At 72.6% G+C, this 56,484-nt stretch carries 49 protein-coding genes, 1 tRNA gene and 6 pseudogenes (1 of these 56 only partly in view); 25 read left to right on the top strand and 31 right to left on the bottom strand.

All coding sequences use genetic code 11. From position 1 onward, the window contains the following. Positions 1-623: pseudogene (locus P3H78_RS20160) on the top strand (globin domain-containing protein); it begins 716 nt to the left of the window's first position. A 36-nt stretch (positions 624-659) separates the two neighbouring features. Here the strand turns inward: P3H78_RS20160 and P3H78_RS20155 are convergent. The 5 genes from P3H78_RS20155 to P3H78_RS20135 all read right to left on the bottom strand — a co-directional run bounded on the left by P3H78_RS20155 (position 660) and on the right by P3H78_RS20135 (position 4,468). Beyond that, positions 660-1,142, bottom strand: a complete 483-nt coding sequence (locus tag P3H78_RS20155) for an NUDIX hydrolase (protein WP_276110459.1) — start codon at positions 1,140-1,142, stop codon at positions 660-662. A 145-nt stretch (positions 1,143-1,287) separates the two neighbouring features. Further along, a complete protein-coding gene (locus P3H78_RS20150) occupies positions 1,288-2,193 on the bottom strand; it encodes a LysR family transcriptional regulator (protein WP_276110458.1) in 906 nt (301 codons plus the stop codon). A 223-nt stretch (positions 2,194-2,416) separates the two neighbouring features. Next, a complete protein-coding gene (locus P3H78_RS20145; protein WP_276110457.1) occupies positions 2,417-3,595 on the bottom strand; it encodes a cystathionine gamma-lyase in 1,179 nt (392 codons plus the stop codon). Further along, the gene (locus tag P3H78_RS20140; RefSeq protein ID WP_276110456.1) at positions 3,592-4,083 is read right to left on the bottom strand and encodes a low molecular weight protein-tyrosine-phosphatase; all 492 of its coding nucleotides are present in this window, start codon (positions 4,081-4,083) and stop codon (positions 3,592-3,594) included. Before P3H78_RS20140 ends, P3H78_RS20145 begins: the two co-directional genes overlap by 4 nt. 7 nt (positions 4,084-4,090) lie before the next feature. Continuing rightward, a complete protein-coding gene (locus P3H78_RS20135) occupies positions 4,091-4,468 on the bottom strand; it encodes a phage holin family protein (RefSeq protein ID WP_276110455.1) in 378 nt (125 codons plus the stop codon). Positions 4,469-4,514: 46 nt separating this feature from the next. Here P3H78_RS20135 and P3H78_RS20130 point away from each other — a divergent pair, with 46 nt between their 5' ends. The 4 genes from P3H78_RS20130 (at position 4,515) to P3H78_RS20115 (ending at position 6,976) form a co-directional block, all read left to right on the top strand. Then, positions 4,515-4,832, top strand: coding sequence for a cupin domain-containing protein (locus P3H78_RS20130; RefSeq protein ID WP_276110454.1), 318 nt, complete (start codon positions 4,515-4,517; stop codon positions 4,830-4,832). A gap of 179 nt (positions 4,833-5,011) precedes the next feature. Further along, entirely contained in the window at positions 5,012-5,224 is a 213-nt protein-coding gene (locus P3H78_RS20125; protein ID WP_276110453.1) for a DUF5326 family protein, read from the top strand. 452 nt (positions 5,225-5,676) lie between these two features. After that, entirely contained in the window at positions 5,677-6,441 is a 765-nt protein-coding gene (locus P3H78_RS20120; protein WP_276110612.1) for an IclR family transcriptional regulator, read from the top strand. Positions 6,442-6,538: 97 nt separating this feature from the next. Further along, positions 6,539-6,976: an SsgA family sporulation/cell division regulator gene (locus P3H78_RS20115; protein ID WP_276110452.1), complete on the top strand. Its 438-nt coding sequence runs from the start codon at positions 6,539-6,541 to the stop codon at positions 6,974-6,976. Positions 6,977-7,101: 125 nt separating this feature from the next. On the opposite strand, the gene P3H78_RS20110 is transcribed toward P3H78_RS20115, so the two are convergent. After that, the gene (locus tag P3H78_RS20110) at positions 7,102-8,571 is read right to left on the bottom strand and encodes a YibE/F family protein (protein WP_276110451.1); all 1,470 of its coding nucleotides are present in this window, start codon (positions 8,569-8,571) and stop codon (positions 7,102-7,104) included. Between the two features lie 238 nt (positions 8,572-8,809). On the opposite strand from P3H78_RS20110, the gene thiC reads away from it, so the two are divergent. Continuing rightward, a complete protein-coding gene (thiC, locus tag P3H78_RS20105; protein WP_276110450.1) occupies positions 8,810-10,612 on the top strand; it encodes a phosphomethylpyrimidine synthase ThiC in 1,803 nt (600 codons plus the stop codon). Positions 10,613-10,794: 182 nt separating this feature from the next. Here thiC and P3H78_RS20100 read toward each other — a convergent pair whose 3' ends face one another. From P3H78_RS20100 to P3H78_RS20055, 10 genes are all read right to left on the bottom strand, one after another. Further along, on the bottom strand, positions 10,795-11,214 hold the full coding sequence (locus P3H78_RS20100) for a DUF4396 domain-containing protein (RefSeq protein WP_276110449.1): 420 nt from the start codon (positions 11,212-11,214) through the stop codon (positions 10,795-10,797). 247 nt (positions 11,215-11,461) lie between these two features. Next, complete coding sequence (locus tag P3H78_RS20095) at positions 11,462-12,133, bottom strand: DUF305 domain-containing protein (RefSeq protein ID WP_276110448.1); 672 nt, start codon at positions 12,131-12,133, stop codon at positions 11,462-11,464. A gap of 102 nt (positions 12,134-12,235) precedes the next feature. Further along, positions 12,236-12,661, bottom strand: a complete 426-nt coding sequence (locus P3H78_RS20090) for a DUF6153 family protein (RefSeq protein ID WP_276110447.1) — start codon at positions 12,659-12,661, stop codon at positions 12,236-12,238. A gap of 85 nt (positions 12,662-12,746) precedes the next feature. Beyond that, complete coding sequence (locus tag P3H78_RS20085) at positions 12,747-13,082, bottom strand: sulfocyanin-like copper-binding protein (RefSeq protein WP_276110611.1); 336 nt, start codon at positions 13,080-13,082, stop codon at positions 12,747-12,749. A gap of 269 nt (positions 13,083-13,351) precedes the next feature. Further along, positions 13,352-13,624, bottom strand: coding sequence for an SHOCT domain-containing protein (locus P3H78_RS20080; RefSeq protein ID WP_276110446.1), 273 nt, complete (start codon positions 13,622-13,624; stop codon positions 13,352-13,354). Positions 13,625-13,670: 46 nt separating this feature from the next. Then, positions 13,671-14,183 carry a hypothetical protein gene (locus P3H78_RS20075; protein ID WP_276110610.1) on the bottom strand — a complete coding sequence of 171 codons (513 nt, stop codon included), beginning with the start codon at positions 14,181-14,183 and terminating at the stop codon, positions 13,671-13,673. Positions 14,184-14,682: 499 nt separating this feature from the next. Beyond that, a complete protein-coding gene (locus tag P3H78_RS20070) occupies positions 14,683-15,252 on the bottom strand; it encodes a hypothetical protein (protein ID WP_276110445.1) in 570 nt (189 codons plus the stop codon). A 533-nt stretch (positions 15,253-15,785) separates the two neighbouring features. Continuing rightward, on the bottom strand, positions 15,786-16,661 hold the full coding sequence (locus P3H78_RS20065) for a hypothetical protein (RefSeq protein WP_276110444.1): 876 nt from the start codon (positions 16,659-16,661) through the stop codon (positions 15,786-15,788). Positions 16,662-16,842: 181 nt separating this feature from the next. After that, the gene (locus P3H78_RS20060; RefSeq protein WP_276110443.1) at positions 16,843-17,937 is read right to left on the bottom strand and encodes a metallophosphoesterase; all 1,095 of its coding nucleotides are present in this window, start codon (positions 17,935-17,937) and stop codon (positions 16,843-16,845) included. Positions 17,938-18,254: 317 nt separating this feature from the next. Next, positions 18,255-19,367 (bottom strand): LacI family DNA-binding transcriptional regulator, encoded by a 1,113-nt coding sequence (locus P3H78_RS20055; RefSeq protein ID WP_276110442.1) that lies wholly within the window; start codon positions 19,365-19,367, stop codon positions 18,255-18,257. Positions 19,368-19,789: 422 nt separating this feature from the next. Here P3H78_RS20055 and hisC point away from each other — a divergent pair, with 422 nt between their 5' ends. The 4 genes from hisC to cydD all read left to right on the top strand — a co-directional run bounded on the left by hisC (position 19,790) and on the right by cydD (position 27,736). Further along, positions 19,790-20,869: a histidinol-phosphate transaminase gene (gene hisC, locus P3H78_RS20050; RefSeq protein WP_276110441.1), complete on the top strand. Its 1,080-nt coding sequence runs from the start codon at positions 19,790-19,792 to the stop codon at positions 20,867-20,869. Between the two features lie 374 nt (positions 20,870-21,243). Further along, positions 21,244-22,752 (top strand): cytochrome ubiquinol oxidase subunit I, encoded by a 1,509-nt coding sequence (locus P3H78_RS20045; protein WP_276110440.1) that lies wholly within the window; start codon positions 21,244-21,246, stop codon positions 22,750-22,752. Positions 22,753-22,772: 20 nt separating this feature from the next. Beyond that, the gene (cydB, locus tag P3H78_RS20040; RefSeq protein WP_276110439.1) at positions 22,773-23,780 is read left to right on the top strand and encodes a cytochrome d ubiquinol oxidase subunit II; all 1,008 of its coding nucleotides are present in this window, start codon (positions 22,773-22,775) and stop codon (positions 23,778-23,780) included. Between the two features lie 74 nt (positions 23,781-23,854). Next, complete coding sequence (gene cydD / locus P3H78_RS20035; protein ID WP_276110438.1) at positions 23,855-27,736, top strand: thiol reductant ABC exporter subunit CydD; 3,882 nt, start codon at positions 23,855-23,857, stop codon at positions 27,734-27,736. A 184-nt stretch (positions 27,737-27,920) separates the two neighbouring features. Here cydD and P3H78_RS20030 read toward each other — a convergent pair whose 3' ends face one another. After that, positions 27,921-28,847, bottom strand: coding sequence for a Cof-type HAD-IIB family hydrolase (locus P3H78_RS20030; protein WP_276110437.1), 927 nt, complete (start codon positions 28,845-28,847; stop codon positions 27,921-27,923). A 539-nt stretch (positions 28,848-29,386) separates the two neighbouring features. Between P3H78_RS20030 and P3H78_RS20025 the strand changes: the two genes are divergently transcribed. Together P3H78_RS20025 and P3H78_RS20020 are read left to right on the top strand one after the other, a co-directional pair. Continuing rightward, entirely contained in the window at positions 29,387-30,841 is a 1,455-nt protein-coding gene (locus tag P3H78_RS20025; RefSeq protein ID WP_276110436.1) for an arylsulfotransferase family protein, read from the top strand. Between the two features lie 113 nt (positions 30,842-30,954). Next, positions 30,955-31,089 (top strand): annotated as a pseudogene (locus tag P3H78_RS20020) (LLM class flavin-dependent oxidoreductase); the annotation flags it as partial. 202 nt (positions 31,090-31,291) lie between these two features. Here the strand turns inward: P3H78_RS20020 and P3H78_RS20015 are convergent. Continuing rightward, positions 31,292-32,197 (bottom strand): LLM class flavin-dependent oxidoreductase, encoded by a 906-nt coding sequence (locus tag P3H78_RS20015; RefSeq protein WP_276110435.1) that lies wholly within the window; start codon positions 32,195-32,197, stop codon positions 31,292-31,294. A gap of 370 nt (positions 32,198-32,567) precedes the next feature. On the opposite strand from P3H78_RS20015, the gene P3H78_RS20010 reads away from it, so the two are divergent. Further along, positions 32,568-33,146, top strand: a complete 579-nt coding sequence (locus P3H78_RS20010; RefSeq protein ID WP_276110434.1) for a TetR/AcrR family transcriptional regulator — start codon at positions 32,568-32,570, stop codon at positions 33,144-33,146. On the opposite strand, the gene P3H78_RS20005 is transcribed toward P3H78_RS20010, so the two are convergent. Beyond that, positions 33,137-34,258: an MFS transporter gene (locus tag P3H78_RS20005; protein WP_276110433.1), complete on the bottom strand. Its 1,122-nt coding sequence runs from the start codon at positions 34,256-34,258 to the stop codon at positions 33,137-33,139. The genes P3H78_RS20010 and P3H78_RS20005 overlap by 10 nt on opposite strands. 133 nt (positions 34,259-34,391) lie before the next feature. On the opposite strand from P3H78_RS20005, the gene P3H78_RS20000 reads away from it, so the two are divergent. From P3H78_RS20000 to P3H78_RS19985, 4 genes are all read left to right on the top strand, one after another. Then, on the top strand, positions 34,392-35,852 hold the full coding sequence (locus P3H78_RS20000) for an MFS transporter (RefSeq protein WP_276110432.1): 1,461 nt from the start codon (positions 34,392-34,394) through the stop codon (positions 35,850-35,852). 93 nt (positions 35,853-35,945) lie between these two features. Then, a complete protein-coding gene (locus tag P3H78_RS19995) occupies positions 35,946-36,320 on the top strand; it encodes a cupin domain-containing protein (protein WP_276110431.1) in 375 nt (124 codons plus the stop codon). Positions 36,321-36,614: 294 nt separating this feature from the next. Beyond that, positions 36,615-36,998: a LysR family transcriptional regulator gene (locus P3H78_RS19990; RefSeq protein WP_276110430.1), complete on the top strand. Its 384-nt coding sequence runs from the start codon at positions 36,615-36,617 to the stop codon at positions 36,996-36,998. A 238-nt stretch (positions 36,999-37,236) separates the two neighbouring features. Then, positions 37,237-37,989 carry an LLM class flavin-dependent oxidoreductase gene (locus tag P3H78_RS19985; protein ID WP_276110429.1) on the top strand — a complete coding sequence of 251 codons (753 nt, stop codon included), beginning with the start codon at positions 37,237-37,239 and terminating at the stop codon, positions 37,987-37,989. A gap of 17 nt (positions 37,990-38,006) precedes the next feature. Here the strand turns inward: P3H78_RS19985 and P3H78_RS19980 are convergent. From P3H78_RS19980 to P3H78_RS19970, 3 genes and pseudogenes are all read right to left on the bottom strand, one after another. Beyond that, positions 38,007-38,554, bottom strand: a pseudogene (locus P3H78_RS19980) (RNA 2'-phosphotransferase). A 182-nt stretch (positions 38,555-38,736) separates the two neighbouring features. Further along, entirely contained in the window at positions 38,737-40,494 is a 1,758-nt protein-coding gene (locus tag P3H78_RS19975; protein WP_276110428.1) for an SDR family oxidoreductase, read from the bottom strand. After that, positions 40,491-40,732: pseudogene (locus P3H78_RS19970) on the bottom strand (M24 family metallopeptidase); the annotation flags it as partial. The pseudogene P3H78_RS19970 and the gene P3H78_RS19975, both read right to left, overlap by 4 nt. 351 nt (positions 40,733-41,083) lie before the next feature. Here P3H78_RS19970 and P3H78_RS19965 point away from each other — a divergent pair. The 6 genes and pseudogenes from P3H78_RS19965 (at position 41,084) to P3H78_RS19940 (ending at position 45,482) form a co-directional block, all read left to right on the top strand. Beyond that, positions 41,084-42,103, top strand: coding sequence for an ABC transporter ATP-binding protein (locus P3H78_RS19965; RefSeq protein WP_438828002.1), 1,020 nt, complete (start codon positions 41,084-41,086; stop codon positions 42,101-42,103). Next, positions 42,093-43,016 carry an ABC transporter permease gene (locus P3H78_RS19960; RefSeq protein ID WP_276110427.1) on the top strand — a complete coding sequence of 308 codons (924 nt, stop codon included), beginning with the start codon at positions 42,093-42,095 and terminating at the stop codon, positions 43,014-43,016. The genes P3H78_RS19965 and P3H78_RS19960 overlap by 11 nt, the downstream gene beginning before the upstream one ends. Beyond that, positions 43,013-43,924, top strand: a complete 912-nt coding sequence (locus tag P3H78_RS19955; protein WP_276110426.1) for an ABC transporter ATP-binding protein — start codon at positions 43,013-43,015, stop codon at positions 43,922-43,924. Before P3H78_RS19960 ends, P3H78_RS19955 begins: the two co-directional genes overlap by 4 nt. A 10-nt stretch (positions 43,925-43,934) precedes the next feature. Continuing rightward, positions 43,935-44,654, top strand: coding sequence for an ABC transporter permease subunit (locus tag P3H78_RS19950; RefSeq protein ID WP_276110425.1), 720 nt, complete (start codon positions 43,935-43,937; stop codon positions 44,652-44,654). Positions 44,655-44,862: 208 nt separating this feature from the next. Next, positions 44,863-45,069, top strand: a pseudogene (locus tag P3H78_RS19945) (SGM_3592 family protein); the annotation flags it as partial. Between the two features lie 326 nt (positions 45,070-45,395). Beyond that, positions 45,396-45,482: transfer RNA gene (locus P3H78_RS19940), tRNA-Ser, on the top strand. 35 nt (positions 45,483-45,517) lie between these two features. Here the strand turns inward: P3H78_RS19940 and P3H78_RS19935 are convergent. The 9 genes from P3H78_RS19935 to P3H78_RS19895 all read right to left on the bottom strand — a co-directional run bounded on the left by P3H78_RS19935 (position 45,518) and on the right by P3H78_RS19895 (position 55,608). Beyond that, positions 45,518-46,327: an HAD family hydrolase gene (locus P3H78_RS19935; RefSeq protein ID WP_276110424.1), complete on the bottom strand. Its 810-nt coding sequence runs from the start codon at positions 46,325-46,327 to the stop codon at positions 45,518-45,520. Beyond that, positions 46,324-47,601, bottom strand: coding sequence for a serine--tRNA ligase (gene serS, locus P3H78_RS19930; RefSeq protein ID WP_276110423.1), 1,278 nt, complete (start codon positions 47,599-47,601; stop codon positions 46,324-46,326). The genes P3H78_RS19935 and serS overlap by 4 nt, the downstream gene beginning before the upstream one ends. Positions 47,602-48,151: 550 nt before the next feature. Then, positions 48,152-49,084 (bottom strand): prephenate dehydratase, encoded by a 933-nt coding sequence (gene pheA, locus P3H78_RS19925; protein WP_276110422.1) that lies wholly within the window; start codon positions 49,082-49,084, stop codon positions 48,152-48,154. A gap of 81 nt (positions 49,085-49,165) precedes the next feature. Next, positions 49,166-50,467, bottom strand: coding sequence for an iron uptake transporter deferrochelatase/peroxidase subunit (efeB, locus tag P3H78_RS19920; protein ID WP_276110420.1), 1,302 nt, complete (start codon positions 50,465-50,467; stop codon positions 49,166-49,168). Positions 50,468-50,475: 8 nt separating this feature from the next. Next, complete coding sequence (locus P3H78_RS19915; protein ID WP_276110419.1) at positions 50,476-52,596, bottom strand: copper resistance CopC/CopD family protein; 2,121 nt, start codon at positions 52,594-52,596, stop codon at positions 50,476-50,478. A 13-nt stretch (positions 52,597-52,609) separates the two neighbouring features. Beyond that, positions 52,610-53,077, bottom strand: a complete 468-nt coding sequence (locus tag P3H78_RS19910; protein WP_276110418.1) for a copper chaperone PCu(A)C — start codon at positions 53,075-53,077, stop codon at positions 52,610-52,612. Continuing rightward, positions 53,074-53,724, bottom strand: coding sequence for an SCO family protein (locus P3H78_RS19905; RefSeq protein ID WP_276110417.1), 651 nt, complete (start codon positions 53,722-53,724; stop codon positions 53,074-53,076). The genes P3H78_RS19910 and P3H78_RS19905 overlap by 4 nt, the downstream gene beginning before the upstream one ends. Positions 53,725-53,813: 89 nt before the next feature. Then, positions 53,814-54,548 (bottom strand): YcnI family copper-binding membrane protein, encoded by a 735-nt coding sequence (locus tag P3H78_RS19900; protein ID WP_276110416.1) that lies wholly within the window; start codon positions 54,546-54,548, stop codon positions 53,814-53,816. 199 nt (positions 54,549-54,747) lie between these two features. Further along, entirely contained in the window at positions 54,748-55,608 is an 861-nt protein-coding gene (locus P3H78_RS19895) for a hypothetical protein (protein ID WP_276110415.1), read from the bottom strand. A gap of 222 nt (positions 55,609-55,830) precedes the next feature. Between P3H78_RS19895 and P3H78_RS19890 the strand changes: the two genes are divergently transcribed. Beyond that, a complete protein-coding gene (locus P3H78_RS19890) occupies positions 55,831-56,277 on the top strand; it encodes an ATP-binding protein (RefSeq protein ID WP_276110414.1) in 447 nt (148 codons plus the stop codon). 80 nt (positions 56,278-56,357) lie between these two features. Then, positions 56,358-56,484, top strand: a pseudogene (locus P3H78_RS19885) (imidazolonepropionase); the annotation flags it as partial.

The raw sequence follows: 56,484 nt of genomic DNA, 5'->3' as shown, positions 1-56,484 counted from the left end.
ACCGGCCCTATCCCTTTCTCGCCGGGCAGTACGCCGCCGTGGAGACGCCCTGGTGGCCGAGGATCTGGCGGCACTACTCCTTCGCCTCGGCGCCCCGCCCCGACGGGCTGCTGACGTTCCACGTGAAGGCGGTCCCGGCCGGCTGGGTCTCGAACGCCCTGGTGCACCGCGCCCGGCCAGGTGACGTCGTCCGGCTCGGCGGGCCGGACGGGTCGATGACGGTGGACCACTCCACCGACAGCGGCCTGCTGTGCCTGGGCGGCGGCACCGGCATCGCCCCCATCAAGGCGCTGGTCGAGGACGTCGCCGAGCACGGTGAACGCCGGCCGATGGAGGTGTTCTACGGCGCCCGCACCGACCACGACCTGTACGACATCGACACCATGCTCCGGCTCCAGCACGCGCACCCCTGGCTCTCGGTGCGCCCGGTCGTCGGCGGACCGGCGCACTCCGGGCTCCGCGACGCTGTCCGGGGCGGGGGCCCGTGGACCGAGTACGACGCCTATCTCTCCGGCCCGCCCGGCATGATCCGCAGCGGTGTGGACGCCCTGCGGGGCATCGGCGTCCCACCCGCCCGGATCCGCCACGACTCCGTCGAGGAACTCGCCACCGCCGGCTTCTGAACGGGCCCGGCCGCCGTCCGTCCGGCCTCCGGGGTGTCAGCCCAGGTCCGGGGCGTGCATGGCCCGGACGCCCTCGATGTTGCCGTCCAGGTAGTGCCGGAGCGACAGCGGGACGAGATGGACCGAGGCGATGCCGACCCGGGTGAAGGGCACCCGCACGATCTCGTACTCGCCGATGGGCTTGTCCACCTCCGGGCCGTGCCGCAGGGCGGGGTCCATGGACTCCAGACGGCAGACGAAGAAGTGCTGCACCTTCACACCGGTCGCGCCGCCGTCGTCGCCGATGTGCTCGACGGTGTCCACGAAGCACGGCACGACGTCGGTGATCTTGGCGCCGAGTTCCTCGTACACCTCGCGGTGCAGGGCGTCGACGACGGTGGTGTCCCCCGGCTCGACCCCGCCCCCGGGCGTGACCCAGTAGGGATCGACACCGGGCTTGGTGCGTTTGATCAGGATCAGGTCGTCGCCGTCGAGGAGGACGGCGCGAGCGGTGCGCTTGACCACGGGTCGGACGGTCATGGGAGAAATGTGGCCCGGCTGGTTCCACGTGAAACATCGCGGGACGTCACCGCCCGGACCTTCCCGGTGACGGCCCGCCGAAGGCCGTGCGGGACGCCCGGGGAAGCCCTTCCGGCGGCCCGTACGGGGGCCGCCCGGAGCCGGGTCAGCACCAGTCGGCCGCCGCCTGCACCAGCCACTCGTGGGCCCGCGCGATGTGCGGCATCGCCAGGGTCCCGGTGCGGGCCACCAGGAAGTACGTCCGCAGCGGCGGCACCGCCGGTTCGTGCAGGGCCACGACCTCCCCGCGCTCCAGTGCCGACGCGCACAGGTAGCGCGGCAGCACCGCCAGGCCGGCGCCCGCGACGACGCAGGCGAGGACCGCCCGCAGATCGGGGACGATCACGGTGCCGGAGGCAGTGGGACGGGAGTCGAAGACCGAGGCCCAGTAGCGGGAGACGAGCGGCAGGGACTCGTGCACCTCCACCACGGGCAGGGCGTCCAGCGCGGCGACGCCCCGGCGGCGGGGCCCGCCGCGGCCGAGCCGCTCGGCCGGTCGCCGGGCGGCGACCAGAACGTGCTCCTCGTCGCACAGCGCGGTCGCCGTGAAGAGGGCGCCGCGCGGGCGGGCGGTCCCGATGGCCAGATCGTGGTGACCGGCCGCCAGCCCCTCCAGCGTCTCCTCGGCGTTCCCGAAGGAGGCCCGCAGGGCGAAGCCGCGTCCGTCGTCGCCGGTCAACCGGGTCAGTGCGGGCAGGGCCCGCTCGGCCGTGAACTCGGGCGGCCCGGCCAGGTGGAGCGTCCGTAACGCGGACTCCTCGTCGACGCCCGACTCGGCTATCTCCATCAGGGCGTCCAGATGCGGGGCCGCCTTGTGGGCGAGTTCGTCGCCGATGGAGGTCGGCGTGACACCGCGGGCCTGCCGCAGGAACAGCGGGCGCCCCAACTGCCGCTCCAGCGTGCGGATCTGGGAGGTCACGGCCGGCTGCGACAGGCCGAGCAGGGCGGCGGCCCGAGTGAAGGACCCCGCCCGGTGCACGGTGACGAACGTCCGCAGCAACGCCAGATCCATCCCGCCCCTCTCTCGCCGCCCGTGCCACTGCCCCCGATCGCGCTCAACTATAAATATGTCGATAGGTCTCTGTCGCTCCCGTGATTGGACTCTGACGGAGAGTCAACTAGCCTTGGTCGCGCGGTTCTTCGCGCGCGGAACCGAGGACGGTCCGAGCCACGAGGGGGGAGGCTCGGACCGTCCGCCGCGCACATCCGGACACCGGCCGGCGCCCGGGACGCCGTCAGCCGGCCGACTCGTCCAGCGCCCGCAGCACGTCGGCCACGAGGTCCACCGGGTCCTCGGCGCCGACCGACAGCCGCACGAAGCCCTCCGGCACCGCGTCGCCGCCCCAGCGCCCGCGCCGCTCGGCCGTCGACCGCACGCCGCCGAAACTCGTGGCGTCGTCCACCAGCCGCAGGGCGTCCAAGAAGCGGTCGGCCCGCTCCCGCGAGGGCAGCGTGAAGGACACCACGCAGCCGAAGCGCCGCATCTGCCGGGCGGCGACCGCGTGCGAGGGGTCGTCCGGCAGACCCGGGTACCGCAGCCCCGTCACCTCGGACCGGCCGCGCAGCGCCTCGGCCACCGCCAGGGCGGTCGCGCTCTGCCGCTCCACCCGCAGCTGGAGCGTGGCGATCGAGCGGTGCGCCAGCCACGCCTCCATCGGCCCCGGGATCGCACCGACGATCTTGCGCCAGCGCCGTACGGCGCCCATGGCCCCCGCGTCCGTCCCGGCCACGTAGCCCAGGAGCACGTCCCCGTGGCCCGTCAGCTGCTTGGTGCCGCTGGCCACCGCGAAGTCCGCGCCGAGTTCCAGCGGCCGCTGGCCCAGCGGCGTGGCGAGGGTGTTGTCCACGGCGACCAGGGCACCGCGCGCGTGCGCCGCATCGGCCAGCCGCCGGATGTCGCACACGTCGAGGCCCGGGTTCGACGGGGACTCGATCCACAGCAGCCGCGCGCCGTCCAGGACGTCGAGCTGGGCGTCGCCGGCGGTCGGGGCGGTGCGCACCTCGATCCCGTACGCCTCCAGCTGGGCGCGGACCAGCGGCAGCACCTGGTAGCCGTCGCCGGGCAGGACCACGGCGTCCCCGGCCCGCAACTGGGAGAAGAGCACGGCGGAGATGGCCGCCATGCCCGACGCGAACACCAGGGTCTCGACACCGTCCCGGCCCGGCGCCTCCAGCTCCCCGACCGCGCGCTCCAGCAGCGTCCAGGTCGGGTTCTCGTCGCGTCCGTAGGCGTAGCCGCCCGTCGGGTCGCCCGGCAGGTGGAAGTGAGCGGCGAAGACCGGACCCGGCAGCGTCGGCTCGTACTTGACCGGTTCGGGAAGGCCGGCGCGGACGGCGCGGGTGCCGTCGCCGGCGGCGGGGTCGCCCGCGCCCGCGGACGTCCCGTCCTGGCCAGGGGCAAAGGAATCGTTCATGCAGCCTGTCCCTCCACGTGCTCGCGTACCGCGGCGAGCAGGCCGGGGCTCGCCTCCTCCACCATCTCAAGACATGCCCCGAAGCCGTCCGCGTCCCCGTAGTAGGGGTCCGGGACGTCGAGGTCGCCGCCCGCCGCCGGGTCGTAGGAGCGCAGCAGCCGGACCTTGGCCGCGTCCTGCCCGGTGGGGGCGAGGCGGCGCAGCGTCCTGAGATGGCCGGCGTCGAGGGCGATCACGAGGTCGATGCGGGCGAACCAGGAGGCCTGGAACTGCCGGGCGGTGTGGTCGGCACCGTAGCCGTGCTCCCGGAGCACCGCGACGGTGCGCGGGTCGGCGCCGTCGCCCTCGTGCCAGCCGTCGGTCCCGGCGCTGTCGACCTCGACCAGGCCGTCGAGCCCGGCCTCCTCCACGCGGGCGCGGAAGACCCACTCGGCCATCGGGGAGCGGCAGATGTTGCCGGTGCAGACGAAGCAGACGCGGTAGGCCATGACGCGCTCAGTCCTCGTCGGGCAGCACGATGTGCAGCGCCCAGGCGACGACCGAGACGATCAGACCGCCGACGACGGCCGTCCAGAAGCCCTCGACGTGGAAGCCCAGGTCGAGCCTGCCGCACACCCATGAGGTCAGCAGCAGCATCAGGGCGTTGACGACCAGTGTGATCAGGCCCAGCGTCAGCACGAACAACGGAAGCGTGAGGAGCTTGACGACCGGCTTGACCAGCACGTTCACCAGGCCGAAGACCAGAGCCACGGCGATCAGCGTGCCGGCCTTCCGGGCGGTGCTGCCACCGGTCAGGGTGATCTTGTCGAGCAGCCACACGGCGACGGCCAGGGCGCCCGCGTTGGCGATCGTCTTGACTACGAAATTCTTCATGTGTCTGATCGTGGCAGACGGCATAGGAGAGGATCGGGCGAGGGCGATGAAGGCATTCCGGCTGGACGACCTGGAGGCGGAGCGAGCCGCCAACGACGGCGCCTACCTGCAGTTCCTGCACGAACGGAACATGTCGGTCGGCCTCTACGCACTCGACGCGGGCGCCTTCGACCCGCAGCAGCCGCACCGGCAGGACGAGGTGTACTTCGTGGTCAGCGGCCGGGCCTCGGTCTCGGTCGGCCTGGAGACGACCGAGGTCTCCCGCGGCAGCGTCGTGTACGTCCCGGCCGGGGTCGCCCACAAGTTCCACCACATCAGCGAGGACCTGCGCGTCCTGGTGGTGTTCTCTCCCCCCGAGGCCTGAGGCCCCGCCGCCCCGGGGTTCCCTAGGGGACCGGTCAGGGACGGACAAGGGACGCGGGCCACCGCCGGGCGGCCCGCCCGCCCTAGCATCGACAGCAGACATCGAAGCGACCCGGCACCGAGGGGTCCGCGGCCCGGCAGGGCGCGGCGCCGGCCGGCGGAGAGGTAGGGACGAGGGCAATGCGAGAGATCTTCGCGGGTCTGCCGTGGTGGGTGAAGTGGGTCGCGGTGCCGGTCATCGCCCTGGTCGTCTTCGGGGGCCTGATCGCCAGCGTCATCGGATTCGTGATCGGCCTGCTGTTCAAGGTGCTGGTCTTCGTGGCACTGGTCGGCGGTCTGATCTACGTCGTGCGGCGGTTCATGTCGAGCTCCTCCTCGCACGGCGACTGGTGAGCACGGCGGGCGGCGGGCGGTGAGCCGGCCGCCGTCCGCGGGGCGGTGCGCGGGCCGCGGTGCCTGCCGCGGCGAGCGATGGGCGGACGCGGCCGGTCCACGGGCGCCGGGCGGGGTGACCGCTCAGCGGGACACGGTGACCTGTCACGGGGGAAGCGGGCCGTTCCCTCGCGGGAGGGAAGTTTCCCGCGCGGCCCGGCGATGGGCGGCGGCAGCCGGATAGGGTCCGGAAATCGACGCGGGGGCCGACCCCGCGGGCGGCGCACAACCCCCACCCGTGTCCCCGCACGGGCTGCCCCCACGCGTTCCGGGAGAGATCCTTGGCCACGGTTGACATCGCACCCGCCGCACGGCACGCCCCGCCCCGCGTGCCGTCGCCCTCCGGGCCGCGCTCCCCGGTACTGCCCGCCCAGCCCCGCTCCGCGGCCCCCGGCGAGCGGGCCGGCCCCGGCATCCCGGAGCAGCCGCAGTCCCAGACCCTCATCGGTTCGGTGCAGCGCGCGATGCGCCTGCTGGAGACGGTCGCCGGCCACGAGCACGGTGCCCCGGCCAAGCAACTGGCCCGCGAGACCGGCCTGGCCCTGCCCACCGCCTACCACCTGCTGCGCACCCTGGTCCACGAGGGCTATCTGCACCGCGACAAGGGGCTCTTCTTCCTCGGCGAGGCGGCCGAGCGGCTGAGCAGCAGCGGAGCCGCGCAGAAACGTCGCAGCGCGATCGTCGACACCCTGACGGAATGGCGCGATCTGATCGGTGCACCGGTGTACTACGCCCTGTACCGCGACGGCGAGATCGAGGTCCTCTGCGTCTCCGACACCCCGGCCCTGCCCGCGGTGCAGGAATGGGCCGACTTCCGCGAGACGGGACACGCGCACGCGGTCGGCCAGTGCCTGCTGTCCCAGCTGGACGAGACGGACCGCCGCGACCACCTCGCCCGCTACCCCGTGCAGTCCCTCACCCCGTACACCGTCCGCGACGAGCCCGCGCTGCTGCGGCGCCTGGAACGGGTCCGGAGGATGGAACCGGTGACGGAGCGGCAGGAGTACGCCCTCGGCACGGTCTGCGCGGCCGTCCCGATCACGGTGGGCACGTCGGCGGCGACCGTCGCCTTCTCCCTGCCGGCCCACCAGGCCGCCCGGCTGCTCCCCGCGGCCCGCCGGCTGCAGGCCGAGGTGGGGCGCCGGCTGGGCTCCCTCGCGCTCTCTATCAGTATCTGAAAACTCACTCCTTGTGATCTCTTGTGCACGTTCAGCAAGATGCACCAGTGTCACGGGGACGATTCCCGGCCAGTCGACGGCAGATGACGGGGTAGCGATGCGCGAGTCCGTGCAGGCAGAGGTCATGATGAGCTTTCTCGTGTCCGAGGAGCTCTCCTTCCGCATTCCGGTGGAACTGCGGTACGAGACCTGTGATCCCTACGCCGTACGGCTGACCTTCCATCTGCCCGGGGACGCCCCCGTGACCTGGGCCTTCGGGCGGGAGCTGCTGATCGACGGAGTGGCCACCCCGTGCGGGGACGGCGACGTGCGGATCTCCCCGGCCGACGGCGACGCACTCGGCGAGGTCCTGATCCGGCTTCAGGTGGGCGGCGACCGTGCGCTGTTCCGCTCCTCCGCGGCACCGCTCGTGGCGTTCCTCGACCGTACGGACAAGCTGGTGCCGCTCGGTCAGGAAGGCGCGCTGGGCGACTTCGACGCACACCTCGACGAGGCGCTGGACCGCATCCTGGCCGAGGAGCAGAGCGCGGGCTGAAGCGTTCCTGCGGTGCGCCGGGGCCGGGGTCCGGCGGTCCGAGCCGTGGCGGCCCACGGATCGCCGTCGGCGTCCGTGGCGCCGCGTCCGTGTCCGCGGCGCCCGGACGCGTGCAGGGCGCCCGGTCAGCGCCTGCGGCGCCGGCCCCGTCCCGCGCGGACCGGTGGGGGCGCCCCCACCGGGGTAGCGGCGGCACCCGGGGACGGCCGGTCGGCCGCGACCACGACCGCCGCCAGAGCGGTGGTGACCGGTACCGAGGCGACCAGGCCGATGGAGCCCACCAGCGTGCGCACGACCTCCTCGGCCACCAGCTCACTGGTGGCCACGGTCCCCACGCTGCTCTGCGCGATGGAGAAGAGCAGCAGCAGGGGCAGCGCGGCGCCCGCGTAGGCGAGGACCAGCGTGTTGACGACGGACGCGATGTGGTCCCGCCCGATGCGGATGCCCGCCCGGTACAGGCCGCGCCGGCCCATCGCCGGATTCGCCTCGTGCAGCTCCCAGACCGCCGATGTCTGGGTGACCGTCACGTCGTCGAGGACGCCCAGCGAGCCGATGATGACGCCGGCCAGCAGCAGACCGCTCATGTCGATCGACGGGTACAACCCGTGGATCAGCCCCGTGTTGTCGTCCGTGTTGCCGGTGAGCGCGGCCCAGCCGATGAACAGCGACCCCAGCATGCCGATCAGGACGAGCGAGATCAGGGTGCCGAGCACCGCGACCGAGGTGCGGGCGGACAGTCCGTGGCACATGTAGAGAGCGATCAGCATGATGGCGCCCGCCCCCACCACCGCCACCACGAGCGGATCGGCGCCCCCCAGGACGGCGGGCAGGATGAAGAAGTTCAGCACCAGGAAGCTGATGGCCAGCGCCACCAGTGCCATGACGCCCCGCATCCGCCCGACGACCACGACGGCGAGGGCGAAGAGACCGGCCAGCAGCGCCATCGGGACGTGCCGGTCGACGTCGGTGACCGCGTACTGCAGGTCCCGCGGCGCCGAGGGCTCGTAGGCGACCACGACCTTCTCGTCCCGCTGCAACTGCCGTGACTGGTCCGGCTGCACGATCTCGGTGAAGGTACGGCCCCGGTCCGATCCGGTGTCCACGCGGACCGTCGCCTTCGTGCAACGCCCCGAGGGAGGACGCCCGGTGGAGGAGCCGCCGGGAGGGGATCCCCCGGCGGCGGGATCCCCGGCCGGCGCTCCGCCGGGGACGTTCGCCGAGGAGCAGGAGACCGCGACCACCTGCGTGACCGTGGCCTTCTGGGTCTGCCGGTCGAAGCCGACCCCCGTGCGCTCGTGCGCCGGGGCGCCCCCGGGCCACAGCACCACGAGTCCGGCCACCACGGCGACGGCGAAGGGGATCAGCACGGCCGCGATCACCGTCCGCAGGCGCTTCGACGCGGGCGCGGCGGGACCGTGGCTGTGACTGTGCCCATGACCATGGCCATGGCCGGGCGCATCCTCGCCGGCCGGCCCGCGGGGGTGGTCCCGGCCGGGGCCGGGGACGTTCCCGGGTCCGCTTCCACCGCCGGGTCCGGAACCGCAGACGCACCGCGGTTCCTGAGGCGGGTAGGGGGACTGCTGTGTCGTGGTCACCGCGCGATCATCGCAACAACGACGGAGGCCCACTGTTCACCGCGCCACGGGGGACGCTAGCGTGGAGGCACCTTTTGTACACGCGGGAGCTCGGAGCACCGGGCTGAGAGGGCGCTGACCTCCGTCTGCGCGATGTTTCACGTGGAACGACGTTCCACCGGGGACACCGACCGACGGAAGCCGCTGCGTCGACCGCCGAACCTGTTACCGGGTAATGCCGGCGTAGGGAGTAGGTCTCATGACCAACAAGGACGCACGCACGCCTGCCTCCACGCAGCCCTCCAGCGGCGAGGAGGCCGGACCGTCCATCGGCTGGCACAAGGCGTACATCGGAGGCACCCGCCCCGATCTGCGCGTGCCGGTCCGTCAGGTGCACCTGACCAACGGGCAGGCGGTCACGCTGTACGACACGTCCGGCCCGTACACCGACCCCCTCGTCGAGACGGACGTCCGGCGGGGGCTGTCGCCACTGCGGGAGAACTGGATCGTGTCCCGCGGCGACACCGAGGAGTACGCGGGCCGTCCCGTCCGCCCCGAGGACGACGGGATCAAGCACACCGCGCCGCGCGGCGGACTGCGCAACCTCGACGCGGTGTTCCCGGGGCGGCCGCGACAGCCCCGCCGCGGCCGCGACGGGCGGAGGGTGACCCAGCTCGCCTACGCGCGCCGCGGCGAGATCACCCCCGAGATGGAGTTCGTGGCCCTCCGGGAGAACGTCGAACCGGAGGTGGTCCGCGAGGAGATCGCGGCGGGCCGTGCGGTGCTCCCGGCGAACGTCAACCACCCGGAGATCGAGCCGATGATCATCGGCAAGCGCTTCCTGGTGAAGGTCAACGCCAACATCGGCAACTCCGCGGTGACCTCGTCCATCGAGGAGGAGGTGGAGAAGATGACCTGGGCGACCCGCTGGGGCGCCGACACGGTCATGGACCTCTCCACCGGCCGCAACATCCACACCACCCGCGAGTGGGTGCTGCGCAACTCCCCCGTCCCCATCGGCACGGTGCCGCTCTACCAGGCACTGGAGAAGGTCGACGGCCGGGCCGAGGAGCTGACCTGGGAGATCTACAAGGACACCGTCATCGAGCAGGCCGAACAGGGCGTGGACTACATGACGGTCCACGCGGGCATCCGGCTCGCGCACGTCCCGCTCACCGCGCACCGCAAGACCGGCATCGTCTCGCGCGGCGGCTCGATCATGGCGGCCTGGTGCCTGGCGCACCACAAGGAGTCGTTCCTGTACGACAACTTCGAGGAGCTCTGCGAGATCCTCGCCGCCTACGACGTGACCTACTCGCTCGGCGACGGTCTGCGCCCGGGGTCGATCGCCGACGCCAACGACGAGGCCCAGTTCGCGGAGCTGCGCACGCTCGGCGAACTCAACCGGATCGCCCGGCGGTTCGAGGTGCAGACGATGATCGAGGGCCCGGGACACGTCCCGATGCACAAGATCAAGGAGAACATCGACCTCCAGCAGGAGATCTGCGACGAGGCACCGTTCTACACGCTGGGCCCGCTGACGACCGACGTGGCGCCGGCCTACGACCACATCACGTCCGGCATCGGCGCCGCGATGATCGCCTGGTGGGGCACCGCCATGCTCTGCTACGTCACGCCCAAGGAACACCTGGGCCTGCCGAACCGCGACGACGTGAAGACCGGTGTCATCACGTACAAGATCGCCGCGCACGCGGCCGACCTCGCCAAGGGGCACCCGGGCGCGCAGGAGTGGGACGACGCGCTGTCCGACGCCCGCTTCGAGTTCCGGTGGGAGGACCAGTTCAACCTCGCCCTGGACCCGGACACGGCACGGGAGTTCCACGACGAGACCCTCCCGGCGGAGCCCGCGAAGACGGCGCACTTCTGCTCCATGTGCGGGCCGAAGTTCTGCTCGATGAAGATCAGCCACAGCATCACAGAGCGGTTCGGCGGTGCGGCGGCCGAGGGGGCGTCCCCCGAGGAGGTCGCCGAGGGGATGCTGCAGAAGTCGAAGGAGTTCGCGGCGAACGGGAACCGGGTGTACCTGCCGATCGCCGAGTGACGAGGCGAAGGGGGCAGACCTGGAGGCCTGCCCCCTTCACCAGGTGCTCGCCCTGTAGGCAGTTGCCTCGCTACCGCCGCCGCCGACCGGACGGTACTGCCCGGAGTTCGGAGCCGGCGACATCGTTCCCGATCGCGGGCCCGAAGTGACGTGGCGGGGTGTTCCGGCCGGTTCGTCGCAGGTCAGTGGTAGGCGTGTGCGACGGCGTGGCCTTTGCCGCGGCCGATCATCCACCGGTTCACCGGCGTGGTCAGTGCGAAGGCGAGCGCAAGGGAAAGCGCGAGCGAGATCCAGAACAGGGCCTGCGACAGGCCCGCGTTCATGGCACCGGGCACGGACACCATGACGGTGTTGTCGATCAGTTCCATCACGGCGATGGACAACGTGTCCGCGGCCAGGGCGACCTTCATCGCCCGACGCACCGGGAGCCCGGCACGCAGCACGCCTCGCATGGTCAGCGCGTAGCCGAAGACGAAGGCCAGCGCGATGGAGATGACGACGGTGGCTGCGTTGTGCAGGCCGGCGGCGGTGCCGATCACCATGCCCAGGACCTCGCCGATGGCGCAGCCCGTCAGACAGTGCAGCGTGGCCTGTGCTGCCATGCGCCAGGAGGAGCCGGGCACGCGTGATCGTGATGCTGGTGGCTGTGCTCGGGAGTGCCGTGGTCCATCGCCGATTCCCCTCATCCGCTCGTGTCTCTTCCTGAACGGAGTACCCCCCGGGGGTATTCCGCTCGAGAGGGACTGCAGTGGTCGGGTACTCGGTCGGGCGCTCAGCGGCGGACAGGCCGGCCCTGCGGGTTCGGGGCAGTCGATGAAGGCCGCCCCGAGCCCGTCCCGGGTGGATCCGCTACTTGCCGAGCATCGCGTTCATCTCGGCGATCTCAGCCGACTGCGAGGTGACGATCGACTTCGCCATCGTCCTGGCCGGCCCGTAGGCGCCCTTGGCCTGCTCGGCCTTCGCCATCTCGATGGCGCCCTGGTGGTGCCTGATCATCATCTGCAGGAACGCCCTGTCGAAGGCAGCACCGGACAGACCCTTCAGCTCGGCCATGTCGGCGTCCGACATCATGCCGGACATCGACGAGTCGGAATGGGCCATGCCCGGCATGTTCTCCATGCCGGACATACCAGTGCCCGGGACCTTCGCGCCCCAGGTCCTCAGCCAGCCCGACATGGTGTTGATCTCCGGGGCCTGCGCCTGCTCGATCTTCTCGGCCAGGTCCTTGACCTGCTGGGACTTCGCTCGCGACGGGGCCAGGCCTGCCATGGACACGGCCTGCCGGTGGTGGGGGATCATCTTCTGCGCGAACGACACGTCCTGCGCGTTCTTGCCGCCCTTCGCGGCGGAAGCGGCAGCCGAGGGGCGGGCGGAGGACATGGCCCCCATGTCGTGGCCGGAGTGCCCCGACGAGGACGACGAGGAGGAGTCGCTGCTGCCGCAGGCGGCGAGTATCACCGTGGCAGTGGCGGCCGCAGTCAGTGCGGCGGTCCGGCGGATGAGGGAACGGCGAGATGCCATGAGGTACAGCTCCTTGAAGAGCCCGCGCACGTGCGCGGGTGGAACGGATCGCGAGGTGGCCCGGAGCACGCTCCCTCGAGGAGGGATGGCGTGCGGGTTCCTCTAGATCCGCAGAAGCTGCAACTCGGACAGGTCCGGCGGTGCCCGGCCGTCGGTCGTCCGTGCGGCCCACGGGCCGGAGACCTCGACGGCAGGTTCGCCCGGGGCGGAAACCAGTGAGGGCAGAAGCGCGGGCGGCACGTAGGAAGCGGCCGTACCCGCGGCCGCGCAGGTCCCGCCGGCATGGTCCATGACCATCCCGCCCTGACCGGCATCCGACAGGTGCCGGCACGAGCTGTCGTCCGCATGAGCGGACCCGGCGTGGTGCCGGGTCCCGTCGAGCGCCGTCATCATGACGTGCTGTCCCGCCGAGGGCGCCCCCGACGGCGACATCGCATGCATGCCGAGGACTCCAGCCACCACCGCCATGACGAGCAGCAGCCAGCGGGCACGGTCCACCGCGAAGCCGGGGTGCGCGCTGACCGTCATGGCCCTCATCCTACGGACGCCGGGTGCCGCGCCCACCCGGAAGGCCTCCGTTCGGGTTCGGCAGCCGCGCTGGCTCCTCCCTCGCTCAACCCGTGACGTCCAGCTCGGCGTACATGCCGGCCGCGTAGTGGCCCGGGACGTTGCACAGCAGCTCATAGCGGCCCGGCCTCAGTGTCACCGTGGTCCAGGCCGCCGCCCCGGGGGCGATGCCGTCTCCGGCGCCGCTGCCGCAGGTGCGGGACGCCTCGCCGAGACTGCCTGCTTCAGACACCCGGCCATCGGCCCCGACGGCACGTTCTCCGGCGTTCCCGGTGGCCGGCAGCGGCAACACGATCACCTCATGGGTGAGGGACCCCGCATTGACCACCCGTAGCGTCACCTTTCCCGCCGGGACCGTCGTGGGGTGGGCCACCAGACGCATCATGCCCATGCCCTGCCGGCCGGGACGACCGTTGTTCGGCCCAGGCCAGTGCGGGCCCCCCATCATGCGTCCCCTGTCCCATACGCCCACGTCGACCGCAGTTCCCGTCACGGCCGGCGGCCTGCATCGTGTGCTCCGCGCGCTCCGGAAAGGTGCGGGTCCGTGGAAGGCGCCGGACGCGGCCATCAGACCCGTGGTGGCCACGCCCAGTACCAGGGCGGCCACCGCTATGGCGATCGCCATCCACACATCGCGGCGGCGATGCGGCGTCATCGGTGCTCCCGGAGCAACCCGAGCCGGCGTCTGTACTCGTCCTCCTCGATCTCCCCGCGCGCGAACCGCTCGGCGAGCAGGTTCTCGGCACCTCGGTCCTGCCCTCCACCGTCACCCGACGTAGGCGGACCGGGCTGCTGCTGGTGGCGCGTACCGGCGAGATAGCGCACCAGCGCGACAAGTCCGACGATCAGGATGGCCCAGATCAACACCATGAACAGGGCCATCAGCAGCCAGCCGCCCCAGCCCCATCCGCCGTACCACATCATGCCGATCACTTCCCTCGGCTGATTGCCGCGTCAATGCCAGGATGGATCAGTCGGACCTCGGTCGCGCTGGGCCGAATTTCCCCGCCACTGGGCCGGATGACCCACCGCCTCGTCCCGGACCGGCCGGCAGCCGCCCCCACCGGCCGTCACAGGCTGTGCGGCCGTCGGTCCGGCCTTCTGCCGGGCGTGCGCGCTCCCGGCTCCGCCGTGGGCGACGCTCCGGAGCGTCGGGATCAGGCCGGCGGGCACGGCGCGGGACTGCCCAGCTGCCCCACCCGGCGTGGGACTCGACGGCCGGCCGGTCCCCTGGCAGGGCATCGGCGACGTCTGACGCAGGCAGGTGCAGGGGACCGTCCTCGCCGAGTTGGTTGATCCACAGCAGTACGCCGTCCGGAGCCGGCACTCGGGCGACCTCGGCAGGGAACAGCAGCATGTCGATGGCGGCGACGGCGACCTGGGCATCGGCCAGGGCGAGCGCGGCGGCATCGGCACGCACGCGGACGGGTGAGCGGCCGGCGGCGTGGCGCAGCATCTGCTCGGAGAGATCGACACTGAGCACGCGGGAGAACACGCCGAGGAGCCGTCCGGTGAAGAGACCTGTCCCTGATCCGGGTTCCAGGCAGACGCCGTCGGGGAACGGATCGCGACGGTCCAGGGCGTCACGCAGTGGTTCGTCCCGGCCCGTGGCAAGGGTGGCGTCCCACTCGGCGGCCGTCCGATCGAACTGCGCGGCGATGAACCGCGCCGTCCCGCTGTCCCAGGAACGGCGGCCGGCGGCCAGATCGCGGGCGAAGGCGGAACACCTCGGCCGTTCCCGCCGGAGGGATCGGTCTGCCGTCGAGGCCGGGCCGGATGCGAGGCAGGAAGGACGTCACGAGCCCCTGTCGGCAGACCCGTGCCGCTCCGTGGTTCGGCCCCGAGGCGGAAGACCGCTGCACCCCAGGGTGGAGCTCCCCGGAGAGGGCCGCCGCCGAGCACCGGCCGACGCCGCCGGTGTCCCGACGGCGTGCCCCATGCCGGAGCCGGGGCCTCCCCTGCTGCACCGGGGCGGGAGGTGCTCAGCGGTCGCCGGGGAGCAGGTGCTGGTGGACTTCGCGGAAGGTCCACGTGCCGTGGGCGTGCGTGAAGACCCACACCAGGTCGAAGCGGTCCGGCCAGTCGTCGGGTACGCCGGTGCCGGATGCGCCCAGGGCATCGACGATGTCCGAGATGCGGGTGTGCTGCCAGCAGATCAGCACCGGTTCGGGGGCGGCGACGGCGGCCTTGGCCAGCGCGGCCTCCTGGGACTCGGCGAAGGTCGTATCGAGCTTGATGCCCATCCGGTGGGCCAGTGGTGTCACCGTCTGCCTCATACGGTGACCGCCGGCCAGCGGCCCCTTGTCGGTGGCGGCGTAAATGGTCCTGGGACGTTTCAGGCCGGGGACAAGGGGGTGACCCTTCGGCGGATCGAACAGCCTTGGCAGCACCCGGGCCCGGGCCCATCCGCGGCGCGTGAGGGAGTGGGGATCCGGGTGGCCGTGCTCGTCGTAGCCGAGGTGGTTTCCGCCGGGCTTCTCGCCATGGCGGATGACCATGATCGTGGTTTCGACCTTCGAACCCACCAGGTGGAGGGGGTCGGAGTCGCCCACGAGGTCGCACCCCGTGAGTAGCAGCGGTACCCCCGCCAGCCCGGCCAACAGCCGACGTCGGCTCACCGCCGGTACATCGGTCTCCGTCCGCTGCTCCGCCACGCGACACCCTTCTGTACGCCGGAAATGGCCGCCCATTGCGCGGGGAACCGTACGGCCTCTTCGTAAAGGCGCCCTTCATGAAGGCACCCTTCATGCGCGAGGACGGGGACGCAGGGCACCGCGAACGGTGGGACGGACTCAGGGAAGCGACCGGCTGCGCGGACTCACGGGGGACGGCGGATGAGGTGACGCCGCAGGGGCTCCCTGCACCGCAGAGCGGTACGCCTCGGCATCCCCGCGATGTCCCGTCTCCCTGCTCCACCCTGTGCGATCAGGGTGCTCGGGTCCTCGGACTGCGTGGTCCCGGCCGGTTGCTCCGGCTCCCACGGGCGTGTGGTGATTCCTGCGGGACGACCTGGGATGCGTGGGCGGCCGACCGACCCGACGAGGACCTTGTGGAACCGGGGGCGGCCCCGTCGGTGGCGGCGGGGTCACTCCGGCTCGTGCTCCGGGCCGCCGAAGTCCGGGCTGGTGAAGTCGGGGCTGGTGTAGCTCGTACGGTGGCCCGGGGCTCCGTCGTCCGGGCTGCTGAAGCCCGGACGGGCGTAGCCGGGGCGGTCGAAGCCGAGCTGCGGCATCCGGCCGTTCGGTGCCGGGGAGCCGTCCCGGCCGGCCGCCCCGGCGCCGGGGTCGGCGAGCGCCTCGCGCAGGAACGGCAGGATGCCCCGCTCCAGCAGGGCCTCCCGCCAGGCGTCCCGCGCGCGGGCGACGTCCTGGTCCAGCCCGTCCTGGGCGTCCCCGGCCGGTGTGGGGCGGTTGCGCAGGGCCGTGAGCAGCAGTCCGACGGCGGCGACGAGGATCGCGGCCGCGGTCAGCGCCCCGAACACCCAGCCTGCAGTGATCATGGTCCGGGCGAAGGCGGGTGCCGGGTCGAGCATCCTCAGGATGTATCCGACGAGCAGGAACAGGGCCGCGGCGGTGCCGGCCAGGACGGGGGCGAGGACGGCCACGACCGCCACGGCGCCCGCGCCGGTGGTCTCGGCGACCTCGCCCACGGCGGTCGCGATGCCGATCGCGCCCGTGCCCGATTCGGCGGAGCCGGTCTCGCGGGCGGACAGCGGCGCCGCCGGACCGGGCCGCCGCGTCTCCTCGCGGATCTTCACGTAGGTCTGGTACTCGGCCGCCGCGGCCGCCGTGATCAGGGCCGTGGCGTCGAGGGCCATGGTGCGCAGCTGTTCGTGGTTGAGCCGCCGGCCGGCGGCGGGGTCCGAACGGTACGGGGCGGAGCGCAGCGCCTCGTCGAGGAGCCGCTCGTACTGCTGGCGGTCCTCGGTCAGCAGGTGCTGCGGAACGCTGTTCATGTGCATCCCCCGATGCTCCGTAGGGCTTGGGGCTCGCACGCCGGCGAGCCGTCGGGCAGAAACGGAGGGGAGCCTGCTACGGATAAGCCGATGGTAGAGCCGTGACGGCGCGCGGTGACAGGGGGTTTCCACAAATTCGGTGCCGGGCCGCGCGGCCGGGGCCCGGCAGCGTACGCGGTCCGAACCGTCAGGCGTCCAGCGGCAGTTGCTGGACCAGCAGCTTTCCGGCCATGGTCACGCCGCCGTCCATCGCGATGGCCAGGCCGTCGGCGTAGACGTGCGGTCCTTCCACCACGGGGCCCGCGGTGTCCTCACCGTCCTCCGAGCCGACCTCGCCCAGGAGGTAGGGGATCGGGCTGTGGCCGTGCACGATGCGCGTGCCGCCGTAGGTGTCGAGGAGGGAGCGCACGGCGTCGGCGCCGCCCTCGTCGCGGAACGAGAAGCGCTTGGTGAACTTGCGGAAGAGGTCCCAGACTTCGTCCGCGTCGTTGCGGGTGAGGGCGTCGCGGACGGTGTCGTTGACCGCCTCGATCGAGTCGCCGTAGTCGAGGTAGGCCGTGGTGTCGGAGTGCACGAGCAGGTGGCCGTCCACCTCCTCGACGGCGTCCAGGCGGGACATCCACTGCAGGTGGTGGTCCTGGAGTCGGTCCATGTCGGACTTCTGGCCGCCGTTGAGCAGCCAGGCCGCCTGGAAGGTGGCGGTGCCCGCGCCGGACTGGACGGGGGTGTCGCCGAACCGCTTGGCGCCGAGCAGCAGCAGTTCGTGGTTGCCCATGAGGGCCTTGCAGTAGCCGCCGGACGCGGCCGCCTCGGCGGACAGGCGCATCACGAGGTCGATGACGCCGATGCCGTCGGGGCCGCGGTCGGTGAAGTCGCCGAGGAACCACAGCCGCGCGGTGCCGGCGCACCAGCGGCCCTCGGAGTCGACGAGGCCCTTCCCCCGCAGGGCGGCGAGCAGTTCGTCGAGGTAGCCGTGCACGTCGCCCACGACGAACAGCGCGCCCTGCGGAACGGCCGGCTGCGGTGCCTCCTCGGCCTCCGGGTCCACGGCCACCTGCACGGTGTCCCCTCGGTTGATGACGGGCAGGTCGCGCTGCGTGGGTGTGTAGGCGTCCGGGAGGCCCTCCTCGACGGGTGGGGCCACCGTGACGACGGGGGGCACGGGCCGGGGGAACGGTCCGGCCTCGTGGACGTACGCGGGCACCCGGAAGTCGCGCAGAGTCGCCGTCCGCTCCACCTCGGGTCCTCGACCGGCCCCCTGAGTCATCGACCCCTCCACCATCGCGCCGCAGCTGCACCGCTTCGGACTGCCTGGTCGCAGCGGCCCGCGGTGTCGTGGGCCCATCATAGGAATGCGGATCGTGCCGTGTGATGACCCAGGGGTGGTGAATCGGGGCAGGACTCCGGTTCACCGCATCTTTCGCCCCGTTTGTCGGTCTTCGGGGGCCCGCCCGCCGGTGCCGTGGCCCGGAAGTCCTCCCGTTCGGCCGTCCCCCGGACGGGGCGGGGACGACCCGCGACGCGGACCACGGGGGACCCGACCGGGAGGACGGCCTCGCCGGCCCGGCGGCACGGCCCCGCCGGCCCACCGGTACGTCCCTACCGGCCCTCGGACGTACGGGGCGGGCTGACCGTCGTGCGCGGCGGGCGGCGCTGCGACGAGGTCCGCACGATCAGCTCCGTCGGTATGACCTGCTCGACCGGGCGGTCGGCGTCGAGGCCCTCGATGGCGTCGATGAGGAGCTGGACCACGGCCGTGCCGATGCGGCGCGGTTTCAGGGAGAGCGTGGTGATGGGCGGCTCGGTGTTGGCGTACACCGTGGACTCGCTGCAGCACACCAGGAGCAGGTCGTCGGGGACGCGCAGTCCGTAACGGCGGGCGGCGGCGAGCAGGTCGGTGCCGTTGGGGTCGAAGAGCCCGTAGACGGCGTCGGGCCGGTCGGGGCGGGCGAGCAGCCGGTCGGCGGCGACGGCGCCCGCGCACGGGTCGTGCGCCGGGTAGGCCTCGTACACCGGGTCCTGGCCGACGCGCTCGCACCAGCGCAGGTAGGCCGTGGTGGACAGGTGGGTGTACGTGTCCGTGGTGGTGCCGGTGAGCAGGCCGATCCGGCGGGCCCCCGCCTCGGCGAGGTGGTCGAGGATGCCGAGCACGGCGGCCTCGTGGTCGTTGTCGACCCAGGCGGTGACCGGCAGCGCGCCGGCCGGGCGGCCGTCGCTCACGACCGGTAAGCCCTGGCGGACCAGCTCGCTGACGACCGGGTCCTGGTCGGAGGGGTCGATGACGACGGTGCCGTCCAGGGCCACGTTGGACCAGACGTCGTGGCGTGAGGTCGCGGGCAGGATGACGAGGGCGTAGCCGCGGGCGAGCGCGGCGGAGGTGGCGGCGCGGGCCATCTCCGCGAAGTACGCGAACTCGGTGAAGGTGAAAGGTTCATCCCCGTACGTCGTCACGGTCAGGCCGATGAGGCCCGACTTGCCGGTACGGAGGGTGCGGGCCGCGGCCGAGGGGCGGTAGCCCAGCCGGTCGGCGACCTCACGGACATGGCGTCGGGTGGCGTCCGGGAGCCGGCCCTTGCCGTTGAGGGCGTCGGAGACGGTCGTGATGGAGACCCCGGCGGCGGCGGCCACGTCTCTGATGCCCGCCCGGCCCGGCCGGCTGCCTCGGCGCGAGGTTTCCGCGCGGCTCACCTGGTGCTTCCCTGCTGCTGTCATGGCGAGCCGATAGTAGGGCTCAGGCAGTGGGGTAGCGCGGACGCATATGCACGCGTTGACAGGCACGTTTCTGCAAGGTCATCTACGGTCAACTGCCTTGGAAAGCATGTCAGTTACCCGATCATGTGTCAGGACATGCCGCGGTGGCCCGCATGGACCTGTCGAGCCCTCGATGTCTCGAAGAGGTCTCAACTCACCTGCACGGGTGATGCGCGCCAGGGCGCGAGCCACCGGCGCGTAGATATATGTACGACGCGCCCCCTATTCGTATGCCTTCGTCGTGTGATGCCCCCGGCGCCGGCGAGGGGGTGTGAGGTCGCGCACCCGCCGTGAGTGACGGCCTCCGACCCATACGCAGCGGAGCCGAATCCTCATAGGGTGAGGAGTATTGGAAGCCGGTGGTGGTCACGAGGAGGACTGCGGTGAGCGAGACGAGCCCGAAGCTGCGTGCCGAGCTGGAGGGTATCCCCACCTACAAGCCGGGCAAGCCCGCGGCGGCCGGTGGTCCGGTGGCGTACAAGCTGTCCTCCAACGAGAACCCCTACCCGCCCCTGCCGGGCGTGATGGAGTCGGTCGCGGCGGCCGCCTCCGCCTTCAACCGCTACCCCGACATGGCCTGCACCGCCCTCACGAACGAGCTGGCGGAGCGTTTCGGCGTGCCGGTCTCGCACGTGGCCACCGGGACCGGTTCGGTCGGCGTCGCCCAGCAGCTGCTCCAGTCGACCAGCGGTCCCGGCGACGAGGTCGTCTACGCCTGGCGGTCCTTCGAGGCGTACCCGATCATCACCCGGATCAGCGGCGCCACCCCGGTGCAGGTGCCGCTCACGCCCGGTGACGTGCACGACCTGGACGCGATGGCGGACGCGATCACCGACCGCACCCGCCTGGTCTTCGTCTGCAACCCGAACAACCCCACCGGCACGGTGGTGCGCCGGGCCGAGCTGGAACGATTCCTCGATCGGGTGCCCCGCGACGTGCTCGTGGTGCTGGACGAGGCCTACCGGGAGTTCATCCGCGACCGCGAGGTCCCGGACGGGGTCGCGCTGTACCGGGACCGCCCCAACGTGTGCGTGCTGCGGACCTTCTCCAAGGCGTACGGCCTGGCGGGGCTGCGGGTGGGCTTCGCCATCGCCCACGAGCCCGTGGCGGCGGCGCTGCGCAAGACCGCGGTGCCGTTCGGTGTCAGCCAGCTGGCGCAGGACGCGGCGGTCGCCTCGCTGCGCGCCGAGGACGAGCTGATCGGGCGGGTCGGCTCGCTGGTGTGCGAGCGCAACCGTGTGGTCGACGCGCTGCGTTCCCAGGGCTGGACGGTGCCGGAGACGCACGCCAACTTCGTCTGGCTGCGGCTGGGGGAGCGCACGGTGGCCTTCGCCGAGGCATGCCAGCAGGCCGGCGTCGTCGTCCGGCCCTTCCCCGGCGAGGGCGTCCGGGTGACGATCGGGGAGACCGAGGCGAACGACATCTTCATCAAGACGGCGGAGGCGTTCCGCCGGGAGGTCTGAGCCGGGGGCCGGGCGGGGACGCGTCCGACGTGTCCCCGCCCGGCCCGTTCCGGCCGTTTTTGTGCGCCCCGGGTCGCTCTGCGGACCCGGGGCGCCGTCATGTTCCGGTCACCCCGGTCCCGGCCCACCGCTCTCCCCGTCGCAGCGACGCTTCACGTCTCCGCAGTTCAGAAGCGCTTTTCGGGGCCATGCGGGCGCTCGGGGTTCCGGAGGGACCCCCACCTCGGTGGCCTCGAACGGGTATGCGGCATACTGGCTTGTGAATGTGAACGCGTTCACAAGCGCGCCTGATTGCTCCGCTGATGTGCCGTGCATCACCGGTCGGCGGCCGCTGTGACCGCGGCGAGGCAAGGCGAGGTAAGGAGAGTGACGACGTGGACCTGGCTCTGGCGCCGGAGACGCTGGCGCGCTGGCAGTTCGGCATCACCACCGTCTACCACTTCCTCTTCGTCCCCCTGACCATCTCGCTGGCCGCTCTGACGGCCGGGCTGCAGACGGCCTGGGTGCGCACGGAGAAGGAGACCTATCTCAGGGCCACCAAGTTCTGGGGCAAGCTCTTTCTGATCAACATCGCCATGGGCGTGGTCACCGGCATCGTGCAGGAGTTCCAGTTCGGCATGAACTGGTCGGACTACTCCCGCTTCGTGGGGGACGTCTTCGGCGCCCCGCTCGCCTTCGAGGCGCTGATCGCGTTCTTCTTCGAGTCCACCTTCATCGGCCTGTGGATCTTCGGCTGGGACAAGCTGCCCAAGAAGATCCACCTGGCCTGCATATGGATGGTGTCCCTCGGCACCATCCTGTCGGCGTACTTCATCCTCGCCGCCAACTCCTGGATGCAGCACCCGGTCGGCTACCGCATCAACGGGGCCAAGGGCCGCGCCGAGCTCACCGACTTCCTCGCGGTGCTCACCCAGAACACCGCCCTCAGCCAGGCCTTCCACACCCTGACCGCCGCCTTCCTCACCGGCGGCGCCTTCATGGTCGGCATCTCCGCCTTCCATCTCGCCCGCAAGCGGCACATCCGCGTGATGAAGACCTCGCTGCGGCTCGGGCTGGTCACCGTCGTCGTCGCCGGCCTGCTCACCGCGGTCAGCGGGGACGTCCTCGGCAAGGTCATGTTCAAGCAGCAGCCGATGAAGATGGCGGCGGCCGAGGCACTGTGGGACGGCCAGGACTCCGCGCCCTTCTCGATCTTCGCCTACGGGGACGTGGACAAGGGCCACAACAGCGTGGCCATCGAGATCCCGGGCCTGCTGTCCTTCCTCGCCGCCGACGACTTCCACGCGCACGTGCCGGGCATCAACGACGTCAACAAGGCCGAGCAGCAGAAGTTCGGGCCCGGCGACTACCGGCCCAACATCCCCGTGACGTTCTGGGGATTCCGCTGGATGATCGGCTTCGGCATGGCGTCCTTCGCCGTCGGCCTGGCCGGACTCTGGCTGACCCGCAAGAAGTTCATGCTGCCGGAGCACCTGAGGGTCGGCGACGACGAGGTGCCGCACCTGGTGCTCCTCCCGAGCCGGGCCCTCAGCCCCACGCTCACCGCCTGGTTCTGGCGCATCGCGGTCTGGACCCTGGCCTTCCCCCTCATCGCCAACTCCTGGGGCTGGATCTTCACCGAGACCGGCCGTCAGCCGTGGGTCGTCTACGGCGTCCTGCAGACCCGGCACGCGGTCTCCCCCGGTGTCTCCCAGGCCGAGGTCATCACCTCGATGACCGTCTTCACGCTGCTCTACGCCGTCCTCGCCGTGGTCGAGGTCAAGCTGCTCGTGAAGTACGTCAAGGCCGGGCCGCCCGAGCTGACCGAGGCCGATCTCCACCCGCCCACGAAGATCGGCGGCGACACCCGTGACGCCGACAGGCCGATGGCCTTCTCGTACTAGGCCGAGGGAGCTGCACCGTCATGGAACTGCACAACGTCTGGTTCGTCCTCATCGCCGTCCTGTGGACCGGCTACTTCTTCCTGGAGGGCTTCGACTTCGGGGTCGGCATCCTCACGCGGCTGCTCGCCCGCGACCGGCCCGAGCGGCGGGTGCTGATCAACACCATCGGCCCCGTCTGGGACGGCAACGAGGTCTGGCTGCTCACCGCGGGCGGCGCGACCTTCGCCGCCTTCCCCGACTGGTACGCCACCCTGTTCTCCGGCTTCTACCTGCCGCTGCTGCTCATCCTGGTCTGCCTGATCGTCCGGGGCGTCGCCTTCGAGTACCGGGCCAAGCGGCCCGAGGAGAGGTGGCAGCGCTCCTGGGAGACCGCGATCTTCTGGACCTCGCTGCTGCCGGCGTTCCTGTGGGGCGTGGCCTTCGCCAACATCGTCCACGGGGTGCCGATCGACCGGAACTTCGAGTACGTGGGCACGGTCGGCGATCTGCTCGACCCGTACGCGCTCCTGGGCGGTGCGGTCACCCTGACCCTCTTCACCTTCCACGGTGCGGTGTTCACGGCGCTCAAGACCGTCGGTGACATCCGTGTGCGGGCCCGGCGGCTGGCCCTGTGGGCCGGTCTGCTCACGGCGGTCGTGGCACTCGCCTTCCTGCTGTGGACCCAGGCCGACACGGGCAACGGGCGGAGCCTGGTGGCGCTGGTCGTCGCCGTGGCCGCGCTGCTGACCGCGCTCGCGGCCAACCAGGCGGGACGCGAGGGCTGGGCGTTCGCGCTGTCCGGCGTGACCGTCGTGGCCGCGGTGGCGATGCTCTTCCTGGCGCTCTTCCCGGACGTCATGCCCTCCTCGCTGAACGCGCAGTGGAGCCTGACCGTCACCAACGCCTCGTCCAGCCCGTACACCCTGAAGATCATGACCTGGTGCGCCGGCATCGCCACGCCGCTCGTCCTGCTCTACCAGGGCTGGACCTACTGGGTGTTCCGCAAGCGGATCGGCACGCAGCACATCGCCGCCGACGCCGTGCACTGAGTCTGGCCGGGAGGGCGCCGCCGCCCGACGTGCCGCGGACGGCGCCCTCCCCGGACCCGAAGGGCCTGTTTCACGTGAAACCGATCGATCCGCGCCTGCTGCGCCATGCCCGTGCCACCCGGTTCTTCCTGGTGGCGGTGGTCGGCCTGGGTGCCGTCGGGGCCGGACTGGTCGTCGCGCAGGCGATGCTGCTGGCCGAGCTGGTGACGGGCGCCTTCCAGCACCGGATGCCGGTGGCCGAACTCCGTACTCCCCTGATGCTGTTGGCCGGCGTCGCCGGCGGTCGCGCCCTGGTGTCCTGGCTCACCGAGCTGGCCGCGCACCGGGCGAGCGCGGCGGTGAAGTCGGAATTGCGCGGGCGGCTGCTGGAACGGGCGGCCGCGCTCGGACCGCACCGGCCGTCGGGCCGGCGGACCGGCTCGCTGGTCGCCCTGGCCACCCGGGGCATCGACGCCCTCGACGACTACTTCGCGCGCTACCTGCCCCAGTTGGGGCTGGCGGTCGTGGTGCCGGTGGCGGTGCTCGCCCGGATCGTCACCGAGGCCTGGGTGTCGGCGGCCCTCATCGTGGCCACCCTGCCCCTCATCCCGCTCTTCATGGTCCTGATCGGCTGGGCCACCCAGTCCCGGACGGACCGTCAGTGGCGGCTGCTGTCCCGGCTGTCGGGGCACTTCCTGGACGTGGTCGCGGGGCTGCCGACCCTGAAGGTGTTCGGCCGGGCCAAGGCGCAGGCGGACTCCATCCGCCGCATCACCGGCGAGTACCGGCGAGCGACCCTGCGCACCCTCAGGATCGCCTTCCTCTCCTCGTTCGCGCTGGAGCTGCTGGCCACGCTGTCCGTCGCCCTGGTCGCCGTCACGATCGGCATGCGGCTCGTGAACGGCGAGATGGCGCTGTACGACGGACTGGTGGTCCTGGTGCTGGCACCCGAGGCCTATCTGCCCCTGCGGCAGGTGGGGACGCAGTTCCACGCGGCGGCGGAGGGACTCGCGGCGGCCGAGGAGATCTTCGCCGTGCTGGAGACACCGCTCCCACCGTCGGGCCGGGGCGCCGTCCCCGCGGGCCCGGTGGTCCTCGACGGCGTCACCGTGCGCCACCCCGGCCGCTCCGAGGACGCCCTGACCGATGTGTCGCTCACCCTCGCACCGGGGGAGACCGTGGCGCTCGTCGGGCCGAGCGGCGCCGGCAAGTCGACCCTGCTGAACGTCCTGCTCGGCTTCGTCGCTCCGGCCGCGGGGCGGGTCCGGATCGGCGGCACCGACCTCGCGGACATCGATCCGGAGCAGTGGCGGGCCCGGATCGCCTGGGTGCCGCAGCGTCCGCACCTGTACGCCGGGACCATCGCCGACAACGTCCGGCTCGCCCGGCCCGGCGCCGACCGTGCGGCCGTCCGGCGCGCGCTGGCCGACGCCGGTGCACTGGACTTCGTCGACGCCCTGCCCGAGCGGGAGGAGGCGGTGCTCGGCGAGGACGGGGCCGGGCTCTCCGCCGGGCAGCGCCAGCGGCTCGCACTCGCCCGCGCCTTCCTCGCCGACCGCCCCGTCCTGCTGCTCGACGAACCGACGGCCGCCCTCGACGGGGCGACCGAGGCCCGGATCGTCGACGCGGTCCGGAGGCTGTCCGCCGGACGGACGGTGCTGCTCGTGGTGCACCGGCCGGCCCTGCTGGAGGTGGCCGACCGGGTGGTCCGGCTCCCCGGGCGGGCACGGCCGGAGGGGCTCGGGGAGGGCATCCCCGAGCCCGCGGGCGAGGCGCCTTGGGCGACCGCGGAGCGGGCTGCCGCACCCGGCGCGGCGCGGGGGGCGCAGCCCGGTCCGGCTCCGGCCGGGCGCGGTGCGGTCACGGCCGGCACCGGCACGGGCCCGACCGCGCTCGGCGCCCCGGTCGGGGTTGGTGCGGCTCCGGCCGTGCGGGGTGGCGTCCCTGTCGGGGTTGGTGCGGCTCCGGCCGTGCGTGGTGGTGCCCCCGTGGGGGCCGGTGCGGCTCCGGCCGTGCGTGGTGGCGTCCCCGCCGGGGTTGGTGCGGCTCCGGCCGTGCGTGGTGGTGCCCCCGTGGGGGCCGGTGCGGCTCCGGCCGTGCGTGGTGGTGCCCCCGTGGGGGCCGGTGCGGCTCCGGCCGAGCGCGGCGTCGCCCCGGCAGGGACCGGTGCGGCTCCGGCCGCGCTCCCGGCCGCCCGTCTCCGAGCCGGTGCCGGCCCCGTCGTGCGCGGTGTTCTCGCCCGGGTCCGTTCGCTGGCCGGCCCCCGGCGTGGCCGTCTCGCTCTCGCCCTGCTGCTCGGCAGCCTCGCGCTCGCCTCCGCGGTCGGGCTGATGGCCACCTCCGGGTGGCTCATCTCACGGGCCTCGCAGCAGCCGCCCGTGCTGTACCTGATGGTGGCCGTCACGGCCACGCGGGCCTTCGGCATCGGGCGGGCCGTCTTCCGGTACGCCGAGCGCCTGGTGTCCCACGACACGGTGCTGCGGATGCTCGCCGACTGCCGGGTCGCGGTCTACCGGCGGCTGGAGCGCCTGGCACCGGCCGGGCTGCGCGACGCACGCCGGGGGGACCTGCTGTCCCGCCTCGTCACCGACGTCGACGCCCTCCAGGACTACTGGCTGCGCTGGCGGCTGCCCGCCGGGGCCGCGCTGCTCGTGTCGGCGGCCTCCGTCGCCTTCACCGCGTGGCTGCTGCCGCCGGCCGCCGCGGTGCTCGGCGCAGGGCTGCTCGCGGCCGGGGCCGGCATCCCGCTCGTCACCGGTGCCGTGGCCCGGCGCGCCGAGCAGCGGCTCGCGCCCGCCCGGGGGGTGCTCGCCACCCGGGTGACCGACCTGCTCACCGGTACCGCCGAGCTGGCGGTCGCCGGGGCGCTGCCCGCCCGCACCGCCGAGGCCCGGCGGGCCGACGCGCGGCTCACCCGGATCGCCGCCCGCTCCGCCGGGGCCACCGCGCTCGGCGCCGGTCTGACCGCGCTGGTCTCCGGGCTGACCCTCGCCGCCACGGCGCTCGTCGCCGCGGCGGCCGTCGCCGGCGGGCGGCTGGCCGGCGTGGCCACGGCCGTGGTCGTCCTGACCACGACGGCCGCCTTCGAGGCGGTGGCCGGGATGCCGCTCGCCGTGCAGTACCGGCAGCGGGTGCGCCGCAGCGCGGAGCGGGTGTACGAGGTGCTGGACGCCCCCGATCCGGTCCGGGAGCCGGAGCGGGCCCAGCGACCGCCCGCCACGCCCTTCCCGCTCACCGTCAGGGGCCTCACCGCCCGGCACGCGGGGCAGGACCGGGACGCGCTGCACGGGCTGGACCTCACCCTGGAGCGGGGCCGCCGGGTCGCGGTGGTCGGGCCGTCCGGGTCCGGCAAGACGACGCTGGCCCAGGTGCTGCTGCGGTTCCTGGACCCGCAGGAGGGCGGGTACACCCTCGGCGGGGTGGACGCCCGCGCCCTGGACGGCGACGACGTACGGCGGATGGTCGGGCTGTGCGCCCAGGACGCGCACCTCTTCGACAGCTCCGTGCGGGAGAACCTGCTGCTGGCCAGGAAGGACGCGACCGAGGCCGACCTGCGGGACGCCCTCGCGCGGGCCCGGCTGCTCGCCTGGGCCGACAGCCTGCCCGACGGCCTCGACACGCTCGTCGGCGAGCACGGCGCCCGCCTCTCCGGGGGGCAGCGGCAGCGGCTCGCGCTGGCCCGCGCCCTCCTCGCCGACTTCCCGGTCCTCGTGCTCGACGAGCCCGCCGAGCACCTGGACCTCCCGACCGCCGACGCCCTGACGGCCGATCTGCTGGCCGCCACCGAGGGCCGTACGACGCTCCTCATCACCCACCGGCTGGCGGGACTGGAGGACGTCGACGAGGTGATCGTGCTGGACGCGGGAGGGGTGGTGCAGCGGGGCCCCTACGCCCGGCTCGCCGCACGGCCGGGCCCGCTGCGGCGGATGGCGGACCGGGAGACCGGGACGGAGGCCCTGGCGACCGCGACGGCATGACGCCGGACCGGGCCCGGCCGGGCGGGCCCGCCCCTGGTCCCCCGCGGCGCTTGCGCCCCCGCCCCCGCGGCCTCGTACGGCCCGGGGGGACCCGCGCCCGCGGCCGGTTCCCGCCGGCCTCGTACCTCGTACGGTGTGCGGTCGGTTCCGCGCCCGCGGCCGGTTCCGGCCTCCGCGGGCCGTGTCAGACGACCCGGGCCAGCATGTGCTCGATCACGACCGCGACCCCGTCCTCGTTGTTGGCGACCGTGCGTCCGGAGGCCGCGGCGATCACGGCGGGGTGGGCGTTGCCCATGGCGAAGGACTGCCCGGCCCAGGTGAGCATCTCCACGTCGTTGGGCATGTCGCCGAAGGCGGCGACCTGCTCGCGGGCGATGCCGCGTTCGGCGCAGCACAGCGCGAGCGTGCTGGCCTTGGAGACGTCCGGCCCGCTGATCTCCAGCAGCGCGCTGGGGCTGGACCGGGTGATGGTGGCGCGCTCGCCCACGGCGAGGCGGGCCAGGCCGAGGAAGGCGTCCGGGTCCAGCTCGGGGTGGTACGCGAGGATCTTCAGGATCGGCTGGTCGGTGCCGGCGCCGTCGGCCGCGAGCAGCTCCTCGGCCGGAGCCAGGGTGTCCGGGATCTCCCGGTGCAGCTTGGGGTACGCGGGCTCCTGGTGGAAGCCGTACGTCTGCTCGACCGCGTACACCGTGCCCGGTGCGGCGTCCCGCAGCAGTCCGACCGCGTCCCGCGCGTTCTCCCGGGCCAGGTCGCGCACCTTCAGGAAGCGGTGGGCCCCGGGACCGCCGTGCAGGTCGACCACGGCGGCGCCGTTGCCGCAGATCGCCATGCCGTGGCCGTGCACGTGCTCGCTGACGACGTCCATCCAGCGGGCCGGGCGGCCGGTCACGAAGAAGACCTCGATGCCCGCCTCCTCGGCGGCGGCGAGGGCGGCGACCGTGCGCGGGGACACCGACTTGTCGTCCCGCAGCAGCGTGCCGTCCAGGTCGGTGGCGATCAGCCGCGGCGGGGCGAGGGGCGCCCCTCGCCGTGCGACCGGGGTCGGGAGGACGGAAGAGGCCGGTACGTCGGGCTTTCGAGTCGCTGAGGTCACCGGCCCATTCTCCCGCAATCACCCGTACGTCCGTACGGAACTCCGCACATGTGATGAGGGCCTCCGCACAGATGAGGCACTGGGCGGGCCCTGGGACGGCCGCTCCTCCCTGCCGCCCGTCCGGGTGAGGCGGCGCCTGCCGAACGGTCTACCTCACCGGCTGTGCGCAGGTGCGGGCGGCCCCGGTCCCCCTAGCGTCGCCCGGGTGACTCCCGGTCCCGGTCGTTCCGGCCGGAGGGGTTCACCGGACGAAGCGCTCGACGACCAGTGGCACCCCGGCCGGACAGGGGTGCCGGGTGCCAAGGAGGCCGACCATGGTGACGCGAGAGCCGCCGGCTCGCCGGACACGAGGATGGATCCGCCAGGCCGTGGGTGCCTGCATGGCCGCTGCGGCGTGCGTCGCCGCGAGCTGTGCGCCGCCGGCCGCGGCGAGTCCGCAGGGGCGCCCGCCCCGTCCGTGCGCGACGAAGCCCTTCCCGCCGTCGCAGAGCACCCCGCCCCCGATCCTCTCGGGCAGCGACGTGTGGAGCTTCGTCTCGGCGCCGGCCCTTCACCCCATGCGGGTGACCGTGACCGCGAACAAGCCCGGAACGGCTCGCGGAGACATCTTCGTGGGCCCGTTCAGCGCCGACAGGATGATCGGCCGGACCGGGGCGTTGATCAACGACAACTCCGGCGATCCGGTCTGGTTCCGCCCGCTCCCCTCCGTGAACCTCCAGAACGCGGACTTCCGGGTCCAGACCTCCTACGACCGCAGGGGCCGGGGACAGCCGGTGCTGACCTGGTGGCAGGGAAGCCTCGCCCTGCCACCGGCGTACACGAACCTGCCGGCGGGGGCCCCGGAACCGGGCGGGTGCTACTACGTCTACGACACCCACTACCGCCTGCTCAGGACGGTCTTCGCGCATCACGGCTACTACCCGGACGAGCACGAGTTCACGCTGACCCGCAGGGGCACCGCGCTGTTCATCGCGTCCAGGCCCGTGCCCATGGACCTCACGCCCTACGGAGGCCCGAGGGACGGCTCCATCGAGAACAGCGAGATCCAGGAGGTCGACCTCGCGACGGGCAGACTCGTCTTCTCGTGGAACGCACTGGACCACCTGGACCCCGCGGATTCCGAGGAGCCGGTCTCCAGCGCGTCGTCGTCCGACGGGGTGTGGGACGCCTTTCACATCAACTCGGTCGACGAGGGTCCCGACGGCCGCCTGCTGATCTCGGCCCGGAACATGTGGGCGATCTACGACGTCGCCAAGAGGTCCGGGAGGATCCGGTACCGGATCGGAGGGAAGAAGAGCGACTTCACCTTCGGCCCGAACGCGGACTTCTACTGGCAGCACGATGCCCGGTACCGGCCGGGAGACCGGATCAGCATGTTCGACGACGGTTGCTGCGACCTGCCCGACGGCGCCCCCGAGCAGGAGTCGCACGGCCTGATCCTCCGCCTCGACTTCCGCAGCCGGAGGGCGACCGTGGACAGGACCTACTACCACCGGCCGCCGCTGGAGTCACCGACCCAGGGAAACACCCAGGCCCTCTCCAACGGCGACGAATTCATCGGATGGGGCCAGAGCCCGTACTACTCGGAGTACGCGGGCGCGGGGAACACCCGGGGCAACGGCTCACGGAACCTGCTCTACGACGCGAAGCAGCCGGGTTCCGACATCTCGTACCGGGCCTTCCGGAACGAATGGGTGGGCAGTCCGTACTACCCTCCGAGTGCCGCGGCGCGGGCCAGTGGCGGGGACCACGTCGTTTACGCCTCCTGGAACGGCTCGACGCAGACGCGCGCGTGGCGCGTACTCGCCGGGTCCGGCCCCCACTCCCTGTCGGTCGTCGTCGGACACGCTCGACGGGCCGGGTTCGAGACGGCCGTCACCACGCACGCCCCCGGACCGTACTTCCAGGTGAAGGCGCTGAACGCGCGGGGCAAGGTCATCGGGACGTCCCGCGTCGTGAGGCTCTCCGGGCCACCGCCGACGAGCGGAACCACGGGGTCGCGGCATCGCTGAAGGGGCCGGGCCGCACCCCGCTCCCGCCCGCCGTCGCGTGAGCGAAGGGGCGCCGCCGGCAGCGGCGGTGCGGGGCCCCGCCCCGCTCGGGTCCGCCGGGCACCGCCGTACGCTTCCACGCGGCGTACACGTACGACCAGCTGTCCTGGCGGAGCTTTTGCGACGGACCCCGGCTCGGCGCCGTCCCCACCCTGACCGCCGCCGCGGCCGTCACCCGGAGCATGCGTCTGGGAACGCTCGTGACCTCAGTCAAGCCTTTCTCGCCCACCGCATCCCGACCAGGGAAACAGACCCGCCCCGCCGACTCGACCACGTGTCGGCGGGAACAGTCCGAACGATGCCTGCGGCTCAGTGGTCGCGCGACGGGGCCCGGCCGTCCAGCGGGGCGGTTCGGCCGCCGACCTGCCGAGATCGCCTCGGTCGGACGAGCAGCGCTCAGGAGGTGCCAACTCAGCCCAGCTGGGCCGAGGCTTCCATGGCGATCTGCTCGAAGACCTTCTCGTCGGCGGCGAAGTACGTGTCGGGGATGGGCCAGTGGATCACGATCTCGGTGAAGCCCAGCTCCCGGTGCCGGCCCGCGAAGTCCACGAACGCGTCGAGCGACTCCAGTGGCCGATCGCGGTCCGGGGTGAAACCGGTGAGCAGGATCTTGTCCATGGCGGCCACGTCGCGCCCGATCTCGGCGCAGGCGTCGGCCAGCTTCTCGACCTGTCCGCGGATGGCTTGGATCGACTGTTCGGACGTGCCGTTCTCGTACAGCTTGGGGTCGCCGGTGGTCACCCACGCCTGTCCGTGCCGAGCGGCGAGCCGCAGCCCGCGTGGGCCGGTGGCCGCCACCGCGAAGGGCAGCCGGGGGCGCTGCACGCAGCCGGGGATGTTGCGCGCCTCGTGCGCCGAGTAGAAGTCGCCCTCGAACGACACCGAGTCCTCGGTCAGTAGCCGGTCGAGCAGCGGCACGAACTCCGCGAGCCGGTTGGCCCGCTCCCGTGGGGTCCACGGCTCCTGGCCGAGCGCGGTGGCGTCGAAGCCCGTACCGCCCGCGCCGATGCCGAGGGTGATCCGGCCGCCGGACATGTCGTCCAGGGAGATCAGCTCCTTGGCGAGGGTCACCGGGTGTCGGAAATTGGGCGACGTGACGAGCGTGCCCAGACGCATACGCTCAGTGACGCCGGCAGCGGCAGTCAGCGTTGGCACGGCGCCGAACCACGGCCCGTCACGGAACGGAACGCGCCAGGACAGGTGGTCGTAGGTGTACGCGGTGTGGAAGCCGAGTTGTTCGGCGCGCTGCCATGCCTCGCGGCTCCCCTCATGCCAGCGGCGGTAGGGGAGGATCACGGTGCTCAGACGCAGACTCATGACTCAGAAGCCTACGTGGCTGCGCGATGAGTCCGGGAAAGCCGCAGATCGTGTGCTCCATCCCGCTGAGAATCGGATCCTGCTTCCCCTGTCTGGCAAGACTGCTCCAGCAACGCTCGACGGAGCCGACGCCCGCCCTCCAGCGCCGGGCTGATCACCGACGGAGCCGCAGTGGCGGCAGGCTCCGGGGGGCGTTCAGGGAGGAGACCGCCTCGGATCGGAGCGCGTCGGCGAGACGGTGGTCGCGGATAGGGCGGGTGCAGCCGTAGTCATCGGGTGAAGCCGCGACGACCGGGTCGCCTGACCGGTGACGCAGCTCCGGCATGGCCTTGTCGGTGGTTATGTAACGAGTGGTAGGTACAATGAGGGCATGAGCAAGAAGGAGGCATTGACCCGCGCCGCTGCCGAGCTGCTGTGGGAGCGGGGGTACACAGGCACCAGCCCAGCCATGATCTTGGAGCGCGCGCACGCGGGCCAGGGGAGCATGTATCACCACTTCTCCGGCAAGGCGGAGCTGGCAGCCGCGGCCATGGAACACATGAGCGATCAACTTCGCTCCCGTACGGAGGACGCACTGGCCGGGGAGGAGTCGGCCGTCGCTCGTGTCCATGCCTTTCTTGATCTGGAACGCGACCCGCTCGCAGGCTGTCGCATGGGGCGATTGGCCCAGGACTACGAGATCGTCGCCGACGATGGCCTTCGTGTGACTACGGCGGACTTCTTCACGTGGCTCGGTGACCGCCTGTCCGCGGTACTCGCCGAGGGGGTGCGCGCAGGTGAGTTTCGGCCCGACACCGACCCGGACGTGATGGCATCACTGATCATGGCGACGGTCCAGGGCGGCTACGTTCTGGCACGCGCCCATCAGGATCCTGCGGCGTTCCGCCGGGCTGTCGCCGGTGCGAAGCAGGTTGTGGCGAGTCTCGTGGTCAGCTCCGGTCAGGGCTGACCGGCCATCTCGACCGTGTCTCTCGGCGCCACCGGCAAGTGGGCCGCTGTGCCGTCCTGTTGTGGCGGGATGTGCATCCGGGCGAAGAGTACGCAGGCAGCAGCGACTGTTCCGGCCACGGTCAGAGCCCACCAAGCGGCGATGGGGCTCACGGCGGTGAACAGCAGGCCACATACCAGCGGCCCGGACGCGGCTCCCAAGGAGACCCCCATCTGGCTGTATGCCGTGGCCCGTTGCTCCCAGCCGGTGTAGGGCAGTCCGATGACGTAGTGCAGGAGGCCCGCCCAACCCCAGCCACCGCCGTAGGCGAGCAGAGCACCCACCGCGATCACCGTGAGGTCCGGTTGGGTCAGAAGCGCAGTACCCGCCGCACCGGCGATGAACAAACCCGTCAGCGCCCTCCATGCCACACGGGGCATCCGGCCGACAAGCCAGCCCGCGGCAAGACGGATCACGATGTTGAGCGCGGCTCCCGCGGTCGCCACCGTGCTGGCGACCGACAGCGACGCTCCCCCTGTTGTCAGCCCGAGCACCAGGAAGCCGCCCAGCCCGTTTCCCACCATCGCGCCGAAGAATCCGGCGGAGCTGAGAGCTACCAGATAGGCGTCCCTGCGCAGGGGCACGTCGCGACCCCGGTCGGTGGCCACAGAGGGTCCGTCGGTGAGCCCTGTCCGCGCGAGCAGAACGCCGCCCATGCTGCACGGCACTGCGGCAGCGATGAACACCATGCGCCAGCCGACCGGTCCGGCCAGCAGGGGCACTGCTCCACTTGCCAGCAAGGCGGCGGCCGGCACCGCGGCTTGCTTCAGGCCGAAGGCGAACGCGCGCAGCTTGGGCGGGCACCGCCGCATGAGCAGGGCATTGGTGTGTGGCTGGGTATAACCGTAGGCCGCGCCCCCGACCACCGAGCTGACCCACAGGCCCACAACGGGCGCCGCCGCCGCCGCGAGCAGCCCCAGGCAGGTGCCGAAGAGCGCGACGGCCAGCGTGCGTTCCAACACTCGGGGCAGCGCGGCCCGCTTGCTGAGGAAGGCACCGGACAGGGACGCCAGCCAGTACACGGCCAGGACGGACCCCATCCGCACCGGACTCCACCCGAACTTCTTGTGCAACGGGACGCGGTCTAGCGCTTCCCGGAACGGGGCCGGGGCCGGTTCGGGCCCCGGCTCCGCCGTTTTCGGCGGACCGGCCGGTAGCCGCGCGGCGCGGATTGCGACTGTACCTACTAGTAGTTACACTCCAGGAGTGGATTCCTTGAACACGTCAGTTGCACACGGGTCGACGCAAACCGGCATGCGTCAAGGGTCGTCGGCGCGGCACGGAACGCGGCAAGGCCTGATGCTCGCCTCGCTGCTGGGCGGGATGTTCCTCGGGAACGTGGACATCGCGGTGGTCAACGTCGCGATCCCCTCGATCCGCGATCGCCTTCACGCATCAGGCGGCGAACTGGAACTCATCGTCTCGGGATACACGCTCGCGTACGCCATGCTGCTCATCACCAGTGCCCGGTTGGGCGAGATCCGCGGCCGACGGCGGGCCTATCTGTGGGGCCTCGCCGTCTTCACGCTGTCCTCGCTCGCCTGCGGGCTCGCGCCCGACAGCGCCACTCTGGTGGGCACGCGTGTCGTGCAAGGCATCGGGGCGGCCCTGATGGTCTCGCAGGTCCTGACGAGCATCCAGGTCAACTTCGATGGCGCCGCCCGACGGCGAGCCCTGGGCGCGTACACCGGCGTCCTCGGGGTCAGCTCCGTCATCGGCCAGGCCCTTGGCGGCATCCTGGTGCAGGCAGACATCCTGGGTACCGGCTGGCGGCCGATCTTCCTGATCAATGTGCCGATCGGCATCGTTCTGCTGATCACCTCGTTCGCCTTCCTGCCCGACGACGAGACCGCACGGGACAAGAAGCTCGACATGCGCGGCGTCGGACTTCTGTCGCTCAGCCTCTTCCTGCTGGTGACACCTCTGGTGCTCGGAGGGGACGAGGGCTGGCCGCTGTGGACGTGGCTCTGCCTGGCCGGCTCCCTGCCGGCGTTCGTCTTATTCGCCAGGGTCGAGCAGGGCATCGCCCGCCGCGGGGGCAGTCCATTGATGAACGTTGCGCTGCTCGCCCGCAGGCGCGTGGCCCTCGCGCTGGTGTCCCAGGCCGCGACCCGCGCCGGCTACTTCGCGCTCCTGTTCGTCCTGGCCCTCTACCTGCAGCAGGGGCTCGGCCGGAGCGCAGCCTACTCCGGCGTGGTTCCCATCGCCTGGGTGGCGACGTTCGCCCTGGTCGGTCCGGTCCTCGGCCGACTGCCGGCGCGCGTCAGGAGGCTTGCCGCACCAACGGGAGGGCTCCTGATGGCGATCGCCTTTGCCGGGGCGGCAGCCGGCGCCCGGAGCACCATCTGGCTGACTGTCCTGCTTGGAATCGGCGGCATCGGCTACGGTGCGGCATTCAGCGGCACCCTGACTCATCTGACCGAATCCGTCGAAGCCCGTTTCGCCCCCGATGTGAGCGGCCTGTTCAACACGACGCTGCAGGTTGGCGGGACTTTGGGCGTGGCTGTCTTCGGCACCGTGTACCTGGGCCTCGCCGCACGCGGCCGGGCACCGCAGGACGCGTTCGACACCACCAGTGCCGTTCTGGCAGTGCTCTCGGTCTCCGCCTCCGGGCTGATCGTGCTGGCGGGGAAGAACGGAGCGGGCGAGGCCGCCGCCAAGCACTGAACCCGTCTGCGCGCTGCCCGTCGAGCACGGAACGCTCCGGCCCCTCTTGCCCATCACCAACCATGATCGATCAACCGTGAAGGAGTTCAGGCCATGGATGTCAACCGTCACCCGGGCGACGCGACCAAGGGTCCCGACGAGCGCTTCTCCGGAGATGTCTGGCTGTGGCCGCGCATTGGCGCCACCGCTCACGCCGAGGTGCGCAACGTACTGTTCACGCCCGGCTCGCACAGTGCCTGGCACAGGCACCCCGCGGGCCAGGTGCTGCACGTCACGGAAGGCGTGGGACTCGTGCAGTCCCGAGGAGGGGAACTCCAGGAGATCAGGGCCGGTGACACGGTGATCTGCCACCCGGGTGAGGAACACTGGCACGGCGCGGCACCCGGCACGTTCATGACCCACATCGCTGTCACGGATGGCCCCACTGAGTGGCAGGAACACGTGAAGGACGAGGAGTACCGCGGCTGAAGTCTCATACGTGAAGGGAAGTTGGTCCGACGCGGTGCCGCTCACTTCTGCGCGGGGACGGCGTCGGACCAGTAGCCCGCACACCACCGAAGCGCGCCCCCACCCTTGAGGTCCCGTGAACCTTGGAGAAGCTGAGGAACCCTCACAGACCACGGCCTGCCCCTGGTCGTGAGCATCAAGGGCGGCCCTACCCCGGAATCGCGCTGAGAGAGGTCAGGTGCGTTGTCATCGCGGCTTCGAGGGGCGTACGGCAGTACGGAGAGCGCCTTCGCGGCACTTCATATGCTGCTCTCCATGAGCATCGAGCTGCATCACCTGCGCGGGTTCCTGGCCTTGGCGGACGAGAAGCACTTCACCCGGGCAGCGAAGCGCATGAACGTGTCCCAGCCGACACTCAGTCGCAACATCCGACGTCTGGAGGAACTGCTTGGGCGGCGTTTGTTGGAACGGACGACCCGGCATGTGACCCTCACGCCGGCTGGTGAGAGCCTTTACGACCGACTCCATGTTCTCCTGCCGCAGCTGGAGGCGGCACTGCGTCCCGAATCGGACGAAGACACGTCCCTGAGTTCGTCGGGCGGCAGCACATCCATGCCTTCGTATCGTTTCTCACCATTCCGGACGCGCCGACTGTCCCCCTCAACCTCGTCCATCCCACGCACGGTGGGCACCCCCTGATACCACGTTTCGTCGCCATGGCACAGGCCGCTGTATCCGAACTCACCGAGATGAACGCTGGGATCAACCCGGGGCCTGCGGGTCAACGTGCTGGGCGCCCTGATCGTGGGCACCCGTCCTGATCTGCTGTAGGAGCACACCTCCGGCAGGATCGACGCGACCGTGCTGCTGGAGTTCGTCTGCTCCCGACTGGCCGGGCCGCCCGGCGGGGCCGCCGCCCCGTCCCTGGCGGCGGACGGTGTCGGGGCTCTGCCCGTCTGGCAGCAGCCCCGGCCGCGCACGATGGTGCCGGACTACGCATCCGCGCACGTGGCCAAGGCGTTCAAGGGCCGCCGCGACACTGATCTCCCCGGGCGACATCTCCGGCGGCCGGATCACGCTGGGCATCGGCGCGGGCGGTAACGGCTTCGACGCCACGACCTTCCTGAGGAGCGGTCAGGAGCCGTGGACGGCGCGCGAGCGCGCCGATCGGTTCGGCGGGTTCGTCCCGCTGCTCGACCGGCTGCACGCCGAGGACTCCGTCTCGTACGAGGGCGCGCACTACTGCGCGCACGAGGCACGCAACATCCCGGGCTGCGTCCGGCGTCCCCGGCTGCCGTTCGCGGTGGCCGCGACGGGGCCGCGCGGCCTGAAGTCCGCCGCGCGCCACGGGCAGGCGTGGGTGACGACCGGCGACCCGAAGCTGTACGCGACCGGCACCCCCGAGCAGTCGGTGCAGGCTCCGCGGGATCAGGTCGAGAAGCTGGGCAAGGCGTGTGCGGACGTGGACCGCGACGTCGGCGCCCTGGACAAGACGCTGCTCACCGGTTTCACCCCGGACCGCGGCCGCCCGCTGGATTCCCTGGACGCCTTCGTCGATTTCGCGGGGCGCCACGCGGAGCTGGGTTTCACCGAGATCGTCGTCCATTGGCCCATCCGCGACTCCGCCTTCGCGGCGGACGAGAAGGTCTTCGAGCGCATCGCCACCGAGGCCCCCGCCCGGTTGCACTGAGGCACCCGCGGGACACCTCAGTGCGTCTGCGGGAACCGCAGACAGCGCGCCGGTACCGCCCGTGTCAGCCACACCCCGTTCGCGCTGCGGTGGAAGGCGTGGCCGTCGTGGTGCATCGTGAGCGCGTCGACGGACAGGACGACCGGACGGCCGCGGCGGGCGCCCACGCGGGTCGCGGTGGCGCGGTCGGCGGACAGGGGGACGTCGTGCCGGCCCATGGGGCGCAGGCCCTCGGCCCGGATCGCCTCCAGGTGGCGGGCCACGGTCCCGTGTAGAGGTACGGCGGAGGGGTCGCCGGGGGCAGCCCCAGGTCGACGTCGATGCTGTGGCCCCGGCCGGCGCGGATCCGGGCGCCCTCGATCGCGAAGCGCTGCTTGTCGTTGGCCGCGACCACGTGGTCCAGCTCCGCGCGGGAGAGGGGCAAGCCGTGGCCGGCCGCGGCGGCGAGCAGCGTGTCGATCTCGGCCCAGCCTCCCTCGTCCGGCACCAGGCCGACCCGCTCGGGCCGGTGCCGCAGGTGTTTCGAGAGGTACTTCGACACCTTCACGGTGCGTCTTTCGTCCATGACTCCAGCCTGCCGGGGGAGACGCGGATCACGCAGGTGGTCTTCCCCGGCAGGTTTGATCCACAAGGAAGGCGACTTATCCACAGGCGGAGCCGCGATTCTGTGGACAACTGCCCCTCCGTGCAGGGTGTTTGGAGGGTCCTGAAGGGGTCCCCGGCGGATCACCACGTCCCGCCACCGCCTCACAGCCGCGGCTGGACGCGGGCCAGCCGGCGCAGGGCTCGCGGGGTGAAGCGGGACATGACGTGCAGGATCCGGGCCTCCGGCGTCACCGGGACCACCGCCTCGTCGCGCACGACGGCGCGCAGGATCGCGTCGGCGACCTTCTCCGGCGGGTAGTTGCGCAGCCCGTAGAGCCGGGCCGCGCGCCGCTGCCGGCGCCGCTCCTCCTCGGCGTCGACGCCCGTGAAGCGCGCGGTCGCGGTGATGCCGGTGTTGACGAAGCCGGGGCAGACGGCCGTGACGCCGATGCCCTGCCCGGCCAGTTCCGCGCGCAGGCACTCGCTGAGCATCAGGACCGCCGCCTTGGAGGTGCTGTAGGCGGGGAGCGCCCGGGAGGGCTGGAAGGCCGCCGCCGAGGCGGTGTTGACGATGTGCCCGCCCTGGCCGCGCTCCGCCATCTGCCGGCCGAAGAGCCGGCACCCGTGGATCACGCCCCACAGGTTGACGTCGAGGACCTTGCGCCAGTCCTCGGGGCTGGTGTCGAGGAAGGAGCCGGACAGGCCGATGCCCGCGTTGTTGACCAGGACGTCGACCGTGCCGTACTCGGCGGCGGTCCTCCGGGCGAGCTTCTCCATGGCCGCCGCGTCGGAGACGTCCACGGTCTCCGCCCAGGCGTTCTGCGCCCCGGCCAGTCGGGCCAGCTCCGCGGTGCGGGCTGCGGCCTCCGCGTCCCGGTCGACGGCCACCACCCGGGCGCCGGCCTCGGCGAAGGCGCACGCCGTGGCCCGGCCGATGCCGCTGCCCGCCCCGGTGACCAGCACGAGCTGACCGGCGAAGCGGTCGGCGTGCCTGCCGGACGGTTCGGGGGCCGGCCGGCCGCCCTCGGCGGCGGCCACGAACCGGTCGATCCAGTCCGCGAGCCGGTCCGGCCGGGTGCGCGGGATCCAGTGCCCGGCGGGCAGCGTGCGGCGCACCAGTTGCGGTGCCCACTGCTCCAGCCCGTCGTAGAGCCGCTCGGACAGGAAGGCGTCGCCCACCGGCGTGATGAGCTGGACGGGCGCGTGGGCGTGGGCGTCCGGGCGCGGCCTGCGCAGCCGGGCGCGGACGTTGTCCCGGTACAGCCAGGCGCCGTGGGCCGCGTCCTGCGGGAGCGAGGCGGTCGGGTAGTCCCCGTCCGGCATCTTCTCCACCCGCCGCAGGATGCCCGGCCACCGCCTGCCGAGCGGGCCGCGCCAGGCCAGTTCGGGCAGCACCGGGGTGTGCAGCAGGTACACGTACCAGGACTTCGCGCCCTGGCCGAGGAGCTGGCCCACCCGGCGCGGGGTGGGCCGTTTCACGCGGGCGTCGATCCAGTGCCCGAAGTGGTCGAGGGACGGGCCGGACATCGAGGTGAAGGACGCGATGCGGCCCTTGGTGCGGGGGACGGTGACGAACTCCCAGGACTGCACCGAGCCCCAGTCGTGCCCGACCAGGTGCACCGGGCGGCCGGGGCTGACCGCGTCGATCACGGCGAGGAAGTCGTCGGTGAGCTTCTCCAGGGTGAAGCCGCCGCGCAGCGGCTTCGGCGCCGTGGAGCGGCCGTGGCCGCGGACGTCGTACAGCACGACGTGGTAGCGGTCGGCGAGGCGCTCGGCGACCGGTGACCAGACCTCCTTGCTGTCCGGGTAGCCGTGCACCAGGACGACCGCCGGCCGGTCCGGGTCGCCCATCTCGGCCACGCACAGCTCCACCCCGCCGGTGTGCACCCGGCGTTCCCGCACGCCCTTCGGTACCGTCACTTCTCCTCCGTCCAGCGCCGCACGTGCGGCAGGTCGTCGTCGAGCCGGAAGGCGATCTCCCCGGGGTCCGAGGAGTCCGTCACCACCAGGACCTCCTCGGACTTCCCCCCTGCCGTACCCGTTCGGCCGTGTGCGCGCTCACGCCGGAGGGGCGGGCGCGGTGCCGGCCGGCGCAGCCCTGGCGGACCATCAGGCGGCCCACGTCCGCGTAGGTCTCGCGCAGCGGCCGACGGCGCCGCGCTCGTACAGCCGGTCGGGCTGCGTCCGGGCCGCCTCGCCCTCGGTCGTGCCCGGCACCGGCCGTCCGGCCGCGGCCCCGGCGCGCGCGTACGCCGGCCGCCGGGGCGTCCGGAACCCGCGCCGTCGCGCGGTCGCCGCCCCCGTCACCGCCGCCGCCATGCCACCCGCCCACCGTGCCCTTCGGCCGCCGTACGTGTCCGTCATCCGACGCCGCGACTCTGGCACTTGTTAGATCCCGCGTCAATAGTGGGTGCCGCGGGCGCCCGCGGCCGCCCGCCCGGTCCGCGACCTCAGGGGGATCCCCGACGTCCCGTACGACTGGAGGCTGACCCCAAGACGGCTCTGCGGTCTGACGACCGCCCGCCCGGCCGTCACTACCGTCGGGGGTGTGACTGTGATCGTGACCGAAAGCCTGAGCAAGCGGTTCCCCCGGGTGACCGCGCTTGACCGGCTGTCCGTGGACGTCGGCCCCGGTGTGACCGGGCTCGTCGGCGCCAACGGGGCCGGCAAGTCCACACTGATCAAGATCCTGCTGGGTCTGTCCCCCGCCACGGAGGGCCGCGCCGAGGTGCTCGGCCTCGACGTGGCCACCGAGGGCGCCGCCATCCGTGAGCGCGTCGGCTACATGCCGGAGCACGACTGCCTGCCGCCGGACGTCTCGGCCACCGAGTTCGTCGTCCACATGGCCCGCATGTCCGGCCTCCCGCCGGCCGCCGCCCGCGAGCGCACCGCGGACACCCTGCGCCACGTCGGCCTGTACGAGGAGCGCTACCGCCCCATCGGCGGTTACTCCACCGGCATGAAGCAGCGCGTGAAGCTCGCCCAGGCCCTGGTCCACGACCCGCAGCTGGTCTTCCTCGACGAGCCGACCAACGGCCTGGACCCGGTCGGCCGCGACGAGATGCTCGGCCTGATCCGGCGCATCCACACCGACTTCGGCATCTCCGTCCTGGTCACCTCGCACCTCCTGGGCGAACTGGAGCGCACCTGCGACCACGTCGTCGTGGTCGACGGCGGCGCGCTCCTGCGCTCCAGCTCCACCACCGACTTCACCCGCACCACGACCACGCTCGCGATCGAGGTCACCGACACCGACGAGCACCCCGACGGCACCCGCGCGGTGCGCGAGGCGCTGCTGGCGCGCGGGGTGCGCACCGAGGACGGCGCCGGCCTGCCCGGCGCCGGACACGTCCTGCTGCTCACCGCCGAGGGCGAGCAGACCTACGACCTGGTCCGGGACGTCATCGCGGACCTCGGCCTCGGCCTGGTGCGCATGGAGCAGCGCCGCCACCACATCTCGGAGGTCTTCCGGGACGACCACGCACAGCGCGACGCACAGCCCGAGGAGGCGGTCCGCCATGGCGGTTGAGCAGCCCCTGCGGTCCCCGGACGCCCCGGCGGGCGACCGCAGCCGCATCCACGACATCGGCTACCGCGGCTACGACGGCCCCCGCCTCGGCCGCGGCTACGCCCGTCGCTCCCTGTACTCGCAGTCCCTGCGCGGCGCCTACGGCCTCGGCCGCTCGCTGAAGTCCAAGGTGCTGCCGATGCTGCTGTTCGTGGTGATGTGCGTGCCCGCGGCCATCATGGTCGCCGTGGCCGTCGCCACGAAGATGAAGTCCCTGCCCGTCGACTACACGCGCTACGCCATCCTCATGCAGGCCGTGATCGGCCTGTACGTGGCCTCGCAGGCACCGCAGTCGGTCTCGCGCGACCTGCGCTTCAAGACCGTGCCGCTGTACTTCTCACGGCCCATCGAGACCTCCGACTACGTCCGCGCCAAGTACGCGGCGCTGGCGTCGGCGCTCTTCGTCCTGACCGCCGCACCGCTGCTCGTCCTCTATGTCGGCGCGCTGCTGGCCAAGCTCGACTTCGCCGACCAGACGAAGGGATTCGCCGAGGGGCTGGTCTCCGTGGCACTGCTCTCGCTGCTCCTGGCCGGCATCGGCCTCGTGATCGCCGCCGTCACCCCGCGCCGAGGCTTCGGCATCGCCGCCGTCATCGCGGTCCTGACCATCTCCGCCGGCGCCGTCTCCACCCTGCAGGCCATCGCCGACGCGCAGGGCAGCACCGGCGCCGTCGCCTGGATCGGCCTCTTCTCGCCGGTCACCCTCATCGACGGCGTGCAGACGGCGTTCCTCGGCGCCACCACCTCGTTCCCCGGCGGCACCGGCGCCGGCCCCTCCACCGCGCAGGGCGCGGTCTACGTCCTCGTCGTCCTCGGCCTGATCGCCGCGTGCTACGGCCTCCTGATGCGCCGCTACAAGAAGGTGGGACTGTGACGACCCTCAGCATCGACCACGTCTCCCGCTGGTTCGGCAACGTGGTCGCCGTCAACGACGTCACCATGACGATCGGCCCCGGCGTCACCGGCCTGCTCGGCCCCAACGGCGCCGGAAAGTCCACCCTGATCAACATGATGGGCGGCTTCCTCGCCCCCTCCACCGGCTCGGTCACCCTCGACGGGCAGCCGGTGTGGCGCAACGAGCAGATCTACCGGCACATCGGCGTCGTCCCCGAGCGGGAGGCCATGTACGACGTCCTCACCGGGCGGGAGTTCGTCGTCGCCAACGCCGAACTCCACGGCCTCGGTGCGAAGGCCGCCCAGCGCGCCCTCGCCACCGTGGAGATGGAGTACGCGCAGGACCGGAAGATCGCCACCTACTCCAAGGGCATGCGGCAGCGCGTGAAGATGGCCTCCGCGCTCGTCCACGACCCCTCGCTGCTGCTGCTCGACGAACCGTTCAACGGCATGGACCCGCGCCAGCGCATGCAGTTGATGGAGCTGCTGCGGCGCATGGGCGACGAGGGCCGCACCGTGCTGTTCTCCTCCCACATCCTGGAGGAGGTGGAGCAGCTCGCCCGGCACGTCGAGGTGGTCGTCGCCGGACGGCACGCGGCCAGCGGCGACTTCCGCCGCATCCGCCGCCTGATGACCGACCGCCCGCACCGCTACCTGGTGCGCTCCAGCGACGACCGCGCCCTCGCGGCCGCGCTGATCGCCGACCCGTCGACGTCGGGCATCGAGGTCGACGTCGCCGAGGGCGCGCTGCGGATCCAGGCCGTCGACTTCGGCCGCTTCACGGCGCTGCTCCCACGGGTGGCGAAGGAGCACGGCATCCGCCTGCTCGCGGTCTCGCCGTCCGACGAGTCCCTCGAGTCCGTCTTTTCTTATCTGGTCGCGGCGTAGGAGGCCGAAGATGTACGACCCCACAGTCGCCCGGCTCACCTACCGCGGCCTGCTCGGCCGCCGGCGGGCCCTCATCCTCGGCGCGCTGCCGCTGCTGCTGCTCGTGATCGCCACCGCCGTGCGCCTCCTCGCCGGCGCCGACGACCAGACGGCGGTGAACGTCCTCGGCGGCTTCGCGCTCGCCACGATGGTGCCGCTCGTCGGCGTCGTCGCGGGCACCGGGGCGATCGGCCCGGAGATCGACGACGGCTCGGTGGTGTACCTGCTGTCCAAGCCGCTGAAGCGGCCGACGATCATCCTCACGAAGCTGATCGTGGCGATCGCGGTCACGATGGTGTTCTCCGCGGTACCCACGCTCCTGGCGGGCCTGATCCTCAACGGCAACGGGCAGCAGATCGCGGTGGCCTACACGGTGGCCGCGCTGGTCGCCTCGATCGCGTACGCCGCGCTCTTCCTGCTGCTGGGCACGGTGTCCCGGCACGCCGTCGTCCTCGGTCTCGTCTACGCCCTGGTCTGGGAGGCGCTGTTCGGCTCCCTGGTGCCCGGGGCGCGCACCCTCAGCGTCCAGCAGTGGTCGCTGGCCGTGGCGCACAAGGTCACGGGCGGGGACCTGGTGACCTCCGACGTCGGACTGCCCACCGCGACGGTGCTGCTGGCGGCGGTGACCGTGCTCGCCACCTGGTACGCCGGGCGGAAGCTGCGGTCGCTGACGCTGGCCGGGGAGGAGTGAGCCCGGCCTCCCGGGCGGGCGGCGCGCGGTCTTGACGGGGGCTTCACCCCCCCGGCCCGCACACTGGGGGACAGCGGACGGACGTCCCGGGAGGGCGGAGATGACACGCGAGACACCGCGGAGCGACGGGCCCGCGCGGACCGGTCCCACGGGTCGGTCGGGCGGCCCGGACGGCGGCCCGGACGGCGGCCCGGACGCCCGAGCGGACGCCGGCCGGGACACCGGCTGGGACGACGTGGTGCTGGACGAGGACTTCGTGAGGTCCGCGGACACCACCGAGCCGTCCGCCCGCGCCCGGATGCTCGCCGCGCGCTGGCGCCGCGAGCGGCCCGAGCCGCAGCCCTGGCGCTCCGACGAGCCGCCCGTGGGCTGGTTCTTCAGCAAGGTCCGCCGCCGCGGATGGCGCCGGCGGTAGCGGGTCCCGCCCCGGGCGTCCGCAGACCGGGCGCCCGGTCCGGAGCCGGCGCGCGACGGTCCGCCGCCCCGTAAAACCGGTGGCGGCCCGGCCCCGCATCCGGGCACAGTGGTCCTGCACACGGGGCCGGGAGACCGGCACCGCAGACGGGGAGTGGAGCTGGGCGACGCCGCCGTGCGGCGTTCGCCGGGCTCCCGGCGGGGCGCCCGCGGCGGACTCCGGAGCGACGGTGACCACACCGGCTCCGTCGAGCCCGCCCCGCACGCGGAGCCGCCCGGGGCGGCCGCTTCGAGCACGCGATCCGTCGTCGCGTGGGCCGCTCACCCGGAGGATTGGCCGAGTGGGAAGGCACCGGCTCACTGAGCCGAGGTCGGGCCGGAAGGCCCGCGCACGTTCGATCCGTGCATCCTCCGCGGCCCCGTCACCCGGACGCGGCCGCCGGCCCGGCTCAGGCCAGCAACCGCTCCAGCACCACCGCGATGCCGTCGTCCTCGTTCGACGCCGTCACCTCGTCCGCCACCGCCTTCAGCTCCTCGTGGGCGTTGGCCATGGCCACGCCGCGGGACGCCCAGGCGAACATGGGGACGTCGTTGGGCATGTCGCCGAAGGCGAGGGTGTCGGCGGCCTTCGCGCCCAGGCGGCGGGCCGCCAGGGACAGGCCCGTGGCCTTGGACAGGCCGAGGGGGAGCAGCTCGACGATGCCCTCGCCGGCCACGGTGACCGAGACGAAGCCTCCCGCGGTACGGCCGGCCACGTCGGCCAGCTCGTCGTCCGACAGCCGCGGATGCTGCACGTAGATCTTGTTCAGCGGCGCAGCCCACAGGTCCGACACGTCGGTGAACGGGGTCGCCGGGAGCGTGCCCGTGACCGCGTAGCCCGGACCCACCAGCACCTCGCCGTCCAGACCGTCCCGGCTGGCCGCCAGGCGCAGCGGACCGGTCTCGGCCTCGATCTTGGCGAGGGCCACCGCGGCCAGCTTCCGGTCCAGGGTCACCGAGGTCAGCAGGCGGTGCTCCCCGGCGTCGTAGACCTGGGCGCCCTGGCCGCAGACCGCGAGACCGCGGTAGCCCAGGTCGTCGAGGACGTGCCGGGTCCAGGGGACCGCGCGCCCGGTGACGACGAGGTGCGCCGCACCGGCCGCGGTGGCCGCGGCGAGCGCGTCACGGGTGCGCGCGGAGACGGTCTCGTCCCCGCGCAGCAGTGTCCCGTCGAGATCGGTCGCGACCAGCCGGTACGGGAACGCCTCGGCGGCGCTCACCCGGCCACCGGGGCCAGGACCTCCCGGCCGCCGAGGTAGGGCTGGAGCACCTTCGGCACCCGCACGGAGCCGTCGGCCTGCTGGTGGTTCTCCAGGATCGCCACGATGGTGCGCGGGACGGCGCACAGCGTGCCGTTGAGCGTGGCCAGCGGCCGGACGGTCTTGCCCTCGCGGACGCGGATCTGCAGCCGGCGCGACTGGAACTCGGTGCAGTCCGAGGTCGAGGTCAGCTCGCGGTACTTGCCCTGGGTCGGGATCCACGCCTCGCAGTCGAACTTGCGGGCCGCCGAGGCACCGAGGTCACCCGTGGCGACGTCGATCACGCGGAACGGCAGCTCCAGCGAGGTCAGCCACTGCTTCTCCCACTCCAGCAGGCGCCGGTGCTCGGCCTCCGAGTCCTCGGGGGAGACGTAGGTGAACATCTCGACCTTGTCGAACTGGTGGACCCGGAAGATGCCCTTGGTGTCCTTGCCGTGCGAACCGGCCTCGCGGCGGAAGCAGGGCGAGAAGCCGGCGTAGCGCAGCGGCAGCCGCTCGGCGTCGATGATCTCGTCCATGTGGTACGCGGCCAGCGCGACCTCGGACGTGCCGACCAGGTACAGGTCGTCCCGCTCCAGGTGGTAGACGTCCTGGGCGGCCTGACCCAGGAAGCCGGTGCCGGCCATCGACTGCGGGCGGACCAGCGCCGGGGTCAGCATCGGCGTGAAGCCGGCGGCGGTGGCCTGCGCCATCGCCGCGTTCACCAGGGCGAGCTCCAGCAGGGCGCCGATGCCGGTGAGGAAGTAGAAGCGGGAGCCGGAGACCTTCGCGCCGCGCTCGACGTCGATCGCGCCGAGCAGCTGGCCGAGCTCCAGGTGGTCCTTGGGCGCGAAGCCCTCGGCGTCGAAGTCGCGGATCGTGCCGTGCTTCTCCAGCGTGACGAAGTCCTCCTCGCCGCCGACCGGGACGTCGGGGTGGACCAGGTTGCCGAGCTGCTGGAGGAGCTCCTGGGTCTCGGTGTCGGCCGCGTCGCGCTCGGCGTCGGCGGCCTTGACGTCGGCGGCGAGCTGGCTCGCCCGCTTCAGCAGTTCGGCCTTCTCGTCCGCGCCGGCCTTGGGGATGAGCTTGCCGAGGGACTTCTGCTCGGCACGCAGTTCGTCGAAGCGGACGCCGGACGACCTGCGCCGCTCGTCGGCAGACAGGAGGGAGTCGACGAGCGCGACGTCCTCTCCACGGGCGCGCTGCGAGGCGCGCACACGGTCGGGGTCCTCACGGAGCAGGCGAAGGTCAATCACGCGGCCAAGGCTACCGGTGCCGCGTTCCGGTCCACGACCCAGTATTCCGAAGCGCGGCTTACCTACCGTTATGGCGGAATTGCGCAACGTGTCAAGAAAGTGGGCCCGACTCCCTGGAACGGGGCAGTTCCGGGCGCTGCGTTGACCGGATTTCCTTGTGGGAAGCGGGACTTGGCAGTCCGCTTGTCCACAGGAGTCGATCACCCCCGAGGAGTTATCCACAGGCTGTGCGGAAGATCTGTGGATTTCGGAATTGATCACTCCGGAAGGCTGGCCCGGAGGGAAGAATTCCCAGCCCAAACGCGTGGGACACCCACTTTCGGGTGGAAAGGGGTCGCTTCAAAAGGTGAACCGAAGGAAACAGGTGGACGAAGGGTGAGGCGCGTGGTGGTGGACGAGGGGGAGGGCTGTAGGGCGATTTGTCGACTGAGTGGCACTTCGGTGTCGACTTGTCCCCAGGTCGAGAGGTGCGCCTGTGGATAACTTCTGTGGATAACTCACCCCCGGCCGGGCCAGGCCGTCCGTCCTCGTTCCCACCGTCAAGGGGGATCTAGAACCGTCCGTCCTGGCAGCGCGCGACCCAGTCCGCGGCCGCCACGAACTCCTCGTCCGACGTCCAGGGCAGCGGGGCCCTGACGTCCGCCGTCCCGGCGTCCGCCCTCGGATACGAGCCGAGATAGCGCACCTGGAGGCAGATCCGCTTCAGGCCCCGCAGCGCCTCCGTCATCCGACGGTCGGCGATGTGGCCCTCGGCGTCGATGCAGAAGCAGTAGTTGCCGATGCCGGCGCCGGTCGGACGGGACTGCAGCAGCATCAGGTTGATGCCGCGGGAGGCGAACTCGCCCAGCAGGTCGCGCAGCCCGCCCGGATGGTCGTCGCGCTGCCAGAGCACCACCGAGGTCTTGTCCGCCCCCGTCGGCGCCGCGGGCCGGGCCGGCCGGCCGACCAGGACGAACCGGGTCTGCGCGTTCTCCGCGTCGTGGATCCCTGTCTCCAGGGCCTGGAGACCGTAGCGGGCGGCCGCGAACTCGCCCGCGAAGGCCGCGTCGTAGCGGCCCTCCTGCACCAGGCGCGCGCCATCCGCGTTCGAGGCGGCCGACTCCCACAGGGCGTCCGGGAGATGGGCCTTCAGCCAGTTGCGCACCTGCGGCTGGGCGGCCGGGTGGGCGGTGACCGTCTTGATGTCCGACAGCTTCGTGCCCGGCCGGACGAGCAGCGCGAACGTGATCGACAGCAGCACCTCGCGGTAGATCATCAGCGGGGCGCCCGCGACCAGCTCGTCGAGCGTCGTGGTGATGCCGCCCTCGACGGAGTTCTCGATCGGCACGAACGCGGCCTCGGCCTCGCCGGCGCGGACCGCGTCCAGTGCGGACTGCACCGACACGTAGGGGATCAGCTCCCGGGTGGCGGCCTCGGGAAGCGTGCGCAGAGCGACTTCCGTGAAGGTGCCCTCGGGACCGAGATACGCGTAGCTGGCTGGCATGCCCTCACCCTAATGGCCGCGCGGACGGACGGCTGGCCCGTCTCACGGGCACCCCTCCCGTGGGTGAATCCGGGCCGCTCCTCACCCCTCCAGCAGTCGCTGCCCCACATACTCCCCCGGCGCCGCGCCGCCCGGCACCGCGAACAGGCCGCTCGCCTCGTGCCGGAGGAACGGCGACAGCGCGTCCCCGCGGTCCAGCTTGCGCTGCACCGGCACGAACCCGCGCAGCGGGTCCGCCTGCCAGCAGACGAAGAGCAGACCGGCGTCCGGTGTGCCGTCCGTGTCGAAGCCGTCGTGGTACGAGAAGGGGCGGCGCAGCATCGCCGCGCCCCCGTTCTGGTCGGGGCGCGTGATCCGCGCGTGTGCGTTGATCGGCACCACGAGATCGCCCCCCGGACCGGTCTTCTCCAGGTCCATCGCGGTCGTCTCGGTGCCCCCGCTCAGCGGGGCGCCGTCGGCCTTGCGGCGCCCGATCACGTTCTCCTGCGCCGGGCGGGAGAGCTTCTCCCAGTCGTCGAGGAGCATCCGGATGCGGCGCACGACCGCGTAGGAACCGCCGGCCATCCACGCCGGATCGCCCTGCGCCGGGACGAAGACGCGCCGGTCGAAGTCGGTGTCGGACGGCTTCGGGTTCCGCGTCCCGTCCACCTGACCCATCAGGTTCCGGGCCGTCATCGGGTGCGCGGTGGCGCCCGGGGCGCGGTTGAATCCGTTCATCTGCCAGCGCAGCCGGGCCGCCCCGCCCGCGTCCTTCTGGAGCGCGCGCAGGGCGTGGAAGGCGACCAGCGCGTCGTCGGCGCCGATCTGCACCCACAGGTCGCCGTTGCTGCGCGCCGGATCGAGCCGGTCGCCGGAGAAGTCCGGCAGCGGGTCCAGGGCGGTGGGCCGCTGCTTCCGGAGGCCGGTCCGGTCGAAGAAGCCGTGTCCGAACCCGAAGGTGATCGTGAGCGACGACGGGCCGGCGTCCCGGGCCACGTCGGTGTCGTCGTGACCGGTCGGCTCGCCCGCCATCAGCCGCTCGGCCGTCGCCGACCAGCGGCGCATCAGGGCGGCGGCCCCGGGGCGGCCCGTGCCCGCCGCCAGGTCGAAGGCGACGAGATGACCCCGGGCCTGGAGGGGTTCGGTGATGCCGGGCTGATGTTTCCCGTGAAACATCGCCCGGTCCGAGCCGACGGAACTCAGCGGGGTCGCGCCGGCCGGCGCCGCCGCGTACCCCGCCGCACCGCCCGCGGCGCCGAGCACCAGCCCGGCGGCCCCGGCGGTGCCGAGCAGCCGCCGCCGCGAGACACCGGCGGGCCCGGGGTCCGCGCCGGCCTCCCCGGAGGCGGTCGCTGCGGTCGGGGAGGGCTGGGAGGCGGCCTCCGGAGGGGACTGGTCGGGCATGGTGGGGTTCAGCCGATCTGCGCGTTCTTGGTGACGGTCACCTGGTCGATGTCGGAGGTCCGCACGGTCACGGCGATCTTCCAGTCGCCGGCCATGGGGATCTGCACCCCGCTCGCCGCCCAGTGCCCGGTGGTGACGTGGTCGGGGGCCACGGGAAGCGGCCCGATCTTCTTCGCGGCCAGGGTGAGGGCGACCTTCACCTCGGGGACGTCGAAGGGCCGGCCGTCGGGCCGCTGCACGTAGAGGTGCATCTCGTTGCCGCCCACCCGCGCGGGGTCGAGGTCGAGCCGTGCGACGCCCCTGCCGTTCGGCCCACCGGTGTCGAAGGGCATGTCCAGCGTGACCGCGCCCGCCGAGGAGGACGACGCGGAGGACGACGCGGAGGACGACGACGCGGAGGTGGCGGCCTTGGCGTCCTCCTCCGTGCGCCCCGGTTCGGTCTGCGTCAGCGCGGTGGTGACGGCGAGCAGCACCACCGCGACAGCCGCCTCCGCGAGGACGGAGCGGCGCAGCCCGAAGCGGTTCGGGTCGGCGTCCCGCAGCCGCTTGCGCCGCGCCGCGTCCACGGCGGCCCGCTGCCGTGCGAGCTGCTCGGCCCGCCCGGCACCGGCGGCATCGCCGGAGCCTGGTTCGGAGTCGGGTTCGACGTCCGGGCCGGGGCCGTCGTCGGAGGCGGCCTCGGCCCCGGTTCCGGCCTCTGCCACGGCTCCGGCCACGGTGGCCGAGTCGCTGCCGGAGCCCGCCGCAGCGGTGGTGCCGGTGTCGGTGCCGGTCGCGGCCGCCGGGTCGGCGGTGCTCTCCGTGGGGGCCGTGGCCCCGGTCCGGGCCGCGGCCCCCCGCGCGCCCACGGGCTCCTTCGTCCGCTCCCGTTCGCCGGCCCGCTCAGCGGTGGGCGGGGCGGCCGCGATCAGCCGCAGCGTCCACCGCCGCGAGGTCCGGGCGATGCCGACCAGCACGACCACGAGGAGGATCTTGACCAGGAGCAGCTGCCCGTAGCGGGTCCCGGTGAAGGCCGACCAGGAACCGAGCTGGCGCCAGCTCTGGTAGGTGCCGGTCGCGATCAGCGCCAGGACGGAACCGAAGGCGACCCGGGAGAAGCGGTGCACGGCCTCGCTCCCGACCGGGGTGTCGGCGGGCGCCCGGTGGAGCGCGACGAGCAGGGTGGCCAGTCCGCCGAGCCAGGCCGCGACGGCCAGCAGGTGGACGACGTCGACCGGCATGGCGATGCCCGGCTGGAGCCCGGTCGAGGCGTGCTCGGCCATCGCCCAGCTCGCCGCGAGCCCCGCGGCCACGACACCGCCGCCGATCGCGAGGCCGAAGGTCAGATCCCGCTTCTCGTCGTCGTCCCGCTTGTCGTGAGACCCGAAGAGCACCGCGACGAAGAGTGCGGCCGCGGCGAGCAGCATCAGCCGGGAGACGAGGGCGGCGCCCGTCTTGGTCTGCAGCACCTGCCCGAGCAGGCCCAGGTCGAGGACGTCCCCGAACCTGCCCGAGGTGGTGTAGGCACCGCGCAGGAGCAGCAGGGCGAGGGTGGCCGCGGTGAGCGCGACCCAGCCGGAGACGACGAGCCGCTGCACGGCCCGCACCCCCGCCCCGCGCCGCCAGCAGGCCAGCACGAAGGCGGCCCCGCCCGCCAGCACCACGAAGCCGGCGTACGACACGTACCGGCCGATCGCGTAGAGCAGCCCGACCGGTCCGCCGCCGACGTCCTGGCCGCCGACGGCGACGGACGTGCGGGAGGGCGCGCCGATCGAGAAGGTGTACGCGCCGCCGACGGGGTGGCTGTCGGCCGACACCACCTGGTAGGCGACGGTGTAGGTGCCGCGGGGCAGTCCGGTGCGCACCTGGACCGCGTACGTGGTGCCGCTGACCTGATGCGGTCCGCCGACGTCGACGCGGGTGCCCTTGGGGTCGAGGACCCGCAGCGAGTCCCGGTTCATCGCGACCTGCTCGGAGAAGGTCAGCGACACCTGCGTGGGCGCCTTGTCGACCACCACCCCCTGCTGGGGGTCGCTGCCGGTGAGCGCCGCATGCGCCGAGGCCGGTGCGGCGCCGGCCAGCAGCGCGCCGCCGACGGCCAGGAGCAGCAGCACCAGAGCCCGGAGGCGGGGGGCGATGGTCCGCGTCACGGTGGTCCCTTCCTCAGTGTCCGGTCGTGGGGGTGTACGTGGCGGACCTGACCGGCACCTCAACGGTGACGGGTCCGGACGCGGCGAAGTGCAGCGTGACGGCGACCGTCTGGCCCTGCCGCGGCCGGCGCTTCAGGCCCTCGAACATCAGGTGGCCGCCGCCGCTGCGGAAGACCAGCCGGCCGTGTGCCGGCACGGTCAGGCGCTCGGCCTGCTTCATCGTCCCGCCCGCGGTCTCGTGCAGGGTGACGTCCCCGGCGGCGTCGCTCGTGACCGAGGTGAGCTCGTCGCGTGCGTCGCCCTTGTTGGTGATCGTCAGGAAGCCCGCCGCCATGGTGTCCGAGACCGGCTGGGGCATGTAGGCGGCGCTGACGGACAGTTCCGCCCTGCCGCCCCCGGAGCCGGAGGTGCCGCAGCCGGCCAGCGTCGCGCAGGCCAGGGCCGCGGCCGTCACCGCGGCCGCCGTCGCCGCGCGCCTCACGGGGTCTCCCCCTTGACGATCTTCGGGAGGTCCCGGGTGTAGTCGTCGGCGGTGGTCTCCTCGCCGTAGAGGAGGTAGCCGCCGTCGGTCTTCGGGGAGAAGGCGACGACCTGGGTGCCGTGCACGGACACGAGCTTGCCGTTCCTGTCCTTCGTCGTCGGCTCGACGGAGATGCCCACGGACCGGGCGGCCTTCTGGATTGCGGCGAAGTCGCCGGTCAGCCCGATGAACTGCGGGTCGATGCCGTCGAGCCACTTGCCCAGCTCGGCGGGGGTGTCGCGCTGCGGGTCGGTGGTGACGAACACCACCCGCAGCTTGTCCCGCTCGGCCTGCGGCAGCGCCTTCTTGGCGACCGCTATGTTGCTCATCGTCAGCGGGCACTCGTCGGGGCAGTGGGTGTAGCCGAAGTAGATCAGGGTCGGTCGGCCCGCGGTCTCCTTGCGGAGGTCGAACTTCCGGCCGTGCGTGTCGGTGAGGACGAGGTCCGGCTTCGCGAACGGCTGGTCGAGCACGGTCGCGGCCTCCTTCGAGGTGTTGCCGGAGACGACCGAGACGGGGCTCGAGCCGCTCTCGCCGCTGCCGCAGGCGGACAGGGTGATCGAGGCGGCGGCGACCAGCAGGGCCGCGGCGAACGTCTTCTTGCGCATAGGAAATGTCCCAGTGGTGAGAGCTCCGGCGCGCGCCGGGGCCGGCAGCCAGGGTCGCACGACCCCGGCGCGCGCTGCGGACGAGCGGGTCAGGCGGTGGTGCGGCGGCGTCCGGCGAACACGCCGTAGGCCACCCCGGCGGCGCCGACGACGATCCCGGTCACGCCGAGGACGCGGGCGGTGGTGTCGCTGCCGCCCTTCGTGCCGGAGGTGCCGGCGGCGTCCGCGGCGGCGGGCTTCGCGTCCGCGGCGTCGCCGTCGGCGGCCGTGCCGTGGTGGTCGTCGGCCGCGGCGGCCAGCGGCAGCACCGGCGCCGGGTTCTCGGGCTCCGCCTGGCCCTTGCGGGGCTCCTCGATCCAGCGCACGACCTCGTTGTCCGAGTAGGTCTGCAGCGCCTTGAAGACGAGCTGGTCGGTGTCCTCGGGCAGGGCGCCGAGGGAGACCGGGAACTTCTGGAAGAAGCCGGGCTCGATGCCCTTGCCGTCGGCGGTCCAGGTGACCTTGCCGACGGCCTCGGTGATCTTCTCACCGTGCATCTCCAGCGGCTTGGCCAGCTTGGTCCTGGTGACCTTCACGTTCCAGCCGTCCACCGGCTGCGGCATCACCGACGCCAGCGGGTGGTCGGCGGGGAAGGTGACCTCGACCTTGGTGGTCGAGGCGTTGTCGCGCTCGTTGGGGACCTTGAAGTCCACGACGGCGTAGCCGCCCTTGGCGGGCGTGGACTCCGGCTGGACGCCGACGTGCGCGGACGCGGGCACGGCCAGGACGGTCAGGGCGAGGACGGCCGAACCGGCGACGGCGCCGGCGAGACGGGAAGCCTTCATGGCTGGGAGCACTCCACTTCGAGTGGGTTCCCCGCACGTGAACCTGGAGGGTGACGTGCGGGACGCGGATGAGGAGGAAGGCGGGCGCGCGGGGACGGCCGGCGGTGCCGGGTCCCGGGCCGCGCACGCGTGCGCGTGCCGCACGACGGCGGCCGCTTCCTCCGGCGGAACTCCGCTCGGTGGGGGTGGTCGCGTCGTGTCAGGCAGCGAGGAGGGGTGCGCAGGCGGCGGGCGGGCCGCGCCGGACGACCGTGTGCTGGAGCGCGGCGGCGATCAGAGCGACGGGTGTCTCGTGGCCGGCGGCCCAGGGAAGCGGGCGCGGCCCGGGCACCGCCGGGAGACCGGCGCAGAGCGCGCGCACGAGGGCGAGCGCCCCGCGCAGGGACAGCACGAGCGCCGTCTCGGCGACTCCGTGCGCCGAGAGCCGGATGAGCCGCAGCAGCGCCAGGTCGCCCCGGCGCAGCAGCCATCCGGCGACGACGGCGGCGAGGAGGTGGCCGAGCAGCATGGGCAGGGACGGCAGCAGCGAGGCCGCCGAGCCGCCGGCGGACACGGCGTCCGCCGGGTGGTGCATGGCGCCCGTGCCCAGGCCCGGGCGGTCGTAGATCCGGGCGTCCACGAGGATGCGGTGGGCCTGGGCGGGGCTGATCGCCGCCGCGGTGGTCCCGCACACCAGGTGGGCCGCCCGCTGCACCAGGGCGGCGTCGGACATCGCGGGCAGCGCGCCCATGGCGGCCATCGGGCGCGAGGCGCCGGCCGGCATCGTGCCGGAGGCCATGGCGCCGCTCTGCCCCAGCCCGAACAGGGTGTGCAGGACGGTCTGGCCGACCGCGAGCAGCGCCGCGATGCCCGGCAGGCTGCGCTCGCGTCCGGCGAGCGGTGCCACGACGAGCAGCGCGCCGAGGAATCCGGCGCCCAGCGTCCACAGCGGAACCGTGGCGCAGGAGGCCATGGTGTGCCCGGCCGCGGCCAGCACGACGCAGACCGCGGCGAACACCGCGGCCCGCAGGATCCGGAGATCCCCTCCGGTGCGCAGGGGGCGCGGCTGGGGGGCAGTCATGGCGGCCCCATCATCCCACCGGGGTCCCGTGTTCCGTGCGGCAGGTCCGCAAGTTGAGGTGCGGGCGCGAGATCGTCGTCTGTCGCCGGGGGGCCTACATACACCGATTCCGGGCCCTGCCGCATCCGCCGATCGGGCGATATGGCGTTAACCGCGTGCTTACGGCCCGGTTCGGGGGGCAATACGTATCGGTATGTCGAGCCGCAGCCAGGAGGCTGGAGCATGAGCATCTGGTGGTCCCTCCATCTGCGGCGCGACGCTGCGAGCGTGCCGCTCGCCCGGCGGCTCCTCCTCGGCACGATGGAGACCGCGGGTGTCGACCCCGAGATCTCCTACGACCTGTCCGTCGCCCTGACCGAGGCGTGTGCGAACGCCGTCGAGCACGGCGGGTGCGGCGGTGTGGCCGAGGCCTACCGGGTCACCGCCTACCTCGACGGGGAGTGCTGCCGGATCGAGGTCGCGGACTCCGGCCCCGGCTTCCCGGCCGCGGGCTGCCTCGTCGCGTCCCGGCCCGTCCCCGCCGAGGCCGAGCACGGCCGCGGGCTCCGCCTGATCCAGGCCCTCGCCGACCACGTCCACATCGGCGCCGACCCCGGCCGCGCGGGCACGGTGGTGTCCTTCGACAAGACCCTCAGATGGCGTCAGGGCCGGCCGCTGCTGGCGGTGTAGGCGCGTTCGCCGGCCTCGCCGCCCCGCCCCGCGTCCACCGGGCTGCTGTGGCGCCCCGCCTCCGCCGGGCTGCCACCGGTCTCACCGCCGGCCGGGCCCGGGGACTGCACCCGCGCATCCACGCCAACCAGCTCGGTCACGGCCCCGGCGTGCAGCTCGCGGTCGAGCTCGACGCCGCCAGCGCCGACCACTGCACCCATCTGACGG

The sequence above is a fragment of the Streptomyces tropicalis genome (genome assembly GCF_029269835.1).
GTDB classification, from domain to species: Bacteria; Actinomycetota; Actinomycetes; order Streptomycetales; family Streptomycetaceae; genus Streptomyces; species Streptomyces tropicalis.
This window is presented reverse-complemented; position numbering and strand designations above follow the sequence as displayed.

What these genes read in the sequence shown, in the direction of transcription:
- thiC (WP_276110450.1), top strand. Translation starts at nt 8,810, where the DNA reads ATGACCAACAAGGACGCACGCACGCCTGCCTCCACGCAGCCCTCCAGC.
- P3H78_RS20060 (WP_276110443.1), bottom strand. Translation starts at nt 17,937, where the DNA reads ATGGTGGAGGGGTCGATGACTCAGGGGGCCGGTCGAGGACCCGAGGTG.
- P3H78_RS19960 (WP_276110427.1), top strand. Translation starts at nt 42,093, where the DNA reads ATGGCGGTTGAGCAGCCCCTGCGGTCCCCGGACGCCCCGGCGGGCGAC.
- P3H78_RS19900 (WP_276110416.1), bottom strand. Translation starts at nt 54,548, where the DNA reads ATGAAGGCTTCCCGTCTCGCCGGCGCCGTCGCCGGTTCGGCCGTCCTC.
- P3H78_RS20095 (WP_276110448.1), bottom strand. Translation starts at nt 12,133, where the DNA reads ATGGCATCTCGCCGTTCCCTCATCCGCCGGACCGCCGCACTGACTGCG.
- P3H78_RS19995 (WP_276110431.1), top strand. Translation starts at nt 35,946, where the DNA reads ATGGATGTCAACCGTCACCCGGGCGACGCGACCAAGGGTCCCGACGAG.
- P3H78_RS20025 (WP_276110436.1), top strand. Translation starts at nt 29,387, where the DNA reads ATGCGGGTGACCGTGACCGCGAACAAGCCCGGAACGGCTCGCGGAGAC.
- P3H78_RS20150 (WP_276110458.1), bottom strand. Translation starts at nt 2,193, where the DNA reads ATGGATCTGGCGTTGCTGCGGACGTTCGTCACCGTGCACCGGGCGGGG.
- P3H78_RS19950 (WP_276110425.1), top strand. Translation starts at nt 43,935, where the DNA reads ATGTACGACCCCACAGTCGCCCGGCTCACCTACCGCGGCCTGCTCGGC.
- pheA (WP_276110422.1), bottom strand. Translation starts at nt 49,084, where the DNA reads ATGCCAGCCAGCTACGCGTATCTCGGTCCCGAGGGCACCTTCACGGAA.
- P3H78_RS20090 (WP_276110447.1), bottom strand. Translation starts at nt 12,661, where the DNA reads ATGACGGTCAGCGCGCACCCCGGCTTCGCGGTGGACCGTGCCCGCTGG.
- P3H78_RS20130 (WP_276110454.1), top strand. Translation starts at nt 4,515, where the DNA reads ATGAAGGCATTCCGGCTGGACGACCTGGAGGCGGAGCGAGCCGCCAAC.
- P3H78_RS20015 (WP_276110435.1), bottom strand. Translation starts at nt 32,197, where the DNA reads ATGAGTCTGCGTCTGAGCACCGTGATCCTCCCCTACCGCCGCTGGCAT.
- P3H78_RS19895 (WP_276110415.1), bottom strand. Translation starts at nt 55,608, where the DNA reads ATGACTGCCCCCCAGCCGCGCCCCCTGCGCACCGGAGGGGATCTCCGG.
- cydB (WP_276110439.1), top strand. Translation starts at nt 22,773, where the DNA reads ATGGAACTGCACAACGTCTGGTTCGTCCTCATCGCCGTCCTGTGGACC.
- P3H78_RS19890 (WP_276110414.1), top strand. Translation starts at nt 55,831, where the DNA reads ATGAGCATCTGGTGGTCCCTCCATCTGCGGCGCGACGCTGCGAGCGTG.
- P3H78_RS20085 (WP_276110611.1), bottom strand. Translation starts at nt 13,082, where the DNA reads ATGCGTCTGGTGGCCCACCCCACGACGGTCCCGGCGGGAAAGGTGACG.
- P3H78_RS20135 (WP_276110455.1), bottom strand. Translation starts at nt 4,468, where the DNA reads ATGAAGAATTTCGTAGTCAAGACGATCGCCAACGCGGGCGCCCTGGCC.
- efeB (WP_276110420.1), bottom strand. Translation starts at nt 50,467, where the DNA reads ATGCCCGACCAGTCCCCTCCGGAGGCCGCCTCCCAGCCCTCCCCGACC.
- P3H78_RS20155 (WP_276110459.1), bottom strand. Translation starts at nt 1,142, where the DNA reads ATGACCGTCCGACCCGTGGTCAAGCGCACCGCTCGCGCCGTCCTCCTC.
- P3H78_RS20140 (WP_276110456.1), bottom strand. Translation starts at nt 4,083, where the DNA reads ATGGCCTACCGCGTCTGCTTCGTCTGCACCGGCAACATCTGCCGCTCC.
- P3H78_RS20145 (WP_276110457.1), bottom strand. Translation starts at nt 3,595, where the DNA reads ATGAACGATTCCTTTGCCCCTGGCCAGGACGGGACGTCCGCGGGCGCG.
- P3H78_RS20010 (WP_276110434.1), top strand. Translation starts at nt 32,568, where the DNA reads ATGAGCAAGAAGGAGGCATTGACCCGCGCCGCTGCCGAGCTGCTGTGG.
- P3H78_RS20115 (WP_276110452.1), top strand. Translation starts at nt 6,539, where the DNA reads ATGCGCGAGTCCGTGCAGGCAGAGGTCATGATGAGCTTTCTCGTGTCC.
- P3H78_RS19990 (WP_276110430.1), top strand. Translation starts at nt 36,615, where the DNA reads ATGAGCATCGAGCTGCATCACCTGCGCGGGTTCCTGGCCTTGGCGGAC.
- P3H78_RS19905 (WP_276110417.1), bottom strand. Translation starts at nt 53,724, where the DNA reads ATGCGCAAGAAGACGTTCGCCGCGGCCCTGCTGGTCGCCGCCGCCTCG.
- P3H78_RS20125 (WP_276110453.1), top strand. Translation starts at nt 5,012, where the DNA reads ATGCGAGAGATCTTCGCGGGTCTGCCGTGGTGGGTGAAGTGGGTCGCG.
- P3H78_RS20065 (WP_276110444.1), bottom strand. Translation starts at nt 16,661, where the DNA reads ATGCACATGAACAGCGTTCCGCAGCACCTGCTGACCGAGGACCGCCAG.
- P3H78_RS20080 (WP_276110446.1), bottom strand. Translation starts at nt 13,624, where the DNA reads ATGATGTGGTACGGCGGATGGGGCTGGGGCGGCTGGCTGCTGATGGCC.
- P3H78_RS20055 (WP_276110442.1), bottom strand. Translation starts at nt 19,367, where the DNA reads ATGACAGCAGCAGGGAAGCACCAGGTGAGCCGCGCGGAAACCTCGCGC.
- P3H78_RS20100 (WP_276110449.1), bottom strand. Translation starts at nt 11,214, where the DNA reads ATGGCAGCACAGGCCACGCTGCACTGTCTGACGGGCTGCGCCATCGGC.